Source organism: Geothermobacter hydrogeniphilus (assembly GCF_002898515.1).
In the GTDB taxonomy this organism is placed as follows: Bacteria; Desulfobacterota; Desulfuromonadia; order Desulfuromonadales; family Geothermobacteraceae; genus Geothermobacter_A.
Genome location: NZ_PPFX01000012.1, coordinates 1 through 55,639, shown reverse-complemented (window position 1 = coordinate 55,639; position 55,639 = coordinate 1). Strand labels below are relative to the sequence as shown.

At 60.5% G+C, this 55,639-nt stretch carries 55 protein-coding genes and 3 pseudogenes (1 of these 58 cut by a window edge); 20 read left to right on the top strand and 38 right to left on the bottom strand.

Annotated elements, in window-relative coordinates; genetic code table 11:
- On the top strand, window positions 1-1,902 hold the 3' portion of the coding sequence (locus C2E25_RS07175; protein WP_103115080.1) for a 3-hydroxyacyl-CoA dehydrogenase NAD-binding domain-containing protein. 234 nt of this gene lie to the left of the window's left edge; only the last 1,902 of its 2,136 coding nucleotides appear in the window; its start codon lies off the left edge, out of view; the stop codon is at window positions 1,900-1,902.
- Between the two features lie 172 nt (window positions 1,903-2,074).
- Window positions 2,075-3,310, top strand: a complete 1,236-nt coding sequence (locus C2E25_RS07170; protein WP_103115079.1) for an acyl-CoA dehydrogenase family protein — start codon at window positions 2,075-2,077, stop codon at window positions 3,308-3,310.
- 143 nt (window positions 3,311-3,453) lie between these two features.
- Here the strand turns inward: C2E25_RS07170 and merF are convergent, their stop codons facing one another.
- From merF to C2E25_RS07060, 22 genes and pseudogenes are all read right to left on the bottom strand, one after another.
- Complete coding sequence (gene merF / locus C2E25_RS07165; protein WP_103115078.1) at window positions 3,454-3,678, bottom strand: mercury resistance system transport protein MerF; 225 nt, start codon at window positions 3,676-3,678, stop codon at window positions 3,454-3,456.
- Window positions 3,675-3,881 (bottom strand): GDCCVxC domain-containing (seleno)protein, encoded by a 207-nt coding sequence (locus C2E25_RS07160; protein WP_103115077.1) that lies wholly within the window; start codon window positions 3,879-3,881, stop codon window positions 3,675-3,677. Before C2E25_RS07160 ends, merF begins: the two co-directional genes overlap by 4 nt.
- A gap of 52 nt (window positions 3,882-3,933) precedes the next feature.
- On the bottom strand, window positions 3,934-4,089 hold the full coding sequence (locus C2E25_RS07155) for a (2Fe-2S)-binding protein (RefSeq protein ID WP_103115076.1): 156 nt from the start codon (window positions 4,087-4,089) through the stop codon (window positions 3,934-3,936).
- A gap of 16 nt (window positions 4,090-4,105) precedes the next feature.
- Complete coding sequence (locus C2E25_RS07150; RefSeq protein ID WP_103115075.1) at window positions 4,106-4,462, bottom strand: metal-binding (seleno)protein; 357 nt, start codon at window positions 4,460-4,462, stop codon at window positions 4,106-4,108.
- Between the two features lie 18 nt (window positions 4,463-4,480).
- Window positions 4,481-4,873, bottom strand: coding sequence for a mercuric transporter MerT family protein (locus C2E25_RS07145; RefSeq protein WP_103115074.1), 393 nt, complete (start codon window positions 4,871-4,873; stop codon window positions 4,481-4,483).
- Entirely contained in the window at window positions 4,870-5,517 is a 648-nt protein-coding gene (locus tag C2E25_RS07140) for an alkylmercury lyase family protein (RefSeq protein WP_103115073.1), read from the bottom strand. The genes C2E25_RS07145 and C2E25_RS07140 overlap by 4 nt, the downstream gene beginning before the upstream one ends.
- 11 nt (window positions 5,518-5,528) lie before the next feature.
- Complete coding sequence (locus C2E25_RS07135; protein WP_103115072.1) at window positions 5,529-5,927, bottom strand: MerR family transcriptional regulator; 399 nt, start codon at window positions 5,925-5,927, stop codon at window positions 5,529-5,531.
- Window positions 5,928-6,226: 299 nt separating this feature from the next.
- The gene (locus tag C2E25_RS07130; RefSeq protein WP_103115071.1) at window positions 6,227-6,793 is read right to left on the bottom strand and encodes a CcmD family protein; all 567 of its coding nucleotides are present in this window, start codon (window positions 6,791-6,793) and stop codon (window positions 6,227-6,229) included.
- 45 nt (window positions 6,794-6,838) lie between these two features.
- On the bottom strand, window positions 6,839-7,516 hold the full coding sequence (locus C2E25_RS07125; RefSeq protein ID WP_085010069.1) for a cytochrome c biogenesis protein: 678 nt from the start codon (window positions 7,514-7,516) through the stop codon (window positions 6,839-6,841).
- 1 nt (window position 7,517) lies between these two features.
- Window positions 7,518-8,198 (bottom strand): heme exporter protein CcmB, encoded by a 681-nt coding sequence (locus C2E25_RS07120; RefSeq protein ID WP_103115070.1) that lies wholly within the window; start codon window positions 8,196-8,198, stop codon window positions 7,518-7,520.
- Window positions 8,195-8,920 (bottom strand): heme ABC exporter ATP-binding protein CcmA, encoded by a 726-nt coding sequence (gene ccmA, locus C2E25_RS07115; protein WP_158247173.1) that lies wholly within the window; start codon window positions 8,918-8,920, stop codon window positions 8,195-8,197. Before ccmA ends, C2E25_RS07120 begins: the two co-directional genes overlap by 4 nt.
- Window positions 8,913-9,203: a hypothetical protein gene (locus C2E25_RS07110; RefSeq protein ID WP_103115068.1), complete on the bottom strand. Its 291-nt coding sequence runs from the start codon at window positions 9,201-9,203 to the stop codon at window positions 8,913-8,915. Before C2E25_RS07110 ends, ccmA begins: the two co-directional genes overlap by 8 nt.
- A gap of 2 nt (window positions 9,204-9,205) precedes the next feature.
- Complete coding sequence (locus tag C2E25_RS07105; protein WP_103115067.1) at window positions 9,206-9,688, bottom strand: cytochrome c-type biogenesis protein; 483 nt, start codon at window positions 9,686-9,688, stop codon at window positions 9,206-9,208.
- Entirely contained in the window at window positions 9,685-11,631 is a 1,947-nt protein-coding gene (locus tag C2E25_RS07100) for a heme lyase CcmF/NrfE family subunit (protein WP_103115066.1), read from the bottom strand. The genes C2E25_RS07105 and C2E25_RS07100 overlap by 4 nt, the downstream gene beginning before the upstream one ends.
- Window positions 11,628-12,059, bottom strand: coding sequence for a cytochrome c maturation protein CcmE (locus C2E25_RS07095; protein ID WP_103115065.1), 432 nt, complete (start codon window positions 12,057-12,059; stop codon window positions 11,628-11,630). The genes C2E25_RS07100 and C2E25_RS07095 overlap by 4 nt, the downstream gene beginning before the upstream one ends.
- Before the next feature lie 272 nt (window positions 12,060-12,331).
- Complete coding sequence (locus C2E25_RS07090) at window positions 12,332-13,213, bottom strand: sigma-54 interaction domain-containing protein (RefSeq protein WP_103115064.1); 882 nt, start codon at window positions 13,211-13,213, stop codon at window positions 12,332-12,334.
- A gap of 166 nt (window positions 13,214-13,379) precedes the next feature.
- A pseudogene (locus C2E25_RS18090) lies at window positions 13,380-13,625 on the bottom strand (response regulator); the annotation flags it as partial.
- A 47-nt stretch (window positions 13,626-13,672) separates the two neighbouring features.
- Window positions 13,673-15,136, bottom strand: coding sequence for a sensor histidine kinase (locus C2E25_RS07080; protein ID WP_103115063.1), 1,464 nt, complete (start codon window positions 15,134-15,136; stop codon window positions 13,673-13,675).
- 209 nt (window positions 15,137-15,345) lie between these two features.
- The gene (locus C2E25_RS07075) at window positions 15,346-16,164 is read right to left on the bottom strand and encodes a nucleoside phosphorylase (RefSeq protein ID WP_103115062.1); all 819 of its coding nucleotides are present in this window, start codon (window positions 16,162-16,164) and stop codon (window positions 15,346-15,348) included.
- A gap of 61 nt (window positions 16,165-16,225) precedes the next feature.
- A pseudogene (locus C2E25_RS07070) lies at window positions 16,226-17,296 on the bottom strand (SO_0444 family Cu/Zn efflux transporter).
- The gene (locus tag C2E25_RS07065; protein WP_103115061.1) at window positions 17,296-17,655 is read right to left on the bottom strand and encodes an ArsR/SmtB family transcription factor; all 360 of its coding nucleotides are present in this window, start codon (window positions 17,653-17,655) and stop codon (window positions 17,296-17,298) included. The pseudogene C2E25_RS07070 and the gene C2E25_RS07065 overlap by 1 nt, the downstream one beginning before the upstream one ends.
- Window positions 17,656-17,735: 80 nt before the next feature.
- On the bottom strand, window positions 17,736-19,592 hold the full coding sequence (locus C2E25_RS07060; protein WP_103115060.1) for a hybrid sensor histidine kinase/response regulator: 1,857 nt from the start codon (window positions 19,590-19,592) through the stop codon (window positions 17,736-17,738).
- A 173-nt stretch (window positions 19,593-19,765) separates the two neighbouring features.
- Here C2E25_RS07060 and C2E25_RS07055 point away from each other — a divergent pair, with 173 nt between their 5' ends.
- The 9 genes from C2E25_RS07055 to C2E25_RS07015 all read left to right on the top strand — a co-directional run bounded on the left by C2E25_RS07055 (window position 19,766) and on the right by C2E25_RS07015 (window position 30,133).
- Window positions 19,766-20,179, top strand: coding sequence for a hypothetical protein (locus tag C2E25_RS07055; protein ID WP_146032917.1), 414 nt, complete (start codon window positions 19,766-19,768; stop codon window positions 20,177-20,179).
- 103 nt (window positions 20,180-20,282) lie between these two features.
- Window positions 20,283-21,695, top strand: a complete 1,413-nt coding sequence (gene resB / locus C2E25_RS07050; RefSeq protein WP_233189361.1) for a cytochrome c biogenesis protein ResB — start codon at window positions 20,283-20,285, stop codon at window positions 21,693-21,695.
- Between the two features lie 11 nt (window positions 21,696-21,706).
- Window positions 21,707-22,567, top strand: a complete 861-nt coding sequence (ccsB, locus tag C2E25_RS07045; RefSeq protein WP_103115058.1) for a c-type cytochrome biogenesis protein CcsB — start codon at window positions 21,707-21,709, stop codon at window positions 22,565-22,567.
- A 52-nt stretch (window positions 22,568-22,619) separates the two neighbouring features.
- A complete protein-coding gene (locus tag C2E25_RS07040) occupies window positions 22,620-23,042 on the top strand; it encodes a hypothetical protein (RefSeq protein WP_103115057.1) in 423 nt (140 codons plus the stop codon).
- Window positions 23,043-23,234: 192 nt separating this feature from the next.
- Window positions 23,235-24,614 carry a TolC family protein gene (locus C2E25_RS07035; protein WP_103115056.1) on the top strand — a complete coding sequence of 460 codons (1,380 nt, stop codon included), beginning with the start codon at window positions 23,235-23,237 and terminating at the stop codon, window positions 24,612-24,614.
- 11 nt (window positions 24,615-24,625) lie between these two features.
- A complete protein-coding gene (locus tag C2E25_RS07030; protein ID WP_103115055.1) occupies window positions 24,626-25,840 on the top strand; it encodes an efflux RND transporter periplasmic adaptor subunit in 1,215 nt (404 codons plus the stop codon).
- 15 nt (window positions 25,841-25,855) lie between these two features.
- Window positions 25,856-28,954, top strand: coding sequence for an efflux RND transporter permease subunit (locus C2E25_RS07025; RefSeq protein WP_103115054.1), 3,099 nt, complete (start codon window positions 25,856-25,858; stop codon window positions 28,952-28,954).
- Entirely contained in the window at window positions 28,951-29,283 is a 333-nt protein-coding gene (locus C2E25_RS07020) for a P-II family nitrogen regulator (RefSeq protein WP_103115053.1), read from the top strand. Before C2E25_RS07025 ends, C2E25_RS07020 begins: the two co-directional genes overlap by 4 nt.
- A gap of 439 nt (window positions 29,284-29,722) precedes the next feature.
- Entirely contained in the window at window positions 29,723-30,133 is a 411-nt protein-coding gene (locus C2E25_RS07015) for a hypothetical protein (protein ID WP_103115052.1), read from the top strand.
- A 155-nt stretch (window positions 30,134-30,288) separates the two neighbouring features.
- On the opposite strand, the gene C2E25_RS07010 is transcribed toward C2E25_RS07015, so the two are convergent.
- Window positions 30,289-30,597, bottom strand: coding sequence for a hypothetical protein (locus tag C2E25_RS07010; protein ID WP_103115051.1), 309 nt, complete (start codon window positions 30,595-30,597; stop codon window positions 30,289-30,291).
- An 18-nt stretch (window positions 30,598-30,615) separates the two neighbouring features.
- Window positions 30,616-31,137 (bottom strand): glycine/sarcosine/betaine reductase selenoprotein B family protein, encoded by a 522-nt coding sequence (locus C2E25_RS07005; protein ID WP_103115050.1) that lies wholly within the window; start codon window positions 31,135-31,137, stop codon window positions 30,616-30,618.
- A 172-nt stretch (window positions 31,138-31,309) separates the two neighbouring features.
- Between C2E25_RS07005 and C2E25_RS07000 the strand changes: the two genes are divergently transcribed.
- The 5 genes from C2E25_RS07000 (at window position 31,310) to C2E25_RS06980 (ending at window position 37,208) form a co-directional block, all read left to right on the top strand.
- Window positions 31,310-34,258, top strand: a complete 2,949-nt coding sequence (locus C2E25_RS07000) for an efflux RND transporter permease subunit (protein WP_103115049.1) — start codon at window positions 31,310-31,312, stop codon at window positions 34,256-34,258.
- A 5-nt stretch (window positions 34,259-34,263) separates the two neighbouring features.
- Entirely contained in the window at window positions 34,264-35,040 is a 777-nt protein-coding gene (locus tag C2E25_RS06995) for an outer membrane lipoprotein-sorting protein (RefSeq protein WP_103115048.1), read from the top strand.
- Window positions 35,041-35,048: 8 nt separating this feature from the next.
- A complete protein-coding gene (locus C2E25_RS06990) occupies window positions 35,049-36,341 on the top strand; it encodes a hypothetical protein (protein WP_103115047.1) in 1,293 nt (430 codons plus the stop codon).
- Between the two features lie 165 nt (window positions 36,342-36,506).
- Entirely contained in the window at window positions 36,507-36,698 is a 192-nt protein-coding gene (locus tag C2E25_RS06985) for a YgaP family membrane protein (protein ID WP_103115046.1), read from the top strand.
- 189 nt (window positions 36,699-36,887) lie between these two features.
- Window positions 36,888-37,208, top strand: coding sequence for a DUF3024 domain-containing protein (locus tag C2E25_RS06980; RefSeq protein WP_158247172.1), 321 nt, complete (start codon window positions 36,888-36,890; stop codon window positions 37,206-37,208).
- 18 nt (window positions 37,209-37,226) lie between these two features.
- Here the strand turns inward: C2E25_RS06980 and C2E25_RS06975 are convergent, their stop codons facing one another.
- The 5 genes from C2E25_RS06975 to C2E25_RS06955 form a co-directional block, all read right to left on the bottom strand.
- Window positions 37,227-37,805: a PqiC family protein gene (locus tag C2E25_RS06975; protein WP_103115044.1), complete on the bottom strand. Its 579-nt coding sequence runs from the start codon at window positions 37,803-37,805 to the stop codon at window positions 37,227-37,229.
- Window positions 37,802-38,806, bottom strand: coding sequence for an MlaD family protein (locus C2E25_RS06970; protein ID WP_103115043.1), 1,005 nt, complete (start codon window positions 38,804-38,806; stop codon window positions 37,802-37,804). The genes C2E25_RS06975 and C2E25_RS06970 overlap by 4 nt, the downstream gene beginning before the upstream one ends.
- The gene (locus tag C2E25_RS06965; protein ID WP_103115042.1) at window positions 38,803-39,567 is read right to left on the bottom strand and encodes an ABC transporter ATP-binding protein; all 765 of its coding nucleotides are present in this window, start codon (window positions 39,565-39,567) and stop codon (window positions 38,803-38,805) included. Before C2E25_RS06965 ends, C2E25_RS06970 begins: the two co-directional genes overlap by 4 nt.
- Before the next feature lies 1 nt (window position 39,568).
- Entirely contained in the window at window positions 39,569-40,696 is a 1,128-nt protein-coding gene (locus C2E25_RS06960) for an MlaE family ABC transporter permease (RefSeq protein ID WP_103115041.1), read from the bottom strand.
- Between the two features lie 181 nt (window positions 40,697-40,877).
- On the bottom strand, window positions 40,878-41,126 hold the full coding sequence (locus tag C2E25_RS06955; protein WP_233189363.1) for an MlaA family lipoprotein: 249 nt from the start codon (window positions 41,124-41,126) through the stop codon (window positions 40,878-40,880).
- A gap of 30 nt (window positions 41,127-41,156) precedes the next feature.
- Here C2E25_RS06955 and C2E25_RS17820 point away from each other — a divergent pair.
- Window positions 41,157-41,351: pseudogene (locus C2E25_RS17820) on the top strand (DUF4372 domain-containing protein); the annotation flags it as partial.
- Between the two features lie 272 nt (window positions 41,352-41,623).
- Here C2E25_RS17820 and C2E25_RS06945 read toward each other — a convergent pair.
- From C2E25_RS06945 to C2E25_RS06910, 8 genes are all read right to left on the bottom strand, one after another.
- Window positions 41,624-42,598 (bottom strand): TAXI family TRAP transporter solute-binding subunit, encoded by a 975-nt coding sequence (locus C2E25_RS06945; protein ID WP_103115038.1) that lies wholly within the window; start codon window positions 42,596-42,598, stop codon window positions 41,624-41,626.
- A gap of 118 nt (window positions 42,599-42,716) precedes the next feature.
- A complete protein-coding gene (locus C2E25_RS06940) occupies window positions 42,717-43,112 on the bottom strand; it encodes a hypothetical protein (protein WP_103115037.1) in 396 nt (131 codons plus the stop codon).
- A gap of 89 nt (window positions 43,113-43,201) precedes the next feature.
- Window positions 43,202-43,948: a hypothetical protein gene (locus C2E25_RS06935; RefSeq protein ID WP_103115036.1), complete on the bottom strand. Its 747-nt coding sequence runs from the start codon at window positions 43,946-43,948 to the stop codon at window positions 43,202-43,204.
- A 33-nt stretch (window positions 43,949-43,981) separates the two neighbouring features.
- On the bottom strand, window positions 43,982-44,638 hold the full coding sequence (locus tag C2E25_RS06930; protein WP_103115035.1) for a DUF3313 domain-containing protein: 657 nt from the start codon (window positions 44,636-44,638) through the stop codon (window positions 43,982-43,984).
- Window positions 44,639-44,904: 266 nt separating this feature from the next.
- Window positions 44,905-45,339, bottom strand: a complete 435-nt coding sequence (locus tag C2E25_RS06925) for an META domain-containing protein (RefSeq protein WP_103115034.1) — start codon at window positions 45,337-45,339, stop codon at window positions 44,905-44,907.
- Complete coding sequence (gabD, locus tag C2E25_RS06920) at window positions 45,293-46,753, bottom strand: NADP-dependent succinate-semialdehyde dehydrogenase (RefSeq protein WP_420094620.1); 1,461 nt, start codon at window positions 46,751-46,753, stop codon at window positions 45,293-45,295. Before gabD ends, C2E25_RS06925 begins: the two co-directional genes overlap by 47 nt.
- Before the next feature lie 93 nt (window positions 46,754-46,846).
- Complete coding sequence (locus C2E25_RS06915) at window positions 46,847-48,148, bottom strand: HD-GYP domain-containing protein (protein WP_103115033.1); 1,302 nt, start codon at window positions 48,146-48,148, stop codon at window positions 46,847-46,849.
- Between the two features lie 93 nt (window positions 48,149-48,241).
- On the bottom strand, window positions 48,242-49,231 hold the full coding sequence (locus tag C2E25_RS06910; RefSeq protein ID WP_103115032.1) for a glutathione synthase: 990 nt from the start codon (window positions 49,229-49,231) through the stop codon (window positions 48,242-48,244).
- A gap of 288 nt (window positions 49,232-49,519) precedes the next feature.
- Here C2E25_RS06910 and C2E25_RS06905 point away from each other — a divergent pair, with 288 nt between their 5' ends.
- From C2E25_RS06905 to C2E25_RS06895, 3 genes are read left to right on the top strand one after another with little or no spacing between them, the layout of a single operon-like run.
- Window positions 49,520-52,825 carry an Npt1/Npt2 family nucleotide transporter gene (locus C2E25_RS06905; RefSeq protein ID WP_103115031.1) on the top strand — a complete coding sequence of 1,102 codons (3,306 nt, stop codon included), beginning with the start codon at window positions 49,520-49,522 and terminating at the stop codon, window positions 52,823-52,825.
- The gene (locus tag C2E25_RS06900; protein WP_103115030.1) at window positions 52,822-53,358 is read left to right on the top strand and encodes a GNAT family N-acetyltransferase; all 537 of its coding nucleotides are present in this window, start codon (window positions 52,822-52,824) and stop codon (window positions 53,356-53,358) included. Before C2E25_RS06905 ends, C2E25_RS06900 begins: the two co-directional genes overlap by 4 nt.
- The gene (locus tag C2E25_RS06895; protein ID WP_103115029.1) at window positions 53,355-54,494 is read left to right on the top strand and encodes a hypothetical protein; all 1,140 of its coding nucleotides are present in this window, start codon (window positions 53,355-53,357) and stop codon (window positions 54,492-54,494) included. The genes C2E25_RS06900 and C2E25_RS06895 overlap by 4 nt, the downstream gene beginning before the upstream one ends.
- A gap of 37 nt (window positions 54,495-54,531) precedes the next feature.
- Here C2E25_RS06895 and C2E25_RS06890 read toward each other — a convergent pair whose 3' ends face one another.
- The gene (locus C2E25_RS06890) at window positions 54,532-55,452 is read right to left on the bottom strand and encodes an N-formylglutamate amidohydrolase (protein ID WP_103115028.1); all 921 of its coding nucleotides are present in this window, start codon (window positions 55,450-55,452) and stop codon (window positions 54,532-54,534) included.
- Between the last annotated feature and the right edge of the window lie 187 nt (window positions 55,453-55,639).

The window sequence follows — 55,639 nt, the reverse complement described above, 5'->3', positions numbered from 1 at the left end:
GCGTTTGCCGCCACTCTGCAGCGTCTCAAGAGTTGTCTGCGGCACCTGGAAACCCTGGGCAAGCCGGTGGTGGCGGCGATCAACGGCACGGCTCTCGGGGGCGGTTACGAACTCTGTCTGGCCTGTCATCATCGGATTGCCCTGCGGGATGACAAGAGTCGGATCGGACTGCCCGAGGTCAGCCTGGGACTGCTGCCCGGCGGGGGTGGGATTGTCCGCCTGGTGCGCCGGCTGGGCCTTGAAAAAGCCCTGCCCCTGCTGATGGAAGGAACCAGGCTGTCACCAGAGCGGGCCCTTGAGGCGGGATTGGTCGAAGAGCTGGCGGCTGATCGCGAAACTCTGCTGAGCAAGGCCCGGACCTGGATCAGGGACAATCCATCCCCCCGGCAGCCCTGGGATGAGAAAGGGTGTCGGATTCCCGGCGGAACCCCGGCCCATCCCAAAGTCGCCCAGATGCTGATGGCGGCGCCGGCGATGCTGCGAAAAAAGACCCGCGGCCTGCTGCCGGCACCCGAAGCGATTCTGGCCGCGGCCAGTGAAGGGGCGCAGGTCGACTTTGCGGCGGCCCAGCGCATCGAGAGCAGCTATTTTCTGCAGTTGGTGCTGACTCCCGAAGCGAAGAACCAGATCAGTTTTTTCTTCCAGCTCAACGGAATCACCAGCGGCAGCAGTCGTCCGGAAGGTTTTGCAAAAACGTCGGTGAACAGGCTCGGGATTCTCGGCGCCGGGATGATGGGTGCCGGGATTGCTTACGTGGCGGCGAAGGTCGGTATCGAAGTGGTTCTGCTTGACCGCACTCGGGCGCAGGCGGAAAAGGGCAAAGCCTATTCGGCGCAGGTGCTGGACAGGCAGCTGGCGAAAGGGCGCATAACCCGGGAGCAGAAAGACGCTCTGCTGGAGCGTATCCAGCCGACGACGGAGATGAGCGATTTTACGGGCTGCGATCTGCTCATCGAGGCGGTTTTCGAGGATCAGGAACTGAAGGGCAAGTTGACCGGCGAGGCGGAAAAAAACCTTGCCGAGGGGGCGTTCGTGGCCTCCAATACCTCGACGCTGCCGATTACCGAGCTGGCGCAGGCGGTGCGCCAGCCGGAAAATTTCATCGGGCTGCATTTCTTTTCGCCGGTCGACAAAATGCCGCTGGTCGAGATCATCTGCGGGCAGAAGACCAGTCCACAGACCTTGGCAAAAGCCTTCGATTTCGTACAGCAGCTGCGCAAGACCCCGATCGTGGTCAACGATTCCCTGGGGTTTTTCACCTCCCGGGTCTTCAGTACCTTTCTTGACGAGGGGGCGGCGTTGCTGGAAGAAGGAGTCGATCCCCTGCTCATCGACAACCTTGCCAGGCTGGCCGGCATGCCGGTCGGACCGCTGACCGTCATGGATGAGGTCAGTCAGCAGCTGCTGGTCAAGGTGCGCAAAGCCAACCGCAAGCTGCTGCAGGATCGTGGCGAGGTGCTTGAGGAGAACGCCACCGACCGGGTTCTCGCGGTGCTGACCGGCAGCCATGGGCGCGAAGGCAAGGCCTATAACGGCGGGTTTTATGACTACCCTCAGGAGGGGCGCAAAACCATCTGGGCAGAACTCTATACACTTTTCCGTAAACCGGAGGTCGAGATTTCCCGCCGGGATATTCAGGATCGTATCCTTTTCCGGCAGGTTCTGGAAGCGGTCAGGTGCCTGGAAGAAGGGGTCCTGCGTTCGGTGGCCGACGGCAACGTCGGTTCGATCTTCGGGATCGGATTTCCCGCCCATACCGGCGGGCAGCTGCAGTTTATCAACAGCTGCGGCCTGCAGCGTTTCGTCGCCCGGGCCCGGCAACTCGAGCAGCTCTACGGCGAGCGTTTCGCTCCTCCGGCCCTGCTGCTGGAAAAAGCTGCCAACCATGAACTATTTACCTGAATCCGTGAGTCCCTTGTCGGCGGACAGCACAAGTCATTGACCTGCCCGGGTTCCCCAAAATCACCAGCGAACCTATGGGTGCGCTTCAAATTTTTGGAAATCTCATTCAGGCAAGCAATTGCACTCTTCATCCAACAGGAACCCACTGATTCAGGCAGCAGGAGGAGAAGCGATGTTTGAGTATCTGTTTTCCGAGGAACAACTCAGGTTCAGGGATGAAGTAAGGGATTTCGTCAAAGCGGTTCCGCGGCAGCTGATTCTGGATATGGACGCGGACAAGATCCGTTTTCCCACGGAGTTTCTGCAGGAGGCCGGGCGCCGCAATCTGCTCGGCTGCCGCTATCCGAAAAGCCTGGGAGGACGGGGAGAGGATTGGGTTTCCGCCTGCATGGTCATGGAAGAGGTGGGGACCCTCAGTTACATTCTGGCCTGTGTTTTCGGTGTCGGCGCGGAGCTGGTCTGCGATGCGATTGTCAAGCACGGTACGGCTGAACAGCAGGAGAAGTATGTCAGGCCCCTGCTCAAAGGGGAACTCTTCGCCGCCGAGTGCCTGACCGAGCCCCGCGGCGGTTCCGATTTTTTCGGCGCCACCAGCACCGCCGAGGACCGGGGTGACTATTTTCTGCTGAACGGCCAGAAACGATTCATTGTCGGGGCCGAAGGGGCCGATTTCTTTCTGGTCTATGCCCGCACCGATCCGGATGCAAAACCCCATGAAGCACTGACCTGCTTACTGGTCGACCGTGGGCCGGGGGTCGAGAGCGTCTACCAGTACGGGTTGATGGGCTGCCGCGGGGGTGGTGCCGGGCGGCTGGTGTTCAAGGATGTCAAAGTGCCGCGGGAAAATGTGCTCGGCCGCGTTCATGGCGCCGCCGCGGTGTTTGACACCATGATGATTCCGGAACGGCTCGGAACGGCGGCGATGACCATCGGCGCCGCCCGGCCGGCCCTGGAGATCGCCACCCGTTACAGTTCCAAACGCAAGGCCTTCGGCCGGCCGATCAACCAATTCCAGGGGGTCAGTTTCCAGGTTGCCGAAGCGGCCATGCTGCTCGATGCCTCCCGGGCCATGGCATACGCCACCGCCCGGGCGGTGGATGCCGGGATAGAGATGCGCCGCATCCGGCGGATGGTCTCGGAAGCCAAGAAGTTCATTACCGAATCCTGCCAGCAGGCGGTTCACCATGCCCTGCAGGTGATGGGGGGCATCGGTTATACCAATGTCTTTCCCCTGGAACGTATCCATCGCGATCTTAGGCTTGCGTCGATCTGGACCGGAACCAATGAGGTGATGGCCATGATTATCGCCCATGAATGGTACCGGGAAGCGGCGCAATCTGAGCCGGTCCGGGATTATGAGTCCGACGCCGTGGAGGCGGGCGCCCTGGAGGAAAAGATCTACGAGTAATAGAAGAAGGCAGCGGCGGGCTCTCCCGGAAGCCGTGGGCTCATTCCGGATGTTGGACTGAGTTGTCGTCTCAGGGGTCCTCCTGTCAGCAGGCCTCGATTGGGACCGTTGTCAGGGGGATGAAGGAGCCCGGCCAGTCCCTGCTATCTCTGCGACCGTCTCCATTGCCGGTAGGCCAGAAGAGTGAGCAGGATCAGGACCACCAGCGCCGGCAGCAGCACGAAGTCGAGCCAGGGTGTCAGGATGCTCAGCCCGAGGCCTGCCAGCAGCAGCACCAGCACCGGGGTGAAGCAACACAGCGCAACCAGCCCGGTGCCGATCAGGGCGGCGAGGAAGCGGTTGCGAAGCCGATTGTCGGTGCCCCTCATCGGCTTTTCCGCTGCTGCTGGATCGGTGGACAGGGCACATCGCCGTAGGAGCAGAAGACGCAGCAGTCGCCCGCGTTGGGTTTGAGCAGGGCCCCACAACCGTTGCACTGGTGGAAAAACCGGCAGGCATCCGTCGGCATGGTCAGTTTCTCGCTGTGGCCGCAGTGTGGACAGATCAGGGTCGATTCAGCTGTTATCGTCATGGTTCAGTTCCTCTCTTGCGGTGTCCACGACACGGCGGACGTCGGGAAGACATCATCTCCCCTGCGGATGAGTTTCGACGCAGCGGCAGGCTCCGGCCTTTTTTGCCGCCAGGATCTGCTCCATGATGCGGCTGCGTCCGCTGTCCTCCAGCACCGCCCGCCGGATCTCATCCTCGCTGTGCGCGAAGCAGTAGCAGATCAGTTTCATTCCTCTCCTCTCGAAATCACTTTGCTTCGTTGGGTTGCACTTCGGCCTGGTAGCCGGCTTTCTCGATCACCTCAACCATCTGTTGCGGCGTTGTCATGTCTGGATCATAGAGGACGGTCGCTGTCATTTTTTTGTAACTGACATCCGCTTGTTCGACGCCGTCCAGGTTGTTCAGGGCGGCTTTGACGGCATATTTGCAGGAGGCGCAGGTCAATCCCTTGAGCGCCAGGCGGGCGGTGCGGACTTCGGCCGCATGAGCGGGCATGACCCCATAGATCCCCTGCCCCTGGGTCAGTCGTGGCCAGCTTGTCGGGGCAAGGGCCAGAACGGCCAGGAGAACGGGGAGCGCGACAGCTTTCAGAATTTTTTTCATGGTTCACCTCGGTCCTTTTCAGTCAAGCAGAAGCGACATGATCTGCGGGGCAAAGAGCATCGCCAGGGAAAACAGGGTGGCGAGCCAGAGCATGATTTTCTGCAGCCTCTTCCGGCCGGGGCTGCAGCAGGCGGTTTCGCTGCAGTCTGCCGTTTGCGGTCTGCGGTAGGTAACATGGAATCCCAGGCCGAGAAACAGGAAGGTCAGGACCATCATGACCGGGCGCCAGGGTTCAAGGGCGGTCAGGGCGCCGGCGCTGCCGATGCCGAGAAAAACCATCAGTAGCGGGCCGATACAACAGGCCGAGGCGAGAAAGCCGCTGATGACGGCGCCGACCAGGCCGAGGCCGGCCAGTTTTTTCCCTTGCGGCGCGTCCGTTCCGACGAGGGTGGATTCATTGCGGGTTGTCATGCTGTTGACTCCTGCATCAGGGGGGTGAAAAATCGGGCCGCGACCCGGATCGCTTGCCGAAGCTCGACCCGTTCCCTGGTTTCGGGTTCGGCCTGCTGCCAGGCCATGGCGGTGTCGGGATCTTTCAGGAAAACCATCTCCCGGCACAGACTGTGGGCGGCGCAGGTCGCAACCGACTGCCAATGAATACCCAGCTGCAGGTTTTCAGAAGGTTCGACATGAAGCAGAACCCCATCCCGCTGCTGAATATGGATCGGCTCTCCGCTCAGCGCACATGACGAATCGATTCGCACCTCGCAGTCGAACATCGGGCTGACCGCCAGGGCGTCAAGGGCGCACATGGCGTGGACCCGGTGACCGTTGACAGTCAGGCGATGGGGCGTTTCTTCCAGGGTGAACGGGTAGGCACCGATGATGTCCCCCTGGCCGTCAAGAACGACCAGGTCGCTGTTGCGCAATCGCTGCAGGGCGGCAGCGATCTCCGCGCGTCCTCCCTTTTCAATCCTCTGTCGTGGTTTGCCCCGTTCTGCGAAAGATCGCAGAATGGACCGATGCAATGCCGCATCCTCTTTCGCGAGGGCATTCTGTCGCGCCTTCAGGGGCAGCAGGTCGTTGAGATGATGGAGAATATCCAGCGTATTCATGGTTTTTTCCCTCAGTCGTCATCCGCCAGGGATTCCAGAATGGGGCAGCTGTCGTCGCCGTTGCCGCATTCATCCACCAGCGTCTGCAGGGCCGCTTTCATCCTTTTCAGTGCGGCAATGCGGGCTTCCATGTCGGCGATCTTTACCATCGCCCGCTCCCGAACATCCGCACAGCTGATACCGGTGTCGAAATAGAAGCCGAGCAGTTCCCGAATCTCCTTCAAGGTGAAGCCGATCTGCTTGGCCCGGCGGATGAAGCGGATCTTGCGGATCGTCTCCGCCGGGTAGACGCGAAACCCCTCCGGTGGTTTTGGCGGCTGTTCAATCAGCCCCTGCCGTTCGTAGAAGCGGATGGTTTCAACGCCGACGCCGGCAAGTCCGGCCGCCTGGCCGATGGTCAGGTTGTTCATTTTTGGCCTCGCATGGTTCAAGAGTAGTTGCCGTACCATGGTACGGTGTCAAGACAAATGTAGCATTTTTTTGAGGAGGAGACAGGGATGCCCGTCTCAGGCTTTTGGAAAACCTTCTGGATGCCGGGAGCGGGTTCGTTGAGCCGGTGAAGTGGATTGTCGCTGAAAAAGGCGGGCCAGGCTTCCTGTTGCGGAAGTCTGGCCCGGTGTGTTCCGACGTTTGGCTGATGAGCTCATTGCTGCGGGTCGCACTTATTTATCCGGCATGATCCCACGGTCAGGATTCAAGCGCACCGCATTCAGTCGCGGCCTGCCGGAGCCGGTGAGGCGGGGCTGTTGGCAGCCTGCATGACCTGCCTGATCCGGGCGATCTCCTGTTTGGCGGTGGCCACCAGCTGCGGTTCGGGGTTGCTGTTCAGGAACTGTTGCAGCAGTTCAAGCGCCCTGACGTTCTCCCCCTTGTGGCGGCTGTAGATCAGGGCCATGTTCAACAGCGAACCGGTGTGGTCCGGGCGGCTCTCGAAGGCGCGCCGGTAGCTGTCCAGCGCCTTGTCGTACTGACCGATCTGCTGATACAGGCTGCCGAGGTCGCTCAAAGCGTGAACATTCCCCGGCTCGATGTCCAGGGTGCGCTGGAAAAGCCGGAAGGCTTCCATGGCGCGGCGCGAATTGAGGTAGGCGTCTCCCAGAGAGAGCAGCGCGTTGACATCACGGGGTGAGGTTTTGAGGTGCGTTTCAAGCTGGGCGCAGAGCAGCTCCAGTTGTCGTGCGGTCCGGCGCTGACAGTTGGAGAGCCAGAGCAGGTAGCCGGCCAGACCGCCCCAGATGGCCATGTAGGCGATGATCAGATAGGTCGCGTGTTCCATGTCAATCTCCTCAAGTATCGGTTGTTGCCGGTAACGGGTCGCGGGTCAGTGCTGCAGTTGCTGCTGCAGATCCCGGAGACGGTTTTCCTGGTGGTACTGGGCGCAGCGCAGGCGGAACAGGGCCGCCCAGAAAACCAGCATCGCCAGGATGCTGATCAGCAGGGTGACGAGCATGGCCGGTTCCAGACCGATCCCTTCGCTGCGGATCACCGTGGGATGAATGCTGCGCCACAGTCGGGCCGAAAGAAAGACGATCGGCACATCGACAAAGCCGATGATTGCCATTACCGCGGAAAACCTGGCCCTCCTGCCCTCTTCATCGACCGCCGAGCGCAGAATCAGACAGGAGGCGAAAATGAACCAGAGGATCAGCGAGGTGGTCAGGCGCGGATCCCAGGTCCACCAGGTGTTCCAGATCGGTCGGCCCCAGAGCGAGCCGCTGATCAGCACCAGGGTGGTCAGAACCACGCCGATCTCGATGCTGGCCGCCAGTCGGGCGTCCCAGATCCGTTGCCGGCGCAGCAGGTACATGATTCCGGAGATGCAGGCGACGAAGAAGGAGAGAAAGGCGGTCGCCGCCAGCGACAGGTGGAGGTAGAAGATTTTCTGGATGATCCCCATGGTCCGTTCCAGCGGCGCGTAGAAGAAAATCATGCCGATGGCCAGCGGGATCAGCAGGCCGGCGAGAGCGGGCAGCAGAGCGGGTCGGTTCAGTCCGGGCATATCAGTCCTCTCTGATGGAGAAAGGGAAAAGCAGGTAGCCGGCGGCGCTGAAGATCAGGCCGAAGGCGATCATCGGTTCGATCTGATCCCGCAGTTCGAACAGCGGGCGCGCGGCCAGTACCCCGGCGGTTGCCTTGATCGCCAGCGCGGTCAGCGGCAGCAGCAGGGGGAAAAGCAGGATCGGCAGCAGCACCTCGTTGCGGCGCGTACCGGCGGAGATGGCCGAGATCAGGGTGCCGGCGGTTGAAAAGCCGAGGTTGACCAGCAGCAGGATCGGCAGCAGGGCGACGGGGCCGCCGCTGAAGTTGCTGCCGAACAGAACGTAGAAAATTGGTACCAGCACCAGCTGGGCGAGGACCATCAGGATGAAGTTGACCAGCGCCTTGGCGATGAAGATCTCCCCCGGTGCGACCGGGCTGAGCAGCAACGCCGCCACGCAACCGTTCTCCTTTTCCCGGGCGAAGACCCGTCCCAGGCCGAGCACCGCGGAGAAGATCACCGCCACCCAGAGGATTCCCGCGCCGGCATCGGCATCAACCTGGTTGTCGACACCGGCGGCGATGTTGAGGATCACCAGCAGCAGGGCGCCGAAAAAGGCCATCGATACCAGCGATTCCTTTTTGCGCAATTCGATCCGCAGGTCCTTGCCGAGCAGAAAGAGTATCTGCCGCAGGCTGTTCATGACGCCTCCAGGTGCTGAAAATAGAGTGCCTCGAAAGAGGCCGGATCGACCTGGTCTTTCTCCTGCAGGTAAGCCAGCCGGCCGCGGGCGAGGATGCCCAGGCGGGTCGCCGACTCCATTCCGCGGCGCAGGTTGTGGGTCACCATGATGATGGTCCGACGGTTATCGTGCAGCATCCGCAGCTGCTCGCCGAAGATCCGGGCGGCATGCTCATCGAGGCCGGTGTACGGCTCATCGAGCAGCAGCAGTTCGGGATCGTTGACCAGTGCCCGGGCGATGCTCAGCCGCTGCTGCATGCCGCGGGAGAGGTCGCCCGCCGGCATGTCGCAGCGCTGGATCAGTTTGACCTGCTGCAGCAGCTTCAGCGCCCGCTTCCGGGGTTGTTTCACCCCGTAGAGCGCGGCGTAGAATTCCAGGTTTTCGAGCAGACTCAGGTCCTGGTAGACGAACGGCTGGTGGGACACCATGCCGAGCCGGGCGCGGTAGGCTTCCGGATTCTCCTGCAGGTCGTTGTCGAGGACCCTGATCCGGCCGCTGTCGGGGCGCAGCAGGGTGGCGATGATTTTCAGCAGGGTCGATTTGCCGGCGCCGTTGGGTCCGAACAGGCAGAGGAACTCGCCGCGGCGCAGCTCGAGGTCGACGCCGCGCAGTGCTTCGAGATTGCCGTAGGCTTTTCTCAGTCCGCTGATCTGCAGAAAGGGTGCCCCGGTTGCTTCAGTCATGGTCTTCCCGCAGCCGTTTCCAGGCGGCGATCGCATCGGCTGCCCGGAGGCTGTAAAGGGTTCGCAGTTCCTCGTGGTCCTCGGCGCTGATCTTGCCGGTTGCCAGTTCGAAATCGATATCTCTGATCGCTTTCAGATTGGTTTTCTTCTCCTGCTCCAGGGCTTGCCGCCAGCGTTCCAGCGGGTTCTGCTCCCGGACCAGGGGGGTGGCGGGTCGGAACACCGGCAGCAGGGTGTAGACCATCAGCAACAGGCTGATAAGCAGCAGTGTGGCGATTTCCATGGTCAGTCCTCCTCGTCCAGGCGGGCCAGTTCGGTCTCGATCTGTTGTTTCATCTTGTCGTCGAGGACCGTCGCTGTTCCGGCGGGTTTTTCGGTTGTCTGTCTCTGCCCGGCTGAGCCCCAGCGGCGGATCACCAGGATCGCGACCGGGATACCGATCAGCAGGCCGACGATCGGGCCGAGATAGGCGACCAGGTTGAAGCCGCGTTTAGGGACGGTGGTCAGGATGCTGTCGCCGAACTGGGCGACGAAGTAGTCGAGTATCTGCTGCTTGTTCTTGCCTTCGGCCAGCATGCTGCGAATCGCTTCGCGCATCCGGTCGCCGCCGCTGCAGCGGTCGATGCTCAGCGGTTCTCCCGGGCAGGCGTAGCAGATCAGGCTCTCGGTGACCTCGGTTTCGGTCAGTTCGGCAAGTCCCCCGGTCGGCAGGGCCAGCAGCAGAAGGAAGAGGACCGGTAAGGTAAAGCGTAACGCCAGGCTGTTCATGTCTCTTTCCTCCGAGAGGGAATGATGGCCAGGATGCCGCCCAGCACCATCATGCCGCTGCCGATCCAGATCCAGATCAGCAGGGGGTTGACCGCGACCTTGAGGGTGATTTCATTGTTGCGGCCGATGCCCGGCATGGTGACGTAAAGGTCTTCGAGCAGGGTCGAGCGGATTGCGACTTCGGTGGTTGGCTGCTTGGCGTTGATGTAGTTGCGGCGCTCAGCCTCCATGACATCGATACGGGTGTCGTCCCTGAAGACCCCGAGTCGGGCGACGTAGACGGTTCGGTTATATTTTTCATAGATGCGGAAATCTTCGTATTTCAGGGTGAAGTCGCCGATGGCAAGGGATTCTCCTTTGGCCAGCGTCCCCTGGTTTTCCAGCTTGTAGGCCGAAGAAGCGGCGATGCCGATCACCATGATCGCCAGGCCGAAGTGGACGATATGGCCGCCGTAGCGTCGGCGCATTCGCCACAGCAGCTTCAGGGCGGACGACGCGGAGGATTCCCCGGTCAGTTTTTTGCGCGAGCGGATGGCGGTGACGTATTCCTGGATGATGGTCGCGCAGACGAAGGCCGCCAGGCAGAAGGCGAGCAGCGCATAGGGTTCGCTGATCCCGGAGACGCCCATCAGGATGCCGGCCAGCAGGGCCGTGAGCGACGGACGCAGGAAGTTGCGACGCAGGTTCGCGGCCGAGGCCTTGCGCCAGCCGATCAGCGGGCAGATGCCGGTGAGCAGCACCAGGATCAGGAACAGCGGGGTGTTGACCTGGTTGAAGAAGGGTTGGCCGACGGTGATCTTGTTGCCGGTCACCGCTTCGGAGAGGATCGGGAAGATGGTGCCGAGCAGGGTGGCGAAGGCCAGGGCGAGCAGGATCACGTTGTTGAACAGGAAGGTGCTCTCCCGCGACAGGTACGATTCCACGCTGCCCGGGGTCTTGAATTCGCCGTAGCTTTCGGCCAGCAGGTAGAAGCCGCCGATCAGGACCACGGCGACGAAGCACAGGAAGTAGCCGCCCAGGCCGGTGGCGCCGAAGTCATGCACCGACTGCAGCACGCCGCTGCGCACCAGGTAGGTGCCGAAGATGCAGAGGGCGAAGGTCAGCAGGATCAGGACCATGTTCCAGACCTTCATGATCCCGCGCCGTTCCTGGATGATCGCGGTATGGATGAAGGCGGTCGACACCAGCCAGGGGATGAAGGAGGCGTTCTCCACCGGGTCCCAGGCCCAGTAGCCGCCCCAGCCGAGCTCGACGTAGGCCCACTGACCGCCGAGGATGATGCCGATCGACAGGAAGATCCACGACAGCACGTTCCAGGCGCGGGTCTTGCGTATCCAGTTGGCGTCGGTGTTGCCGGTGATCAGCGCGGCAATGGCGTAGGCGAAGGGCACGGTGAAGCCGATGTAGCCGAAAAACAGCAGCGGCGGATGAAAGACCATCCCCGGGTTCTGCAGCATCGGGTTCAGCCCGTTGCCGTCCCGGGGAGTGAAGCCCAGGGTGTCGAAGGGGTTGCTGACCACGCAGAGCAGAAAGAGGAAGAAGCCGAGGGTGGCTGCCAGCACCAGGTAGACGTAGGGGCTGCTGCGGTCGTCCCGCTCTTTGCGGTTGTTGAAGATCACCAGGGCGGTGAACAGGCTCAGCACCCAGGCCCAGAAGAGCAGCGAGCCCTTCTGCCCGGCCCAGAAGGCGGTCAGCTTGTAGAACAGCGGCAGGGCCCGGTCGGAATAGGAGGCGACATATTCAACCTGAAAAGCGTCGGTCAGAAACAGGTAGCCGAGGGCGATCGAGGCCAGGGTGGTGGCTGCCGCGGCGCTGAGCAGGCCCCGTTTGCCGGCCTGCACCAGGCGCAGATTGTTGCGCCCCAGGCCGCCCAACAGCAGCCCCATGGACAGCAGCGTGAACGCCAGGGCGGCGAACTGGGCGAGAATTCCGAAAGTAATCACGGTTTGTCCTCCTGCTTCAGGTCGGATTCATATTTTGACGGACACTTCACCAGCAGGGTTTTTGCCAGGAAGAGATTCTGCCCGCGGTCGTAGGTTCCTTCGAGCAGGGCCTCGATATCGGCCTTGAAGGCATCGGGTCGGGCTCCGCGGTAGACGGCGTCGATCCGCTGCTGCGGCCGGCTCTCGTCCCGGAGGGCGAAGCGCAGCACCAGTTCGCGCTGGTTGTAGTCGATGCTGTCCTCGATCACCTTCCCGCCGACGCGTACGGACTGGTTCCGGCTGAGCTGTTGTCCCAAAGATGAGTTTTTCAGTTCGGCGACTGTCATGTAGTAGACGCTGGTACTGGAAAGTCCGCGGCAGATCAGGAAGCCGACTCCGACGACGATGACCAGGATGGCAAGCAGAGCTTTTCGATTCGATTTTTTCATCTGCTATAAACTCGCTTTATTTAAGGTTGGTGGCGTCGTAAAAACTCACCGGCAGAACTTCGGGGACAGCGGTGTCTCTTGCCAGGATAATGAGCATGGGATGTGCCAGAAGGTCCATGGCGACCGAGAATGAAGCCATAGTGCTGGAATTGCTGGGTAAATTCGACGTTCAGGGAGGGTGGCGGGAAGGCCGGGATCAGGGCCCGGCTGCGACAATAAGGACCTGTGGGACAAATTGTCGCAGTGCGCGGGGCGGGGAAGGGGGCGCGGGGTCAGTCGTTCAGTTTTCGCTGGATGGTCTTGCGGTTGATGCCGAGCAGGGCGGCCGCCTGGACCTTGTTGCCGTTGCAGAGACGCATGACATGCTGGATATAGTCGCGCTCCAGCTCCGCCAGGGGCTTGATGTCGGTCCAGCGGAACTGTTCGTCGGGTCGCAGGCTGTTGAGGATTTCCGCCGGCAGATCGGCGAGCCTGACCTTTCCCCGGTCGCAGAGATAGCTGCAGTGTTCGACCAGGTTCTGTAGTTCCCGCACGTTGCCGGGCCAGGCATAGTCAACCAGGGCGCGCAGGGCCTCGGGCTCGAATGCGAGCGGTCGGGTGCCGGAGAAACGGGCGATGAATTCCTCAAGCAGGGCCGGAATGTCTTCGCGGCGGCGGCGCAGCGGCGGCAGCGCGATCCGGAAGGTGGCGATGCGGTAATAGATATCTTCGCGGAACAGCCCCTCCCGGGCGTCCTCCAGCAGGTTGCGGTTGGTGGCGGCCAGCACCCGCACATCGAAGTCCCGCAGTTCGGAGCCGCCTATCGGCCGCACCTGGCGTTCCTGCAGAGCCCGCAGCAGCTTGGCCTGCAGCGGCAGGGGCATGTCGCCGATTTCATCCAGCAGCAGGGTGCCGCCCTGCGCTTCGAGGAACAGCCCGGGCTTGTCTTCGACGGCGCCGGTAAACGCACCGCGCACATGGCCGAAGAGTTCGCTTTCGAGCAGTTCTCCAGGCAGCGCCGCGCAGTTGACGGCGACGAAGGGACCGTTCCGGCGCGGCGAGCTGCGGTGGATCGCCCGGGCGACCAGTTCCTTGCCGGTGCCGGTCTCTCCTTCGATCAGCACCCCGCCCTCGGCGGGAGCGACCTTGTCGATCAGGGTCAGCACGCCGGCCATGGCACTGCTGCGGCCCACCAGCTCGGGATGCGCCGCCCCCCCGGGTCAGGCTCTCCTCCAGCTCGGCGACCCGGCGACGCATGGCCAGTTCCCGTTCGGCGCGCTTGACGGTGATCAGCAGCTGCTCTGTTTTGAACGGCTTGATCAGGTAATCGTAGGCGCCGCGATCGATCAGCCGGACCGTGTCGTTGATGTCGCCGAAGGCGGTGATCAGGATCACGAACGGGGAGAATCCCGGGACATCCTTGACCCGTTCCAGCAGGGTGACGCCGTCCATCGACGGCATGCGGATGTCGCTGATGATCAGCTCAAAGGCTTGTTCGGCGAGGCGGTCGAGAGCCTGTTCGCCGTCTCCGGCTGTCGTTACGGCATAGCCTCGTTCACCGAGAACATCAGCAAGCAGTTCCCGCATCTGCGGCTGGTCGTCGACAATCAGGATGCGTAGTGGGGGCGGACTGGTCATGCCTGGCTCCTCTCTTGCCTGATCGGAAAGGTCATGACAAAGCGGGCTCCCCCGCCCGCCCGGTCTTCGATGCGGATGTCGCCGCCGTGATCCTCGACAATGTTGGCTGTGATGTAGAGTCCGAGGCCGGTTCCTTCGCCGACATCCTTGGAGGTGAAGAAGGGTTCGAAGACCTTTTCCCTCAGTTGTTCGGGGATACCGGGGCCATTGTCTTCGAAAACAACCTGGATACGCTGCTCCGCCTGGACCGAGGAAACTCGGATCCGGCCCTGCCCTTCAACCGCCTGAATCGCGTTGAGCATCAGGTTGACGAACAGTTGGCGCAGGGCGTTGGTGTCGCCGGTCATGCTCGCCACCTGCAGGTCGAGCTCGAGGTCGACGGAAAAGTCGCGATTCGGGAAGCGCATCCGGCACAGGCTCAGGGATTCCCGCAGCAGGGCCTCCAGGTCGACTTCTTCCCAGCACTTGATATCCTGCCGCGAGAAGGCCAGCAGCCGCTCGATGAGCCCGGCGATCTGTTCGCTCTGGTCGATGATCGATTCCAGGGCCCTGCGTCCGGGATCGTCCGCCGCCAGCCGCCCCAGCAGCTGTTCGGCGCGGCCGATGATGACGTTGAGCGGGGTGCCGATTTCGTGCGCCATGCCCGAGGTGAGCTGGCCCACCGAGGCGAGTTTCTCCGCATGTCGCAGGCCCCGTTCCAGCTCCAGCTTCTGCCGGTAGAAATCCTCGCGGGAGCGGTACTGTTCTTCCAGGCTGACCGCCATCCGGTTCAATTCTTCCACCAGTTGATCGAGATCGGGCACGTTGCTCGGTTCGATCCGCAGCGCGAGGTTGCCGGTTCCGAGCAGGCGGGCGGCGACCGCCAGCTTCTGCAGCGGCTGGCTGATGTTCCAGCGGGTGATCAGGCTGATGACCACGCCCAGCCCGAGAATCAGGGCCAGGGTGAAAAAGAGGAAGCGACGGGTGAGCCCCGCCAGGGTCTGGTTGACCTGCCGCAGCGGCAGCACGACTTCCAGGGCGCCCTGGGGAGAGTTTCCGACTCCCCGGACCGGCACGATGATCGAAAAGAACTGTTCGGTGCCGGTTTCGATGATGTCCTCGCGGCCGTTCCCGTTGAAGACACTCAGGTCGATTCTTTTGTGGGGCAGGGCGAGGGGGTTGCCTTCGGCGCAGGCGACTCCGGTCGGGGCACCGTCGCGGGCATAGAAGCGGAGCATGGGCGGCGGTTCCCATTCGCGCGGGGTGATGTCGGCGAGCAGCCGGTTCAGGTCGACAGCAAGGTCGCCGGGGTGGTAGCGGCGCAGCACTGCCGCCAATGAGCGGGCCATCAGTCGGGCTTCCGAGCGGACCCCGGCGAGCAGGTGGATTCTTTCATCCTGGATCGACACGTAGCCAAGCACCGCGGAAGCAACGGTGACCAGGGTGAACAGGTAAAGAAAGATCCGGGTAGCGATGCGCATCTGGCGAGCCTCGGCTGGATGGGAGGATTGCCTCTGTGGTGCCCGCGGGTATTTCAGGCCCGAAGTCGGCACCTCGCGGCCGGGCCGGGCAACGGTGCTGATTGACCGGAGACGACCGCTGATTCAGAAATACGATAAACGCTGCCGGAGCCGACAGCAACAAGATCCTGTTTGAATCGTCGGGAAATATGACCATAGCCCGATGATTTTTATTGGTGGTTCTGTTCAATAGCTTCCCGCATCGCAGCGAGACAGCATTCAATGACCTTGCGGTTGATGTCGTCCGGTCCCTTGTGAAAATCGTTGTCACCGGTGGCCATGGTGTTGGTCACATGCAGCAGCGAGGCAATTTCAACTTTCTTGACCTGAGCCAAAGCCATCAGCGCAGCAGCCTCCATCTCTACGGTCCGGACCCCTGCGGTACGGTGTTGCTCGATCTGCGTGGCGGTTTCCCGATAGGGCGCATCCGTGGTCCAGGTCGTGCCGCGGCAGACAGGCAGGCCGCAAGTCTTCGCCTGGCGGGACAGGATCGCCGGCAGTTGCCCGCGGACGTCAACCCGGGGCGCGGGGGGTAGATAGTGATACGAGGTTCCCTCATCGCGCATCGCCCGGTCGGGAACCATCAGAAACGGCGGTTTTTGCTGCCGGCCGACTGCTCCTGCCGAACTGTAGCCGATCAGGTGGCGGCAGCCGCAGGCGATCAACTGCTCACAGACCAGCACCGCGAAAGGAGCCCCGACCGTGCCGCCGATCAGGCCCATTTCAAAACCGTCCTGTTCCAGGATCAGCAGCGAGGTGTGAAAACAGGGCCAGTCCGGGCTGGTGCGCGCGGCGAAATGTTTCTGTGCCACCGCAATCAGCTCGCCGTCGAAATCGAGAAGGCAGCAGGCCGGGATTTTTGCTTGCCCCTCACCCTTCATCGAAGATGCCTGGGCAAGCAGATTCTCCGGCAGGAAAACCGAAGGTTCGGCCGTCTGGTGGGCAAGTATCGGAAGGGCGCTCAAGCTTTTGTCAGCAATAGTTTTCATCAGACGGGCTCCGACAGATCACTTCGGGAGATTGTCCATTTCAACGCCAACAGCATCCCGCTCAGGAACCGCAGCAGTCGTCCTTGCGTCCGCGTCTCGGGCGCAGGTTCCAGCCGATCAGGACCAGCAGCAGGATCGCTGAGGTGATCGCCAGCGGTGAGTCGCCGGTGGCCTCGGCGGGGGTGATCCAGTCACTGATGCTGATGCCGGTGACGGCGTAGAGTCGGTTGACCAGCCAGCCGAACAGCAGCGAGCAGACGGCGATACTGATCAGGTAGCGCAGGGTGGCGGCGCGACCGAGCTGGTGGCCGACCACCGTCAGGGTGGCGGCATTGGTGGCCGGGCCGGCGAGCAGGAAGATCAGCGCCGCGCCCGGGGAGAGCCCCTTGAGCACCAGCGCGGCGGCGATCGGGGTGGAGGCGCTGGCACAGATGTAGAGCGGGATGCCGATGCCGAGCATCAGCAGCAGCGAGAGCGGTTCGTTGGCGAAGAAGTGCTGAAACAGTTCTTCCGGGATCAGCGCTGAGAGCAGCCCGGCAACCAGGATGCCGAGCAGCAGCCACTTGCCGATGTCGCCGAGCAGATCTCCGAAGGCGTAGCCGAGGCCGTGGCGCAGACGGGCGGAAAGAGGCGGCCGGGTGGTCGGTGCCGGGGAACCCCCGGCGTCTTTGTCCGGTCAGCCGCAGCCCGGTGGCAATGGAGGAGCCTCCGGTTCCGGTGCCTCCGGCAGACGATTGATCCACAGGCCGGCGCAGATGGCGGTGAAAAAGGCCGCCAGCGGTCGCAGCAGGGTCATCAGCGGGTCGAGCAGCGCCCAGGTGATGGCCATCGAATCGACCCCGGTTTCCGGGACCGAGATCAGGAAGGAGGCGGTCGCTCCCTTGCTCGCGCCCTGCTTGCGCAGCCCGATGGCGGCCGGAATCACCCCGCAGGAACAGAGCGGCAGCGGGATGCCGAACAGAGAAGCCTTGATGACCGAACCGGCACCGTTGCGACCGAGATGACGGGCGACGGCGTCATCCGGGATCAGCGCCTTGAGCAGTCCGGCGGCGAAGAAGCCGAACAGCACGTAAGGGGCGGATTCAAGCAGGATTCGCCAGCATTCAGAGAGAACGTCAAGCAGGATGGCCATCATCTCCGGCAACTTTCGATATGCGCGCGCATGTCGGCCATTACCTGGCGGATGTGGTCGTCATCGAGCTGGTAGTAGACAATTTTTCCTTCACGGCGAAAACGCACCACGCCCTGGCCCCGCAGCAGCCGCAGCTGATGGGAGACCGCCGAGATGCTGACCGCGAGCAGCGCCGCTAAATCACAGACGCAGAGTTCCTCCGCCGCCAGGGCGTGCAGGATTTTCAGTCGGGTCGGGTCGCCGAGCAGCTTGAAGGTCGCGGCGACCTCGGTGAGAACCGGCGGGTCGGGCAGCTGATCTACGGCACGGGCGATACGTTGTCGGTCAACGATGGTGACCTGGCAGATATCGGAATCCATTTCTCCTCACAGTTGAGCAAGTGTTCAAATGATGTTTTCAGTCTGCCCCCTTTGACGCGTCCTGTCAAGGGGGGTTGTATTCAGGGGTTGATGGTGTCGGGATGGGGAGCTGAATTCGGCGGATGGTGCAGTTCAGTATAAATCGCGGTTGCCAGCTGCTGCAGGTTGAGGGGTTTTTTCAGAAACAGCCCGGCCCCGAGGCGTTGCGCCTCCCTGACATCGTTCGATTCAGCCTGACCGCTGACGATGAGGGTCTTCTGGCCGGGGTGCAGGGCGATAACGCGTCGATAGGTCTCAAGGCCGCTCAGGCCGGAGGGCATAACCATGTCCAGCAGCAGCAGGTCAACCTTTCGCCGGGAGAGGGTCTCCAGGGCATCTTCCCCGCTGTCGGCTTCAAAGACCCGGTAGCCCAGGGAGCGGAGCATGTCGCAGATGACCGAGCGGGGGCCGCTTTCATCGTCGATGACCATGATCGAGGCGCCGCTTCCCTGCGCCCGCGACAGCGGGGCGTCCTGTTCGGTCAGCAGCGGGGTTTCCAGAACACTGGCCGGGAGATAGATATCGAAGACGGAACCCGGCTGGTTGGCGTACAGGTCGATATAACCGCGGTGATCATGAATGATCGACCAGCAGACGGCCAGACCGAGGCCGGTCCCGCTGCGTCCGAGACCTTTTTTTGAAAAGAAGGGGTCGAAGACCTGTCCCATGATGTCCGGATCGATACCGCTGCCGGTATCGCTGATACGCAGGCGGACATATTTTCCCGGGGGAACGGTTTCATAGCCTTTATGGGGTTCGGTCAGTGATTGTGTCGAGGTGCTGACGGTAATCTGTCCTTGTCGGTCACAGGCTTCCATGGCGTTGATGATCAGGTTCATGACCACCTTGCGCAGATGAGAGCCGGTGCCGATGACCGCCGGCAGGCAGAATTCGAGTTCGGTGGAGAGGTCAACCCCGTGATGCCGGCAAAGTTCCCGATATTCGGGGGAGTCGAGGTACTCTTCAATAATCCGGTTGAGATCGACGATCTCGCGGCTGGCGGCACTGTCGCGGGAGAGGGCCTGCATGTCGGCGACAACATCGGCGATGCGGCGGCCGGCATCGCGGATATCCACCAGTTGTTCTCGTTGCCGGCGGGTGAGATTGTCGACTTCGAGCAACAGGTCGGGAAGGGCGACGATGCCCATCAGCATATTGTTCAGATCATGGGCCACGCCGCCCGCAAGCAGGCCGATGGCCTCCATTTTTTTCGCCTGGTGAAGCTCTTCGGCCATGCTGCGCAGCGATTCCTCGTCCTGCAGCTGCCGGCGCAGGCTCTGCTGGATGGAGCGGTCCTGGCGGGCCAGAACGCGGGCCTGGAGGAGATGAAACAACAGCAGAAAGAAGGTCAGCAGGCCGAGCCCGCTGAGAACCAGCGGGGTATGATCATTGGTTTCGCGGCTGACGGTGTAGCCGAGCAGGGCGACGGTCCGGCCGTCGAAATCCCGTACCGGATAGGTGATGTCGAGCGCCCCGACATCGCGGTAGTCTTCATCGAGAAAAATGATTTTTCCGGAAGAGAGGGCTTCGAGATCTTCTTCGTGGGCGGGTTTGCCGACCCGGATCGGCAGGCTGCTGGCAATATGTCGGTAGCGACCGTCCGCGGCTTTGGCGATGACGCTGAGGCAGACAATGCGCGGATCGCTCTGTACCAGTTTGTCGATCCGTTTCTGAATCTGGTCGATCTGGTGTTTCGAGCCGCCATGCAGTATATCGGCAATGGCGACTTCCAGAACCCGGCAGCGATTGAGGGCCTCGAAGCGGAATCTTCGTTCTTCGGCCTGCCGCATGGTGAACAGCGACCAGCCGACAAAGATCAGCAGGCAGACCAGAACCGTGATCTGAAACAGACTTTGCAGCAGGTAGGGTCGATTGCTGTCGGTGCGTGAACTGCCCATGAAGCCTCTTCTCGGGAGGTTTTTCTCTGCCGACCTCGAGTTTTCGGGAGTATATAATATGCCATTGGCTGTGTCGACTTCTGCCCGCGGAGAGGGCCAATGCCTGCCCTGATTGCTGGCACCCGGTTTGCATTGTCCTCATATACGGACCTTACGTCACCTATGAATACGAGATGGTTGTACCTTTGCGACGATTTTTTCAACAACTGAACTGGCTGGTGTTTTTCGCCTACCTGCTGTTCGGCCTCGGCGGCGGAGTGGCTGTTGCCTGCTGTGCGGCGGACCCGGCGGCCTGTCTCAGTGATCAGGGCGCAGATGCCGCCGTGGGCTGCCTGGAGGCGGCCGGGAGTGCCCAGGCGCCCTGTCACCCATGCTACAATCACCACCGGGCGGCGGGTGTCGACACTGTTCATCTGGTTTCCTTCCAGCCGTCTTCACGGGTTGCCGATGGTGTTGCGGCACCGGCTTTCAGCTTCTGGCAGGACCTTTCTTCTCCGCCACCGGTGACGGAATCTTCTCTTCATCGTGCCCTTCCGCAACCAAATTCTGTCCTCGCCTCTCTGCGGACCATCATTCTCCTGATTTAAGCCGTTTCGAAGGATCCCGTTTTTTTCGGCATTCTAGAAACATCAGGGCGTGAATCTGTTGTCGCGATTCATGTCCGCCAGGCTTTATTCAGGAGTGATTTCCGTGACCAACAAACAAGACCAGTCTTTTCTGGGGATCATCTGGGACTTTTTCTGTTCTCTGAAGCTCGCCATCACCACTCTGATTCTGCTGGCGCTCACCTCCATTATCGGTACGGTGGTGCAGCAGGGGAAACCCGCCCAGGAATACATTCAGGAGTATGGTGAGAGGGTCTACCGGGTTTTTGTCGCCCTCGATTTTGTCGACATGTACCATTCCTGGTGGTTTCTGACCCTGCTCAATATCTTCGCCGTCAATCTGATCTGCTGTTCCATCAGGCGGCTGCCGCGCATTCTCAAGCTGGTGAAGCATCCCGTTCTGACGCCCGTTGAAAAACACTATCGGAGTTTCGCCAATCGTGACGAGTTCACGGTTCCGGTGGCCGTTGACCGGGCTGGTGACCGGCTGGCCGCTTTTATGCGCAAACACTTTGCCGCCCCGGTGGTCACCGCCAGGGACGACCGCATCCATCTCTTCGCGCAGAAAATGGCCTGGGCCCGGTTCGGTGTCTACGTGGTTCATCTTTCCATCCTGATCATCTTTGCCGGCGCCATTATCGGCAGTGTCTGGGGATACAAGGCCTATGTCAATATCGCCGAGGGAACCAGCACCGATAAGGTCTGGCCGCGCGACAGCCAAAACCCGATCGCGATCGGGTTCGAGGTTCGCTGCGACAATTTCGAAGTGACCTACTATCCCGGCACCCGTCGTCCCAAGGAGTTCACCAGCGACCTGGTGGTGCTTGAAGGTGGGCGGGAAGTATTGAAAAAGACCATTGAGGTGAATGATCCGCTGAGTTACCGCGGGTTGACCTTCTACCAGTCGAGTTACGGGCCCGCCGGAGAGCCGGTTTTCAAGCTGACCGTCACCGAACGGAGCAGCGGCAGGAAGCTGAAGTTTGAAGCGCAGCGCGGCGAACATGTCGCCCTGCCGGACGGCAGTTCCTTCGCTATCTCCGACTACACCGACAGCTACAAGAGTTTCGGACCGGCGATCCAGATGCATCTCAACGACAAGAATGAAAAGCACGGCAATGCCTTCGTGGTGTTTCAGCGTTTTCCGGAGTTTGATGCCCAGCGCGGCGGTGCGTATTCATTTGCCGTGGACAGTTTTGAACAACAATATTACACCGGCCTGCAGGTGGCCAAAGACCCGGGAGTCTGGGTGGTCTGGGCAGGCTGTTTCCTGCTGGTTGCCGGATGTTTTTCCGCCTTCTTTCTCTCCCACCGGCGCATCTGGCTGACCATCGAACCGGCCGGGGACGGCAGCCTGATCAGGGTCGCCGGCAACGCTCATCGCAATCAGCCGGCCTTTGAAATCTTCTTCGAGGACTTCAAGTCCCGGCTCAAGGAGGAGCTGACCGGTCGACAGACCCCGGAATCAGCCCCGCTGCCGGTTGTTGAAACGAACACTTAAGGGAGATCCTCATGCTCAGTATCAAGCTTTTCAATATCACCACCATCGCCTATTTTGGCGCCATGCTCGCCTTCATCTCCTACCTGGTGATCCGCAACCGGACCGTTGCCCTGGTCGCCAACATCTGCTGTTACGTCGGTTTCGCGCTGCATACCGCGGCCATCGGCATGCGCTGGTACGAGTCATACCAGATTCTGGGCGGAGACGGCCGCGCGCCGCTCTCCAACCTTTACGAATCGGTGGTCTTTTTTGCCTGGACCATCCTGCTGATCTATATCCTCATCGACCTGAAATACAGGCAGCGGGCGATCGGTGCTTTCGTGCTGCCGTTCGCGTTTTTCGGCATGATCTGGGGGCAGCTTTATCTCAGTGACGCCATCGATCCGCTGGTTCCGGCGTTGCAGAGCAACTGGCTGACCTATCATGTGATCACCTGTTTTCTCGGCTACGCCGCCTTTGCCGTGGCCTGCGGGGTGTCGATCATGTACCTGATCAAGGCGCGCAAGGGACGGGATGACGGTGAAGGCCGGGATGACGGCGGGGTGCTGGCGCTCTTCCCGAGCACCCGGGTGCTGGATGACATCAACTACAAGGCGATCATGATCGGGTTCCCGCTGCTTTCCCTCGGCATCATCACCGGTGCCGCCTGGGCCAACTACGCCTGGGGCACCTACTGGAGCTGGGATCCCAAGGAAACCTGGAGCCTGATCGTCTGGTTCGTCTATGCGGCCTTCCTGCACGCCCGTTTCACCCGTGGCTGGGTCGGCAGAAAGGCTGCCTGGCTGTCGGTGTTCGGTTTCGTCGCCACCATCTTCTGCTACCTAGGGGTCAACCTGGTGCTGTCGGGACTGCATTCTTACGGCGGCAGTTGATAAAGGTGACTTTTCAGGTATTGTTTATGCGTCGTTTTGCAAAGGTTATAGAATGGTTCGTATAGCCGTCAGAAAATTTGTCAGCTGGTTTGCGTTGTTCACCTACCTGTTGCTCTGGCACGGGTTGGCCCATGGCGTGGTCCTCTGTATGGATGCGGATGGACGCAGTCATCTTGAAGTTCATTCTGTGGGCAGCTGTTCCGAAGGTTCGTCGTCGACAGGTGGTCGGGAGGATTCATCGGCCCGGCTGAAGATCAAGAGCCTCTGTGAGGACTATGCTCCGGACATCCTGGCTTACAAGCGGTCGCCTGCACCGGTCAGCGTACTTGCTCCGCCGGCGGAGTCCTCCCCGTTCTTCGTGTGGCCCGAACAGAATACCTTCCCGCCGGTTGCGGCGGCGAGAAGGTATCTGCAACCGACCGGGCCTCCCCGGGTTGCATTGACGGCTCTGAAAACGACCATCCTGCGGTATTGATTTATCCCCCCCCCGCCTCATTCGAGGCTGGGTTTGCCGCCGTTGCAGCTGTTTCGGTCGGAAACCCGGTTTAAGTTTTCTTCGTAGAAAAAAATTCAACAGCGCCTTTACGGCGGCATAGTGCCGTGCTGCGGGCGCCGCAGAACCGTCTCCTCCGGAGTTCCGGAGAGGGGACGTGACAGGAGCAATGACATGTTTTTACACCGTCTTGTTTCCCTGGGAGTGGTTTGTCTCGGTTTCATTTTTACCGCACCGGTTCTGGCCGGTGAACCGGGCTCGAAGCCGAACTCCCTGGGAAAAAACTATCCGGTCTTCGAGATCCCCCGGGAAAACCGTGACAACCGGCAGGGGGCTGATGTGCCTGCTACGGTCGGGGATCTCAGCCTCAGCCAGGCGCTGCGGCTGACCATGCGCTACAACCCGAAACTGGCTTCCGCCGCCTGGAATTCCGAGGCCGGTGCCGGACGGGAACTCCAGGCCGGATTGTTGCCGAACCCGGATTTTTCGATCGAGATGGAGAATTTTGCCGGGGAGGATGAGATGAGCGGCTACGCCGCCGCCGAGACAACCTTCTCCATCAGTCAACTGCTGGAACTGGGGGGCAAGCGCGACAAGCGAAAGCAGGTTGCCCGGCTGGGAAAAGAGTTGCTCGACTGGGATCGGGAAGCGATTCGCCTGGATGTGTTTACCGCGGCCACCAAGGCCTATATCGAGGTGGTTGCGGCTCAGCAGCGGGTGGCGCAGGCCGAGGTGCTGGCGGAATTGGCCGATGCTGTCCGGCGTGCCGTGCGTGAACGGGTCGAGGCCGGCAAGGTTTCGCCGCTGGAGTTGACCCGGGCCGGGGTCGAGTATTCCGCGGCGCGGTTGAACAGTGCCAAGGCCCGGCGAACCCTGGAGGCGGCACGCAAGACGCTGGTCTCCTTCTGGGGGGCCACCAGGGCCAAGTTCGGCAAGGCGAGCGGTGATCTGAAAGTTGCACCCGGATTGCCACCCTTCGAACAGCTTCTGCGCACCATCGATAATAACCCCGACCTGGCGCGCTGGCAGACCGAGCTGGAGCAGAGACGGTCGGAACGGCGCCTGGCGGATGCCGGGGCGGTGCCGGATCTCACCGTCATGGTCGGTGTGCGGAATTTCCAGGACACCGGAGACAATGCGCTGGTGGCCGAACTGGCGATCCCCCTGCCGTTATTTGATCGCAACCAGGGAGGGCGGAAACAGGCTACGGCGAGTTACTACCGTGCCCGGCACCAGCGGCAGGAGGCGAAAAACAGGATCGAGGCGGCACTGTCCGTCGCCTATCAGCAGCTTCGGAGTGCCCATGATGAGCTGCGGGTCCTGAAAAAGGAGCTGCTCCCCGGAGCCGAGCAGGCCTTCGAAGCGGCCAATTTCGGCTACCGCGAGGGCAAGTTCGGTTTTCTGCAAGTCGTTGACGCTCAGCGCACCCTGTTTGAAGTGCGTGGGCAGTATGTGGATGCTCTGGCGAACTACAATACCGCCCGGGCCGATATTGAGCGTTTGATTGCCAGCCCGCTGGCGGACTTTTCACCTGAACCCGAAAAACAGGATTGAGGATACAGAACATGAAAAACAGAAAACGGAACAAGTTTTATATTTTGCCGGCGGCGCTGTCGCTGGTGCTGGTCCTTGCTGCCGGTCTGCCCGCCACGGTAACGGCCGGAGAACAGGGCGGGAAACCGGCTCATGCCGGGGAAGAATCTGAAGGCGGTCACGAGGAAGGTGTCGTCCGCCTGTCCGCTGCCGAGATGAAAGAGTTCGGAATCGTTGTCAGGGAAGCCGGACCCGGTCGCCTGGACACCTTTGTCGACCTGCCGGGAGAGATTGTCATCAACGCCGACCGGCAGGCGCACGTGGTGCCCCGGGTGCCGGGCATTGTCCGCGAGGTTCGCAAGAAGCTCGGCGACCAGGTTAAGGGGGGAGAGGTGATGGCGGTGCTGGAAAGCCGGGAACTGGCCGATACCAAGGCTGAATACCTGGCGGCCCGGGAACGCCTGGCCCTGGCCGAGGCCAACTTTAATCGTGAGGAGCGACTCTGGAAAAAGAAGGTTTCGGCGGAGCAGGAGTATCTCGATGCCAAGCAGGCTTTTGCCGAAGCACGGATCAATCTGCGTTCGGCAGAACAGAAGCTGCATGCCCTGGGGTTCAGTGAGGGCTACCTCAAGCAATTGCCGGAGCACCTGGACCAGACCTATACCCGTTATGAAATGCGGGCTCCGTTCAGCGGTGCGGTGATCCAGAAGCATATTACCCTGGGAGAGGCCCTGAACGGTTCTTCCGAGGCGTTCGTTGTTGCTGACCTGGGTACGGTCTGGGTCGACATCAACGTCTACCAGAAGGACCTGGTCAAGATTCACAAGGGACAGAAGGTGGTGATCGAGATCGGCCACGACATTGCCCCGGTGAGTGGAACCCTCTCCTATGTCGGACCGCTGGTCGGAGAGGAGACCCGGACCGCCCTGGCCCGGGCGGAGTTGCCCAATCCACAGGGGGACCTGCGGCCCGGAATGTTCATCACCGCCCGGGTGGCGGTCGGCAGCGTGGATGTGTCCCTGCTGGTGCCGAAGACCGCGTTGCAGACCCTGAAAGGGAAAACCGTGGTGTTCGTACTGGATGAGGATGGTTTCGAACCGCGGCCGGTGACTGTCGGTAGGGAAAACGGCCTGCAGGTGGAGATCAGGGAAGGTCTGAAGCCCGGCGAAAAGTACGCCAGTACCGGAGCTTTTACCCTCAAAGCACAGCTTTCCAAGGGCGCTTTTGGTGGCGGTCATGGACATTAGGCGGGAGGTGCCATCATGGAAAAACTGATACGTCTGGTCCTGCAGAGCCGTCTGCTGATGTGTGTTCTGGGAGTGCTGGTGCTTGGCGCGGGCTGGTTCAGCTACAATCGCCTGCCGGTCGACGCCTTCCCCGATGTCACGCCGGCGCTGGTTCAGGTCTTCACCGAAACCGAGGGCCTGGCCCCGGAAGAGGTGGAAAAATATGTCACCTACCCGGTTGAAGTGGCGATGAACGGCTTGCCGAATCTCAAGGAGATCCGTTCAGTTTCCAACTTCGGCCTGTCGGTGATCAACATCTACTTCGAGGACGGAACCGATATCTATTTTGCCCGTCAGCTGGTCGGCGAGCGGCTGCAGCTGGCCCGGGAGGAGATTCCCGAGGGATTCGGCGAGCCGGAGATGGGTCCGATCACCACCGGTTTGGGGCAGATCCTCTTTTACGTGGTCGAGGATGAAACTGGAAAGCGCAGTTCGGAGGAGATGCGCGAAATCCAGGACTGGTTGATCAAGTTCAACATTCAGACCGTGCCGGGGGTGACGGAAGTTCTTTCTCTTGGCGGCGAGGTCAAGCAGTTCCAGGTGCAGATCCGCGCCGCGGACCTGCTGCGCTATGATCTGACAGTCAATGAGGTGGTCGAAACCATCCGCTCCAACAATTCCAATGTCGGCGCCCAGTTCCTGGTCAAAAATTCCGAGGAATATATCGTCCGCTCGGTCGGCCTGGCGGAGAAGCTTGACGACCTGGAAAAGATCGTGCTCAAGGTCAAGGACGGCACCCCGATCTATCTCGACCAGATCGCCGATATCGTCATCGGCGGGGAGATCCGGCGCGGCCTGGCCACCATGGACGGCAAAGGCGAGGCGATTGTCGGTATGGTCCTCAAGCTGATCGGCACCAACACCTCGCAGGTGATCAGCGATGTCAAGGCCAAGATCGAAAAAGTCAACCGGGTGCTTCCCGAGGGGATTAAAATCGTTCCCTATTATGACCAGGCCACCCTGGTGGCGAAATGCGTCAACACCGTCACCAAGGCCCTGCTGGAGGCGGTTGTCCTGATCGTCTTCATTCAGCTGCTGATGCTCGGCGGGATCCGACCGAGCGTGGTGGTGCTGGCCTCGATCCCCTTTTCGCTGGCCTTCGCCTTCTTCCTGATGAACTATTTCGGGGTTTCGGCCAACCTGATGTCGCTGGGCGGCCTGGCCATCGCGCTCGGCCTTCTGGTCGATGGTTCGGTGGTCATGATCGAGAATGTCGATCGCCATTTACACTCGGCCGACCCGGATGAGTCGATGCTGCAGATTGTACTGCGGGCCAGTACCGAAGTGGCGCGGCCGATCATCTTTTCGTTGCTGATTATCGTGATCGTCTTTCTGCCGCTCTTTACCCTGCAGGGGGTTGAGGGTAAAACCTTCCGTCCCCTGGCACAGACCATGGCGTTCGCCATCTTCGGTTCGTTGGTCTTTACCGTTCTGCTGGCGCCGGTACTCAGCAGCCTGCTGATGCGGCGACCGAAGAAGAAAGCGGGGGAGCATCAGGAGTTGCTGGTGGTGCGCTGGATGCTGGCGTTCTATCGTCCCGCCGTCACCCTGTTTGTGCGACGGCCGGTGATCCCCATTTCCCTGTCGGCCGGGCTGCTGGTGGTCGGTATTTTTCTCTTTTCCCTGCTCGGATCGGAATTCGTTCCCCGCCTCAATGAGGGAGACCTGCTGATCCGGGCGACCATGGCACCGTCGATATCGCTCGATGAAGCGAGCGTCAACATGGGGCGTTTCGAGCGCCGGCTGATGGGCAAGTTCCCGGAAGTGACCCGGATTGTGACCCGTGTCGGGCGGGGTGAAGTCGGAGCTCATGCCGACCCGGTCAACAGCGCCGAGTCTTTCGTGGCGTTGAAGCCGCAGGATGAGTGGACCTCGGCGAAAACTCCGGAAGAACTCTACGCGGCGATCGGGGAGTTCCTGGAAGATTTTCCGGGCGCCCAGTTCAATGTCACCCAGCCGATTGCCGCCGCTGTGGACGAGCTTCTGACCGGGACCAAAGCGGCGCTGGCGATCAAGATCTTCGGCGATGACATGGAGGTTCTCAAGCAGAAGGCGGCGGAAATCGAGGCGGTCATCCGCGAGGTCCCCGGTGCCGCCGACGTGCAGAAGGACCAGGTCACTGGCACGCCGCAGCTGCTGATCCGCATTGATCGGAAAGCGATCGCCCGTTACGGGATCAATGTCGAGGATGTGCAGAGCGTGATCCGCACCGCCGTCGGCGGCGAACAGGCCGGACAGATTTTCGAGGGCATTCGACGGTTCGATATCAATGTCCGTTTCGTCCCCGAAAGCCGCGGCAGTTCCGAGGCGATCCGGCATATTCTGATTTCCGCTCCGGGCGGGGTCAAGGTGCCTCTCGATCAGTTGGCGAAGATTGAAGAGATTGTCGGGCCACGGCAGATCACCCGCGAAAACAACCAGCGCTTCATTACCGTTCAATGCAATGTGCGGGGACGTGATATCGGCTCCTTCGTTGCCGACGGGCAGCAGGCCCTGGCTGAAAAGGTCGAGCTTCCGCCCGGCTACCTGGTGAACTGGGGCGGCCAGTTCGAGTTGCAGCAGGAGGCCAACAAGCGCCTGGCGCTGGTGGTGCCGATGACACTGCTGATCGTCTTCCTGCTGCTCTATTCGACGTTCAATTCGTTACGCAATTCGCTGCTTATTTTTCTCAATATTCCGCTGGCGCTGGTGGGCGGAGTGATCGGGCTCTGGCTGACCGGCCAGAACCTGTCGGTTCCGGCTTCGGTCGGGTTCATTGCCCTGTTCGGGATCGCGCTCGCCAACGGCATGGTTCTGGTGACCTATATCAACCAGCTGCTGCAGGATGGGATTCCGGCGGTTCAGGCCGCGATTGACGGCGCCTGTCTGCGCTTGCGTCCGGTTATTATGACGGCCGCCGCCGCCGGTCTCGGCCTGGTGCCGATGGCACTCGCCTCGGGGACCGGCAGCGAAGTTCAGCGACCGCTGGCGACCGTCGTTATCGGTGGGCTGGTGACCTCGACCCTGTTGACCCTGCTGGTTATCCCTGCCCTGTACAAATGGTTTTCTGTCAAGGTTGAAAAGGAGGCTCCATGAAAGAGATTCGTGCTTATATCAAACGTCACAAGTTGTCCGAGGTCACCCGGGCGCTGCATAAGGTGCCCGGACTGACCGGGTTGACCATTGTTGAAACCAGGGGAGTCGGTGTCGGCTGGAAGAAAGGTGGAGGAACGGATGGCCTGGTCAGTTACCAGCCGGGACTGAAGCTGGAAATCCTCTGCTGCGATGCCCTGGTTGAAGAGGTGGTCGCTCTGATTGAAAGGGCGGCCCATACCGGGCTCAAGGGAGATGGTAAAATCTATGTGAGTACCATCGACATGGCGGTTCGTATCAGTACCGGTGAGCGGGGCGGCGGGGCCGTCTAGCAACCGGCTGATGAAAAACGTCCATTTGCGGCGTTGTCCTTCCCCCGCATCAACGACGTACCTTCCGGTACGCCTTATTCTGCGGGGAAGCGGACGCCTTGCATCTGGACATTTTTGCTCAGCCTGGGGGGCCGTGATGGTTTCAACGCACTGTCCGCCGGTTGATAAAAAACGCCCGTCTGCAGCGTCGCCCGTAACCCCGCGGCAACGGCGTGCCTTCCCGGCCCCTCTTGTCCCGTGGGGTTACGGGCAACCTGCAGCTTGGGAAATTCAACATCCTTCCCACGAAGGGTGCTGAAGGAGGTCCGTGAGTATGGATCACGGTAAAGCAGGAGTCAAAGCGATCCTTTGTGGTCTGGTAGTTGTCCTTTCGGGAGGGTCTGTCGCGAGTCGTATGCGGGCCTTCCCCCATGAGTATCCATCCTGCGGGGGAGGAACGATGAAAAAATTTCCACTGTTGCTCGGGCTGCTTCTGCTGTCGGGCTGTGCCGTCGGGAATGGCCCGGGTCAACGCCGGGACCTGAGGATTGTCATTCAGGGGGCCGGAGCCGTGCAGGTCCAGAAGGTTACCGTAGCCGCGGAGGACCGGGGTGCTGTCGTCTCCGGTCAGCTCCGCAAACTGTACCAGTTCAAGCTGCCCGGCCATGTCGATGTGCGGGTGTGTCAGCCGGACGGATCGTTCGAGACGGCGCGGGGAACTGTCCGTGGTTATGCCGCTCGTCGCCGCGGAACGAGAACCGCGAGTTTCACCGCTCATCTCAAGGTCAACCCCCCGACAGGGTCTTCGGTGCAGGTACGGTACCATGCCGCGGGCGATGACTCGGGCCACGATCTCACCTGTGCATCCTGAGGCACAGGTGAGAATGAAGATGTTCCGAAGACAGTCCCTCGATCGCATATAAATCGTACGACAGTCGCACTTTTCTGATCCGCACCGACGGCCTGCCGGCCGTGGTGCGATCCCTTTCCCCCGGTTCAACCCGTCCGGATCAGAATCTCCGCTCATCAAGAAGCTGTTTTCGGGGTCAGTTCCTCTGTGTCCGGGGACTTGACGTCGACGTAGTTTTCCCGTCGCCAGCGAAACGGCAGGTCGACGATGGTGCCGGGGGTGTCGATGGCGAAAAAGGCGCGGAAGGTCTCGAAGAGAACGGCACGTTGCTGGGAGATATTGCCCGGCTCGCCGAGGGGATGACCGAAAGGCCACTTGAGAAAGACACTGCGCGGCGGGCGCACCTTGGCGGTGTAGTCGCGGACGATGGAGATGCCGATGGTGGGGATGCCGGCACGCTCGATTTCTCTCTGGATCAGTCCCACGGACTGATTGCAGATTCCTCAGGCGGGGGTTAAAAGGACCAGGTCGACCTTATCGGCGCAGAGCTTTCCGGCGACTTCGCGGGCGCTTTTTTCAATCAGGGCCGGAATGTGGCGACCGTCGATATGTCCCATGAAACCGAAATGCCGCCGGTTGAGGCTCCCGAGCAATTTTTCATCAACCAGCTCCTGCAGCCGTTCAAGGGGCAGGACGATATTCAGATCCTTTTCGGCGTCGGAGTGATCATAGTAGTCGTGAGTGATGCGGTAAGCACCGGGCAGGGTTTCGCCGGTCAGCTCACGCCAGCTCGGGTCGCCGTCGGAATCGCGCATGTCAAAGGGGGGCTGGTCGGGATGATGAACGCCGGCAGTGGTGACCAGCGCCAGCCGACAATCACGCAACGGTTTGCTGACCGCTGTCCAGGGGATTTCTCCTTCGCTTTCCCAAGGGCGGTAGTTGTCGATGAAGCCCTTGGCCAGGCGCGGAAAACGGGTTATCAGACGAGCGATCAGGCGGTTTTTCAGGCGTTGCAGGCTGCTCATGTGTTCCTCCGTGAGGGGTTGCTGAGGTCGGGGTTTCGGGTAAGATAGCATATTTGGATGCAGAATGATGATTGGCCGATATTCATAATGAGACACACATACGATTTTTCTTGACCGGGATTTCAAAAATCATATATATATTTTTTTGAATATTAAACAAGGAGAAGGACTGATGAAGCTCTGGTTGACCGGATTCAGTATGAAATACCCCCGCCTGGTGCTGTTGCTGGTGTTGGCGGTGACCGTCGTTTTCGGCTGGCAGTTTCCCAAGGTCAAGTTCGACAACGACCCGGAGAACATGCTTGATGCTCACGAGGCGGTACGGGTTTTTCATCACCAGGTGAAGGAAAAGTTCAGTCTCTACGATTTCGTCATTGTCGGTGTCAGCAATGAGCAGGATGCCGACGGTATCTTCAATGTCGGCACTCTCGATCGCATCGATCGCCTGACCAAGCAGCTGCTCAGCCTGCATCGTACCGCCGACGGTGCGGTGGCGGTGCGCAACCCCGACGGCAGCGACCGGATTCTCGATCTGACCCCGGAAAGCGGCTGGCAGCGCGGTCTGAATGTCGCTTTCCAGCATGACCCCAACCGTCTTTTTACCGCCGACGGGAAAAGCGCGCTGATCGGCCGCGAGCTGATCAGCCCGAGCGTGGTGGACAATCTCAAGCAGGCCGCGTTCGGCTCCCTCAAGCTTGAATACCTGATGGAACATCCGCCCACCACCAGGGCGGAAGCCCTGCAGATCCGTGATGACGCGATGGGCAACCCCCTCTACAAGGGAACCCTGGTGGCCGAAGACGGCAAGGCAATCTGCCTCTACCTGCCGATTCGTGACAAGACTTTCAGCTACAATGTCGCCAACCTGGTGCGGGCGCTGACCGCCGACTGGCCGAACAGTGACCAGGTCCACATTACCGGACTGCCGGTGGCTGAAGACACCTTCGGGGTCGAGATGCTGGTGCAGATGGCGACCTCGGCACCGTTGGCGATGCTGGCGATTTTCCTGCTGCTGTGGATCTTCTTCCGCCGGGTACGGATCATCATCGCTCCGCTGATGGTGGCGATGGTCAGCGTCATCTGGGCGATGGGTCTGCTGATCGGTCTCGGCTATGACGTGCATATCATGAGTTCGATGATCGCTATCTTCCTGATGCCGATCGCGGTCGCCGATTCGGTACACATGCTGAGCGAATTCTACGACACCTATCACCTCTACGGGGACAAGCGGGGAACCATGCGCAAAGTGGTCGGCCATCTCTTCATGCCGATGCTCTACACCTCCCTGACCACCATCGCCGGGTTTGCTTCGCTGGCGACCACGCCGATTCCCCCGGTGCAGATTTTCGGTTTGCATGTCGCTTTTGGAGTGGCGGTCGCCTGGCTGCTGACGATGACCCTGGTGCCGGCCTACAGCATGGTCTTCATCTCCGAAAAGTCGTTGCAGAAGCTGCAGTTGCAACGTGACGCGGGCAAGCCTTCCGGCCTCAACCGACTGCTCGAAGGCTTCGGGAGATTCAGCTATACCCGCTGGAAGCTGATTCTCGGCGTGACCATGGTGGTGATGGTGATTTCGGTGGTCGGTATCAGCCGCATCCAGGTCAACGACAACCCGGTGAAATGGTTCACCGCCGATCATGAAATCCGCAAGGCGGACGCGGTGCTGAATCGTCATTTCGGGGGCACCTATACCGCCTACCTGACACTGGAGCCGGGGGTTGAGACGGCTCCGACAGCTGCCGATCTGCAGCAGGCGTTGGTTGAGGCCGCCCCTCACCAACTGCCGGAGCAGTGGCGCGACGAAATCAAGACCTTCAGCGCCGACCTGAACGACCTGCCCGCGGTACCGGATATCGCTGCTTTCGTTGAGGAGGCCAGGGCGCTGGCGAAGAGCTATGATCAACGGCTGCTGGGTGACTGGCGGGCGCTGGCCGATAACATCGTCTACCTCGATCCGGCCGGACTGGACCTGAAAACCCTCGCCCGCCGACTGTCGGCCCTGCCGGCCGGACAGGCCGCTCTCGGCAGGCAGCTGCTGGACAGACTGCAGGGAACCGGGGCGGTCGGGGACGCGTTGATCGACGCGGCGCTGGCCATCATCGACCAGCGGCAGGGCCGTGGTTTTGTCGCCCTGGTCGACCAGCAGTACGCCGCCCTGACGGCGCCGCTGTTCAAGCGCCCGGCGATGCTGCGCTGGGTTGAGAAACTGCAGCAGGCGCTGGCGCAGGATCCGGTGGTCGGCAAAAGCTCTTCGGCGGTGGATGCGCTGAAGAAAGCTTCTTACGAGCTGCAGTACCGGGTCGACCGGTCCGCGGCGGAGAACCAAAAGCGTTTTGCCGTTCCCGATACCGTCTCCGCCGTTGCCCAGGTTTTTACCCAACTGGAGGGGATGAAGAAAAAGGATACGCTCTTTCACCTGGTGACCCGCGATTATCAGGAGGCGAATCTGTGGGTACAGCTGAAAAGTGGTGACAACAAATACATGGAGCAGGTGGTCAGGGATGTCGACGCTTTCTTCGTCGCCAATCCGCCGCCTTTCCCGGTCAAGCACGCCTGGGCCGGATTGACCTACCTTAATGTCGTCTGGCAGGATAAGATGGTTCGCGGCATGCTCTGGTCGCTGGGCAGTTCCTTCGTGGTGGTGCTGCTGATGATGGTGGTGCTGTTCCGCTCGCCGCTGTTCGGCATTCTGGCGATGCTGCCGTTGACGGTGACCATCGCCTTCATCTACGGCCTGATCGGCCTGGTCGGCAAGGACTACGATATGCCGGTCGCGGTCCTCTCGGCCATGACCCTCGGCCTGTCGGTTGATTTCGCCATCCATTTCCTGGAACGCGCCCGGCAGCTGCAGCGTGAACTCGGCAGCTGGCAGGCGGCCGCCACTGAAATGTTCAAGGAACCGGCGGTGGCCATCAGCCGCAACGCCCTGACCATTTCCATCGGTTTCACCCCGCTGCTGGTCGCGCCCCTGGTCCCCTACCGGACCGTCGGCTTCTTCCTGGCGACCATTATGGCGGTTTCCTGGCTGGCCACCCTGTTTCTGCTGCCGGCCCTGCTGACCCTGTTCCGCCGCAAGGCCTTTGGTGAAACTGCTGAGCAGAGCCTTGAGGAGAAAGGATAAGGACCATGAAACGTTACGGAATACTCTTTTTACTGCTGCTCTGGCCGGCACTGGCGCTGGCCGCGCCTTCCGCCGACGAAATTGTCGCCCGCGCCAACAAGGCGGCCTACTATGCCGGAAAAGACGGCCAGGCCGACGTCAAGATGACCATCTACGACGCCCACGGCGGCACCCGTCAACGGGAATTCAGCATCCTGCGGCTCAATGTTGCCGGAGAGGATCAGAAATTCTACGTCTATTTCAAGAAACCGTCGGATGTCCGCAAGATGGCTTTCCTCGTCTGGAAGCATGTCGGCGGCGACGATGACCGCTGGCTCTGGCTGCCGGCGCTGAACCTTAAAAAACGGATTGCCCCAGGCGACAAGCGGACCAGCTTCGTCGGTTCCGACTTCTTCTACGAGGACGTCTCCGGACGTGGGCTGGAAGAGGATGTTCACCAACTGGTCAAGGAGACCGATGATCAGTGGTTGATCAAGAATACCCCCAAGGACCCGGACAGTGTTGAATTCTCCTGGTACCAGGTGTGGATCGACAAGGCGACCAGCCTGCCGGTCAAGGCGGAATATTTCGACAAAGAGGGCAAACTCTATCGCCGGGTCAGTGCCGAGAAGATCGAAACCATCCAGGGTCATCCGACGGTTGTCGAAGCGGTGGCCGAGGATCTGCTCGCCGGCACCCGCACCGTCAACCGTTTCAGCAAGGTGAAATATGATATCGGCCTGAAGGAAAGGCTTTTTACCGAACGCTTCCTGCGCCGTCCGCCCCGTGAGGTCACCCGGTGAAATTGAAAATGAATAAATGGGGACTGATTCCCGTTTTACTGCTGCTGGCCGGGTTTATGCCGGGATCGGTGTCCACTGCCCGGGCCGGCCTGCTCGACGATGTCGACCTGCACGGGTTTTTCGACACCCGGGCAGGGATACGAACCACCAGCGATGCCACCCAGCGTCAGACCAGCCTGCTGGAGTCACGGCTGCAGCTCGATTCCCTCTATCAGGGGGATGCCCTGACCCTGCAGCTGCGTGGTGATTTCATTGCTGACGACGTTGAGCAGGATCGCAGCATCGACCTTGAACAGGGCCGCGGCTGGTTTGACTTGCGCGAGGCGAACCTGCTGGTTTCGCCGACCGATTGGCTGGATCTCAAGGTCGGTCGGCAGATCCTCACCTGGGGAACCGGCGACCTGCTGTTCCTCAACGACCTCTTTCCCAAGGACTGGCAGGCCTTTTTTATCGGGCGCGACGTCGAATATCTCAAGGCGCCGAGTGATGCCGTGATGGCGAGTTTTTTCCCCGAGTGGGGCACCATCGATGTGGTCTACACGCCGAGCTTCGATGCCGACCGTTACATTCGCGGTGAGCGGCTCTCCTACTACAACCCGTTGCTCGGCCGCACCGCCGGTCGTGATGCCGTGGCGCGGGTCGATGAACGTAATGGCTGGTTTTCCGATGACGAGCTGTCGCTGCGCTTCTCACGCAACATCGGCAGTTTTGAAACCGCCCTCTACGGTTACCTCGGCTACTGGAAGAGCCCGGCCGGGTTTGATCCGGGCAGCGCCCGCAATACCTTTCCGCGCCTCAATGTCTGGGGTGCCAGCCTGCGCGGCCCGCTGGCCGAAGGCATCGCCAACCTGGAGCTGTCCTGGTACGATTCGCGCGACGACCGTGGCGGCGACGACCCCTTCATTCCCAACAGCGAGCAGCGGCTGCTGCTCGGCTATGAACGGGATCTGGGGCGGGATCTGACTGTCGGTGTGCAGTATTACCTGGAGCATCTGGTTGATTATTCCGCCTACCGGAACAGTCTGCCCGCAGGCATGCCGGAGCGTGATGAAAACCGCCATCTGTTCACCCTGCGGCTCACCAAACTGCTGTTGAACCAGAACCTGACCCTGTCATTTTTTGCCTACCTGTCGCCGAGCGACCGGGATTTCTACCTGCGCCCCAAGGCGAGCTACAAGCTGACCGACAACTGGCGCCTGAGCGGTGGCGCCAATTTCTTCGGCGGCAGCGATGATCACACCTTTTTCGGCCAGTTTGAAAACAATTCCAACGTCTATGCGGCGCTCCGCTACAGTTTCTGACAGGCTGATGAAAAACGTCTATCTGCCGCATTGTCCTTCCCCCGCGTCAACGACGTACCTTCCGGTACGCCTTGTCCCGCGGGGTTGCGGACGCCTTGCAGCTGGACATTTTTTGCTCAGCCCGGGAAGCGACTTTTTCAACAACCAGCTAAGGAGGTTTTTCTCATGACCGTCAATCGTTACCTGCGCCTGATCGCCGGCTTCTTCGTCATGCTCAGTGTTGCCCTCAGCCAGCTGCACAGCCCCAACTGGCTCTACTTCACCGCGTTCGTCGGGCTCAACCTGTTCCAGAGCGCGTTCACCAACTGGTGCCCGATGATTACCCTGCTGCGCAAGTTGGGAGTGAAGGAAGGCTGATAGGGGGAGAGTGCCGTCAGAACAGGCCTCTTGCCGGGCGGGCGGGTGAAAGTCAAAGACCTGCCGCGGCAGGATAGAGATCCCGAAAGTTTTCGTTGGTGTCGGGGCTCCCGGTCATCGGCTTCCCCGTTGCGGCATGCACTTGTCGTTGAATCGGGTAGACTGGATGTCATGACCGGAATGGACCTGATGCACAGGAGTGCCGAAAAGCTGCTCGACAACTATTGTCGCCGTCGGGTGGCGCGCCTGGGCCTGGAGAAACCTCTGGTGCGATTGGTCTGGGAACGGCTGAATGACGGTTATCAATTGGTCGAACAGTCTTTTGATGGTCGCAGGCTACGGCAGGATGCCATCGCCCGGTTTATCTATCAGCCCGAACTGTGTCAATGGACCCTGCATCAACAGACGCAGGATCACTGGCAGTTCTGTACCAACGTCTCTCCCAATCTCAACCTGCAGAAACTGCTCGACTTTGTCGATGCTGATCCTTTTGGCCAGTTCTGGCGCTGAATTCTGAAGCGCGCCTGATCACTCGGGCTGGAAATGTCGTTGCGCCAGTTGTCGAGCCAGGTCACGGCTGAACATTTCCAGCAAAGAGCCGTAACGGGCGACCAGGGTCTCGGCCGAGTCATCGGTGAGCGGTTCTCTCTTGTCAAAGCTTCCCTGCGCAAGCAGTTTCCCCGAGCGATCTTCAAGCAGCCAGCTCAGCTGCAACCGGGCCTGTCCGGAGGCGGCGTCAAGCCGTTGCAGGTCAATGGCCAGGCGATAGTCGCTGTCGCGCTGTTTCCATTGCAGTCCGGACAGCAGTCGATCGAGGTTTTCGCCGATAACGCGGCGAACCTGTTCGTCAAGCGGTTCTCCCCAGCGATCAAAGGGGGCCATTTCCAGACGGTTGCCCCGGCGTCGTACCAACTGCGGACGGTCGAGGTACCCGGCCAGGGTGACCGGGGCCAGACTCAGGGAGGGGGTTGTTGCCGGGCGCTGTAATGCCTGCAGAGATTTGTCGGCGAGAGAGGGGATCAGGTAGTGACGGCTCGGGGTTGTCCCCTGGCCGATATTGACGCAGCCGGCCAGCCCGAGCAGCAGCAGGAACAGCAATGGTCTCATGGTTTCTCCTCCAGGCCTCTTCCGCGCAGCAGCATATCGGGGTGCTCTTCCAGGGCTTCACTCAGAATCCGCAGCGCCCGTGCCGTGCGCCGCAGTTCCACCAGGGTCCGCCGCAGCTCCTTTCCGAGCCCGGAATTTTTTTTCAGTATCGCCTGGGCCTCGCTGAGGGTGCTGGTGGCCCGATCGAGAGTCCCGTCCAGCTTGCCGAGGGTCTGCTGTGAGCGTTCCGCCATGCCGGCGACCTGTTTAGCCACACTGTCGGCCGAGTGACGGACCGCCGTCGACGCGCTTCTGAAGTCCTGCAGGGCCGGGCCGAAGCCGGCGTTGCCCCTGGCAACCAGTTCACGCAATTCATCCAGACCGTGGTTGAGCTTGAACAGGCTGTCGGCCAGGTCGGGGTTGTGGACCAGCTCCTGAAGGCCGTCGAGGGTGCTGGTCAGTTTGTCGGCAATTTCCTGAATCGGCAGGTTCTCGAAGGTTCGCGACAATTCTTCCAGTCCCGATGGAATGGTCGGGATTTCGGGATAGAGATTGCGGTAATGGGAGAGGACCACTTCGGTTTGCGGGTACATGTCAAGCTGGACAAAGAGCTGGCCGGTGATCAGGCTCTGCAGCTGCAGCTGGCCGCGCAGACCCTTGGCGATCAGCCGCGAAAGAGTGTCCTCGCCGCCGAAACGTGACAGCCCCTGCGGAGCGACCTCACCGTTGCTGTCAATGGCTTCAATACGGTTTGAGTCGACTTCGATCACCACCGGGATCTTGAAAGTGAAGTCGGCGGGTTGAACGTGGACGCTGATATCCGCCACCGAGCCGATGCGGACACCGCGGAAGTTGACCGGCGCGCCGACAGAGAGGCCCTTGACCGAGCGGTCGAAGTAGAGTACGTAGCGTTGACGCTGGGTGAAGAGTCCCCCCTTGCCGAAGAAGACCAGGCCGACAACCGCCAGGACAATGGCGCCGAGGACGAAGGCGCCGATCAGTTTCGGATCCGCACGTTTCATGATAGAGGTTCGATGTCCCTGCCGCGAGTGAGAAATTCCCCGACTTTGAGATTGCCCGCGTCAAGCATCTGCTGTGGGGTACCGGCCGCCAGCATGGTTCCGGCTTCACCGTCGAGGAAGAGGCCGTTGCCGGCAATGGTGTAGATACTGGCCAGGTCGTGGCTGACCACCACCACCGTTGCCCCGAGACTGTCCCGCAGTTCAAGAATCAATTGGTCAAGCCGGCGGGCGCTGACCGGATCGAGTCCCGAGGTCGGCTCGTCGCAGAAAAGAATTTCCGGATCGAGCGCCATCGCCCGGGCCAGTCCCGCCCGTTTCCGCATGCCGCCGCTCAGTTCCGACGGATAATAGTTCTGGAATCCCGCCAGCCCGACCAGGGCCAGTTTGAGGTCAATCACGTCGCGTATCTGGCCGGCGCTGAGATCCGTGTATTCCTTCAGTGGCACGGCGATATTTTCCGCCAGGGTCATCGAACTCCACAAGGCTCCTCCCTGGAAAAGGATACCCCAGTTGCGCATGATGTGTCGTTTCCGGGAAGGGCTCTGCTGCCAGAAGTCCAGCCCGTTGTAGCAGATGGTTCCGCTCCGGGGTTTCTTCAGGCCGATCATGTGGCGCAACAGAGTGCTTTTGCCGCAGCCGCTGCCGCCCATGATGACAAAGATCTCGCCGCGGCGCACGGTAAAAGTGAGATCCTGCTGGATCACCCGATCGCCATAGGCCATGGTCAGTCCGGATACCGAAATCTGTGGCGAGGTATCCATCTCAGACCCCCAGCACCTGGCAGAGGATGGTGATCACCGCATCGGCGACCACCACCAGCACGATGCCGGTCACCACGGCGGAAGTCGCCGCCTGGCCGACCGCCTGGGCGCTGCGACCGCATTGCAGGCCGCGCAGGCAGCCGGAGAGGGCGACGATGACGCCGAAGACCGTCGCTTTGACCACGCCGATGACAAAGTGCTGCAGACCGACATTTTCCTGAATACGCAGGAAGAAGGGGGTCAGGTTGATGTCGAGCATCGCCGCGCTGACCAGCCCGCCGCCGAGAATACCCATGAACATGCTGTAGATGCAGAGCAGCGGCAGCATGGTCATCAGCGCCAGCATCCGTGGTGCGACCAGGAAATCCATCGGCGGGATGCCCATGGTTATCAGCGCGTCGATTTCTTCGTTGACCTGCATGGTGCCGAGCTGGGCGGCGAAGGCGGCGCCGGTGCGTCCGGCCATGATCACCGCGGTCATCATCGGTGCCATCTCCCGCGCCATGCCGAGACCAACCAGGTCGGCAACGAAGATGTCGGCACCGAACATGCGCAGTTGGACCGCACCGACAAAAGCGAGAATCATCCCCACCAGCAGGCTGATCAGGGTGACGATCGGCAGCGCCTGGGCGCCGCAGTCTTCAAGCAGTTCGAGCAGATCCTTGAAGCGGAAGCGTGGTCGACCGCGCAGCAGGTTGCCGGAGCAGAGGACCGATTCGCCGATAAAGCGCAAGGCGTCCTGCCAGGTCTGATGAAGTTCCAGGGTCACATTGCCGATTCGGGTCAGGATCGGGTCGGAACGCCTGCGGCGGCGACGACCCGGTTGGGGGGGGACAGCTCCGGCCAGGTGCAGCAGCCGGCAGACGCCTTCAGGAAGGTCGCTGCAATCAACAAAGATGGAATGGTCTCGGGCCCATTGGAGCAGCTTGAGCAGAAAAGTCAGCAGCCCTGAGTCCCAGGCGCCGAGATTGCCGCCCCGCAGTTGCAGCGAACCGGTCATTTCCCGTTGCTGCAGCTGGTCGAACAGTTCCTCGATGGCCGGAATGCCGTCGATAAAACGCCAGTTGCCCGTCAACTGCAATTGCGGCGGATCCTGTTCGAGCAACTGATAGCTGGGTGGTTGGTTCATGGCCCGTGTTTCCTCTTGAGATGGGTTGTCATCCCCGCCTCTTCCAGAAAGGGGAGTGTTTTTTCTAATATAAACCGGTTAAAGTCCCCCTGCCCATTGTTTTCAGCCAAAAAGCCCCAACCGTCAGGTCGGGGCTTTTTGGCGTCAGGCGGGTATCGACGGCAGCGTTTCAGACGTCGCTCTAATCGGCGATTTCAAGTTCACGCTTCTTGGTATACAGAAAACGGATCAACTCATACTCGAACGGATTGCCGCTGCCGTAGTAGCGGAAATCGATGCGTTTGCGGGTGTCGATGGCATAGAGCAGGTAAAATGGCACATCCAGGTCGTTGTTTTCGAAGTTGAGCGGGTCGATGGCGTCAAAAACAAGGCCGTCAACAGCGATTCCGGTCGCGTCCCGCAGGTTGGAGGGGCCGAAGACCGGCAACACCAGGTAGGGACCGTGGCCGACGCCATAAATCACAAGGGACAGAAATTCCGCTCGTTCTCCCGTTGGTCCCAGTTTGTCGCCATGTTGACGGTCCAATTGTCAGCTCGCAGCAGCCTGTGCGACGTAGTCGATAATCTTGGTGTACAAGGCGGTAAGCTCTACCACCTTGGTGTCAAGGCTTTCAGCAGAGCGACACTGGCGCGCTGCAATGAAAAACAGCCGCACTTCTTTTTTCTGGTAAACCAGGGAACAGGTCAGCCCGTCCTGGTACCAGAAGACATCAGGAATCTTGCGGTCGGGAAAGGGATAAACCTTGAAGACTTTGGTCGGGATTTCCTTTGGGGCCTGGTACTGATAGGCTGGCGGAGTCTCCATGACCGTGGCTTCATAGGGGCTGACATAGGGGAAGAAATAAGGGGTGGTTTCGACAGCGAAAACGGGAGTTCCCCACAGGCAGAGGGCGATCAGAGCGGCGGCAAATTTCAGATGCAGGACTTTCATGGCAGCAGCCCCTCCTTTCGATAAATCCGTTCGGCGGCCGGATGCAGGGGGAGAATGACTCCCTGCGTCAGCATTTTCGGGGTGAGACCGGCGAAGGCCGGATGCTGGCGCTGGAAGCGGCCGAAGTCATCAAGCAGGGTCTGCAGAACGGCGGCCACGGTTTCATCCGGAGTCTCTTTCGAGGTGAAGAAGACCGCCTTGACCCCAAGGGTCGAGACCGGATCCCGGTTTTCCAGTGCCGGGTAGAAGCCGATCGGAATCCGGGTCTGGATGAGGTAGGGAATTTTTTGTACCGCGGCAGCGGTAATGGCCGGGTCGATGCCGATCAGGCGGATTTTTCGACTGCCGAACGTCGCTTCGCGAACCGACAGGTTGGGATGACCGACGGTGTAGAAATAAGCGTCAAGAAAACCCTTCTGCAGTTCCCGCGAGGCGTCGATGGGCGGCAACTTGACCAGCTTGAGATCGGTCTTCGGGTCGATGCCGTGCAACGCCAGAATTTTGCGGACATTTCCCAGGTCCGCCGATCCCGGCGCACCGATACTGACGGTTTTCCCTTTCAGGTCGGCAATGGTGCGGATTTCCGCGTCGGCGGCGGTAACAAGTGTGACCGCTTCGGGGTAGAGCGCCGCGACCGCACGCAGGTCGTCGTGCGGAGTCCCCTGCCAGGGACCGGTGCCATGCTCTTCCTTGTAGAGCATGTCGGCCTGGGCGATGCCGAAGGCCCAGTCGCCGGCCAGCACCTTGTTGATATTCTCCACGGAGCCCTTGCCGGCCTCGGCATCAAGCCGGAAGGGTGGGTTTTTCGCGTTTCTGCGAAAGACCTTGGCGATGGCGTGGCCGGCGGCGTAATAGACGCCGGTGATGCCGCCGGTGCCGATGGTAACAAACGGTTTGCCGCTCTGCTGGGCAAACCCCGTCCCCACCAGCATCAGGATGCCGAGCAGGAAAGCAAGAGCAAGGTGGCGCATGGTGGGACCTCCATAGGATGAAAGACAATGATCCAACGGGCAGTGCAATGCAACACCTGGAATATGGATTCAATATCGCATTAAAGCAGGTTCCAGGTTCAATTCAAGACAAAGAAAGTCATTTTTTCGGCAGGCGCCGGTCAGCCTGGTCGACAATTGTCCAGCCGCGCTGTTTCAGCTCATGTTCCGCTGCCGGATCCATGGTTCCGAATACCCAGAGTTCCAGGCGGGCCTGGTCCGCGTCGCCGCCGGACGCCGCCCGGAACTTCTGTTCCTTGGCATCGAGTTTTTCGGTCCAGAAGACATGGTCAACCGGGGCGATTACAATCCGCCGCCCCGCCCTGTCCTGCAGGTTGAGGATGCCGGCGGTATCGAGGATGGCGGTCACCGTATCGACATTGCGGTGATAACGGCCCATCAGCTGGGCCATGCTGCGGTAGTAGCGGGCGGTTGATTTTTCGGTGGCGAGGTCGGCGCGGGCGAGGAACAGGTCGCGACCCTTGACGCCGTCCATGGTGGCGAGTTCACCGACCAGCAGGGTCTTCTCCTGGGGATCGTAGCTGTAGTTGTCGAGAAAGGCCTCGGCCAGGTTCGCGGCGATCCCTATATCTTTTTCAACTTGTCGAGATTGATTTCCCGCAGCTTGTTGGGTGGGTTGTCACGAACCAGTTTCTGCATACCGCGGGCGGTGCCGGAGATGCGGGCGATGGTGGCGATGTCATGATCGATGGCGGCCAGTGCCGCCTTGGGGGTCAGCCCGCCGGCGACGGCGGCCCGGGCGATTTCGCCGAGCCGGTCGATGACCGGTTCGTAGTCGGAATAGGGATTGATGCCGAACTCGTAGGCGAACTGGCGCTTGGCGGCGTCGTAGCCGAGCGCCACCTTGAGGGCGTTGTCCTGGTTCGGGTCGTCACTGACGAAGGCCTGTCCGATATTGCTGAGGAACTGGCCGGTTCCCTCGATGATCTCCTTGCCGGTATCGATCGGCGAGGTGACCAGGTTGACGACTCCTTCACCGGTCGCCTTGACGCCCCCGACCAGGGCCTCCTTGAAGACCTCGCTGCGTTCCATTTCTTCCATCACCCGCAGGGCGTTCAATTCGTTGACTCGCTCTTTCAGTTCGGCGGTTCCCTCGGCGCTGAGGCGGCCGTAGTCGGTCTGCAGCAGGTAGAAGTTGATCAGTCCGTCGTTGCGGACCTTGGCGCCGACGGTGAAGTTCGGACCCTGTCGCAGTTCGGCAGGGAGTTCGTTCGCGGCCTTGAGCAGAACCGGGCGCTTGACGTACTCGGCGGCCCGGGCGGGGGAGAAGGCCGTGGTCAGCAGAAGCGTTACAAGGAGCAGACGCAGCATGGGACGATTCCTTTTTTCGGGCCTTGCGCCCGGCTATTTGACCTTCTTCTCCAGGTTGGCCATCAGCTGATCAAGCCACTCGGCAATAATTGGCTTGAGAGCGGCAACCGGGTCTTTCTCCCCGTCTTCCGCTTTAACCAGGCCCAGCGGCATGGCCCGGACCCGTGCGGAGACAACCTTGCCGCTGGCGGCATCCACGGCTTCAGACTCAAGGAACAGCATCGGCGCCTGGTCGCGTGAGCCCGCGGCTTCTTTGGCGGCGGTCGCCACCAGGGCGATCGGCAGATACTGCCAGGCCGACAGTTCTTCGGAAGAACTGGTGACCCCCGAGATCGCGGCACGTACCGTCAAGGTTCCCGATCCCTTGCCCTGCAGGCCCCCGGCCAGGCGCTGGTTCAGTTGTCCGGCGAGATAATCGGCGATTCGTTGCTGCTGGGTGGCGTCCAGTTTCGATTCGGCCAGCAGCTTTTGTGACAGCTGCACCTTCACCGGCGCGAAAGTAATCTGCCCGTAGTTTTTCGGGTCATAGCCCTCGGCGTAGTAGCTGGCCGAATTGCCGTCACTGTCGGCCTTCAATTGGCTGTAATCGGAGAGGAACCCGGAACGGGCTTCAGTGGCTTTGGGGGCCGACGCGCAACCATAGAGCAGGGCCAGAAGCAGCAGCGGGACAAAAATATTACGGAGAACCATGGGGAAACCCTTTCTTGGTGACGAACAGGGGGGATTTCAATTGTTCGCTCAGGTGAAAACGATTATCAATCACCATGAAAAGATATCAGCAAACAAGGGAAATTCAATTTTGCAAGTTAAAATTGACGGGCAATGATCGAAATCGGTTACAACTGAGGCGACAGGACGTGAATCGGCGGCAGGTTCTGCTCTTCCGGGTGTCGCTTTGAGATGGCTCCCGCTACTTCCCTGAAAACCTCGTCAGCACCCGTTCCCCGTCCAGCAGCTCAAGCCTTCCGTTCTTGAGCCGGTAGCCGGTGTGGGCCTGCAGGGCGCGGTTGAATCCCTGCTCGATGCTGGCCCGGTTCCTCGCAGAAGCGCCGGGTGGCGGCCGGCGGGCCGAAGGCCAGGCGCCCGGCCTGCTGCTCAAAGCTCCCCTGGAACCGGTTGCAGCCGTCGCTGCCCCGCACCATCCCGTCACTGAAGGCCATGGTCGGAGTCCCGGTTCCGGGCGGCAGCTGCAGCGGGTGGCCATTGAGTTCGGACAGGGCCCACGAGGTGCCGTTCAGGTCGATTGTGGTCGCCTGCGGACAGGCGGTGCCGCAGGCGGAGAGGACCAGGGCCGGGAACGCCAGAATGGGACCGGCGATCTTCTTCGGACCGGGTTTTGGAATCTCAATCGATCCCTCCCATGCACAGGTACTTGATTTCCAGGTAGTCATCGCAGCCGTACCTGCTTCCTTCTCGTCCGAGCCCCGATTCCTTGATGCCGCCGAAGGGGGCGATGGTGGTCGAGATCAGGCCGGTATTGAGGCCGACCATGCCATATTCCAGTGCCTCTCCGACCCGCCAGGCGCGGGCCAGATCGCGGGTATAGAAGTAGGAGGCAAGGCCGAACTCGGTGTCGTTGGCCATCTGTATCGCCTCTTCCTCGGTGTTGAATTTAAACAGCGGGGCGACGGGACCGAAGGTCTCCTCGCGGGCGACCTTCATTTCACTGGTGATATCGGACAGCACCGTCGGTTCGAAGAAACTGCCGCCGAGAGCGTGGCGCCTGCCGCCGGTGACGATACGGGCGCCTTTGCTGACGGCGTCCTCGATGTGTTCCTCGACCTTTTCCACGGCGCCCATGTCGATCAGCGGACCCTGCTGGACCTCTCCCTTGAGGCCGTCGCCGACCTTCATCTTTTTCACCGCGGCGGCCAGTTTCTCGGCGAAGGCATCGTAGACCCCGGCCTGGACCAGGAAACGGTTGGTGCAGACGCAGGTCTGCCCGGTGTTGCGGTACTTGGAAATAATCGCCCCATCGACGGCGGCATCGAGGTCGGCGTCATCGAAGACGATGAAGGGGGCGTTGCCGCCCAGTTCCATGGAGACCTTTTTCATCGTCGTGGCGCACTGCTGCATCAGCATCTTGCCGATTTCGGTCGAGCCGGTGAAGGTCAGCTTGCGTACCAGAGGGTTTGCGGTCAGTTCACCGCCGATCGCTCCGGCCGAGCCGGTCACCACGTTCAGCACTCCGGCGGGGATGCCGGCCCGTTCCCCCAGTTCGGCCAGCGCCAGCGCCGAGAAGGGGGTTGCGCTGGCCGGTTTGACCACCATGGTACAGCCGGCGGCCAGAGCCGCCCCGGCCTTGCGGGTGATCATCGCCGAGGGGAAATTCCAGGGGGTGATGGCGGCGCAGACGCCGATCGGTTGCTTGAGGACCAGCAGGCGCTTGTCCTGCTGGTGGGCGGGGATGATGTCGCCGTAGATGCGCCTGGCTTCTTCCGCGAACCATTCGAGAAACGAAGCGGCATAGATAATCTCTCCTTTGGCTTCAGCCAGCGGTTTGCCCTGCTCGGCGGTCATCAGCACGCCGAGATCATCCTGGTGTTCGATCATCAGTTCCGCCCAGCGGCGCAGGATGGCTGAGCGTTCCGCCGCGGTCTGTTCCCGCCAGCCCAGCCAGGCGGCGTCGGCCGCCTCGATGGCACGCCGGGTCTCATCCGCTCCCAGTTTTGGAACCTTGCCGAGGGTCTCACCGTCGGCCGGGTTGGTGACCGGCAGGGTGGCGCCATTGTCGGCATCGATCCATTGGCCGTTGAGGTAGCATTGCTGACGCAGCAGATCGGCATCTTTTAATTTGAGCATCATTCTCTCTCCTGTCATTTTCGGGGTATGGGGACAATGTTACCTGATTTCACCGGCATCTGCCGAGCGGTGAGTTCATTGGTTTCGGGCGAGTGTTCAGCTGATGGTAAAACAGGCCGTTACCAGCTGGCGTAATTCTTCCTGTAATATGGATTTTTCGGCCATGGCATAACGACGGTGCAGTTCCGGTGCGAGGTCGATGAAGAGATCGAGCAGATGTGGATCGAAATGTGACCCACGGCCATCGCCGAGTATCCGCAGGGCGGTTTCCAGGGGAAACGGTTCCTTGTAGGGACGGCGGGCGCTCAGGGCGTCGAAAACGTCGGCAATGGCGAAAATACGCGCTGAAACCGGGATCTCTTCTCCGGATAGTCCCTGCAGATAGCCGCTGCCGTCCCATTTTTCATGGTGATTGCCGATCACCCGGGCGGCATCGTCGAGCCAGCGCGAACGGCCGACGATGTCCAGTCCGTAGCGGACATGGCGCTTCATTTCGGCAAATTCTTCATCGGTCAGGGGGCCGGGTTTGAGCAGGATCGCGTCATGGATACCGATCTTGCCGATATCGTGCAGGAAGGCGCCCTTGATCAGTTCCTGCATCTGTGTCTGTCCCAGAGCCAGTTGTTCCGCCAGGCGCATCGCGTAGAGGGTGACCCGGTAGTTATGGATGTCGGTGTCGCTGTCCCGTTTGGCGATGGCGCTGCCGAGAACCTGGATCGTCTCCAGGTTGGCGGTCATCAGGTCGCCGGACAGGTGATGAATCTGCTGCAGCAGTGACCGTACCAGCGGATGGATCAGGGCCGCGGTCAGCAGCACGATGGCAACCGAGAGCAGGCTGTTGCGCAGAATGCGGCGATGCAGAATTTCCATGGCGGCTTCGGAAACCGCGAACAGGGATGCGGCATAGAGCTGCGGCTGACCATCAGGGTCGTTGAGGGGGCGGAGGATGAACAGGTAGGGGTGGCCGGCGATTTCTCGGAAGGTGAGTCCCCGCTGTACGGCCTCGGCGATGCTGGGCATCCGGGCGGGAAGGCCGACCAGGCGCGGGGTGTCGGGATAGCGCAATGATGCGACCCGGTTGCCGCGCAGATCGTAGAGGGCGATCGCTTCGTTGCGGCCTTCCCGCAATGGAATCTGTCGTCCGCTGAAAGTCCGCAGCGCCTTCTGCAATTGTTCGGGGTCGGGGTGAGATGGATTTCGCGTCTGACGGTTCAGGAGAATCTGAAAGCGACCGAATGCCTGGCGGGCGAGACTGTCGATGGTTTCCATGTAGTCATCGTGAGTCGTGCGGTAGCTCAACGCGCCGACCAGCAGAGAAACACCGACGGCGACCAGGGCGATGCGCAGCCTCAGCGAGATGAAAAGGCGGTTCCGGTTGAAGAGCAAGGAGCTGGCCAAGGACGACCTCCCCGGGGTTTGAAGCCTTCAGGTTGACGGCGAATCCGGGATCAATCATCCGGATATTCGCAGTTGCCCGGACAGCCGGGCGGGCTATCCGGTTCGACGACGGCACTGGTTCTCCACGAAGTCGATCACCTTCTGTTCCAGATGAATATTGTCGAAGCGGTTGATGCGCGGGATACCGCCGGGGCTGACACAGTTGATCTCGACCAGTTTCCCGCCGATGATGTCAATGCCGACGAGGTAGAGGCCGTCCCGGATCAATTTCGGGCGGATGACGTCACAGATATGCCTTTCCGCTTCGGTCGGCTGATGGGCAAATTCATGTCCGCCGGCGCGGATGTTGGCACGGAAATCGGTGCCGTGGGGCATACGCCGCATGGCGCCGAGGATTTCCCCGTTCAGCAGCATGATGCGCACATCCCCTTCCGTGCGTACCGCGTCCAGGTACTCCTGCACCATCACCGGTTCACGACGGTTGTAGGGTTCGTAGATACGCACATAGAAGTTGAGCAGTGAGTTGAGATTCTCCGGGTCCCGGGCATTGACCTTGATCACCCCCTGGCCGCCGAAACTGTTGAGTGGCTTCATCACCATGGTGCCGCCGAAATCGTCGATCACCTTGCGCAACCGCGCCGGATCACGGGAGACGTGGGTTTCCGGGATGATGTCGGGGAAATTGAGGGTATAGAGCTTGCTGTTGCCGAATATCTGTCCAGCCAGACTGTTGAGAATCAGGACCCGGCTTTCCACGGAGGAGAGCAGTTCCATCACTTCATGGAGCAACGGCGGGTTCTTGCGCAGGAAGAGGGCGTCGAGTTCGGCGACCTCTTCGAAGATCAGTTGTTCGCTGTCGACACAATCGATTGCCGCCTGCCAGTATTCGCGCAGAGCGAGCCCCTCTTCGGCAACGATCTCTTTCATCCGGCCGACCACGGTATTGTCACGGATGTAGAGATCGTGCGGCTGCAGGAAAAAAACCTGATGACCACGCCGATAGCACTCGTACATCAGCAGCAGGCTGGTTTCGGTGTCGGGGTCGATATGTCCAAGGGCTCCCCTGAGAAAGGCGATGCGCATGATTTTTCCCCAGTCGAACGAAATCGGGTGAATGCCCGGTTACTATTCTATGGATTTTATAGGCCGCGAAGCACAAAAGGCGACAATGGATGACGGCTTGTCGGGAACTATATCATGAAAAGAGGAATCAGCAGCCCTGGCCTGCCGGGATCTCAGCGAAGCAAAATGTCATAATGAAATGCCATAGTTGACTTGCCGGGCAGTATCGAGCAGTGTTAAGACACATGTCTTCATCGGAGAGGCTTCGGGCAGGAACTGAGTGCGGAGGCGGAAGGGGCAGACCGGTCTATGAAAAATCTGGTTGTTCGTTGGTTCAAGGTTGATGAGGACGAATTCGCCCAGTTCTTCTGGATGACCTCGCTGCTGCTTTTTATCCGTGCCGCCAGTATCCTGCTGAACAATTATGCCGAGACGGCTTTTCTGAAGCGTTTCGGGGTGGAGTACCTGCCAATCATGACAGCCGTCAACGCGGTGGTCACCTTCATCCTGATGAGCCTGCTCGGCAGTGCCCTGGTGCGGGGGCGCGGCGATCGCCTGATCGGGCGCTGCCTGATCGCTTTCAGCCTGATGGTCGGGTTGACGCGGTTTGTGGTCCCCCTGGAACTGAGCCTGGTTTATCCGTTCCTTTATATTCTGAAGTCCCAGCTGGATGTCCTCCTGGTCTTCCTGTTCTGGAATTTGGCCAACGACCTGTTCAGTACCCGACAGTCAAAAAGGCTTTTTCCGCTGATAACCGCGGGCGGCATTGTCGGGGGGATCGCCGGCAGTTCCGTCACCCCGCTCATCGCGCAGCTGGTGTCTCTGGACAACCTGCTGCTGGTTTTTCCGTTGCTCAGCCTGGCGGCGGTTTTGAGCGCCTGGCGCCTGGGGATTGCCGCGCCGGGGAATTTGTCAGGCAAGGATCAGCAGCAGACCGGTGACAGGACGTCGCTGTTGCAGGAGTTCAAAATGGTCGGGCCGCTGATCAAGTCCTCGACCCTGGCCCAGGTGCTGCTGGTCCTGACCCTGCTGCCGAATGTGGTCATTCCGATTTTGAACTACCAGTTCAATTTTGTTGTCAACCAGACGTTCCCCAGTGAAGCGGGGATGCTCAGCTTCTACAGTTATTTCCGCGGCGCGCAAAATCTGATTTCGCTGTTGCTGATCCTTTTCGTCGGCCGGATCTATGGTCGATTCGGTCTGCCGGTGGCGCTGATGTTCCACCCCTTCAACTATCTGATTTCCTTTTTCGCCTACTTGTTTCAGTTCAATATCTTTTCAGCGGTCTATGCCGGGACTTCGGTGGGAGTCCTGCGCAGGACGATCAACGGCCCGGCCACCACGGTCCTTTATGGCCTGCTGAAACCGGAGAGCCGGGCGATACTGCGGCCCTTTTTACGAGGAACGGTGGTGCGTTGCGGCATCCTGATCGGCGCCGGAATCGTCTGGGGAGGAACCCAGATCGTCCATCCACGCTACCTTTCCGTGATCGCCATCGGTCTGGTTGCCGTCTGGTTGGCCGCCACGGTCCTGCTGAAAAGGCGGTATTCCCTGATCCTGCTCGATCTCATTCGGGGAAAACTGCCCGATTTCTACCGGATGAGCAGAAGAGACCTTCAGAACCTGTTCCGTGGCGTTGATGTCGGACCGGTTTTGCTGGAGCGGTTTCGCAAGAGCGAGGGCGACGAGGCGCTCTGGTATGCGGAAGCACTGCATACCAACAAGGTCGCCGGTCTGGATGACGCCATCCTTGAGCGGTTGCCCGAGTTGGACACGGCCACCTGCGTGCGGCTGCTTCCCTTTCTTGAACAGCCGGATCGGGATCGGATGCTGGCTGTCTTCGCCGGGCCGGCCGATCCCGGCCGATCGGAATTGCTGATAGCGCTTTCGCAGACGGTCAGGCGGATTCTGGCCGAGATGCCGGCTGTCGCGGAGCGCCGCCTGTTTGCCAGGGCGACGGACCCGGAGGTCAAGGCCTGTCTGGTCGGGTGGATGAAGAAAGAGGATCCCGACGGGTTGAAGCGACTGCTGGACAATTGGTTGGATTCGGAAAATCTTGCCGAACGACGGGCCGCGGTTGTGGCCATCAGGGATCAGCATCTTGAAGACTATGCCGATACCATTTATCGCCTGCTTGATTCTGAGGAGGATCCGTCGTTGCTGTCTCTCGGGCTTCACGCCCTGGCGGATTTCAATTTTCCCGACCGGGACGACAGGGTGCGTCCCTTCCTCAGGCACGCGGTTGCTCAAGTGCGGTCAGCCGCGCTTGAATCTCTTCCCCTGTCCTCGGAGAAGGATGTCAGGAGCCTGATCCCGCTGCTGGGAGATCTCGAGGCTCCGGTTCGGAAGGCGGCGATAAGGCGCCTGAGCGGGCTTGCCAGGCTGTTGCAGCCCGTACTGGTTGATGCGATGGGCTCATGCAGTCGCCGGGTTCTGGATGGCCTCTTTCAGGTTCTGCAGGCTCTGGAAATCGATGAGCTCGACCTGGTCAGGTTTTGTCGACGGCAGGTCACGGAGGCGTACCGGATGGTTGACCGGGTCCGCTGGCTGGAGGGTGCGCCGGCGTGTACCGCGCAGGAACTGTTGGTGCTCCACCTGGAAGAATTGCGTCGGCAGCGCGTGGAAAATGTCATTCGTGGTCTGGCTGCGCGGGATGAGAGCGGGCAGATAGACACGATTCTGCATGGTCTCGCCGGGCAGGGCCGGGAGCGTGAGGACAGCCTTGAGGCCCTGGAGTCGCTGGTTGATCAGCGTCTCTGGAAAATCCTTCTGCCGCTGCTCGAAAACTGGTCGACAACCGACAGGCTGAAGGCGGGCAATCGTTTTCTGCGCCATCTTGATCCGTCGAAAAGCCGAAAACAGGCAGTCGAAAGGTTGTTGCGGGATGAAAATGCCGCGAGCGTGATTCTGACCCTTGAAATGCTCCATTCTCTGGGGCAGGTCGCGACCTTTCGGTCCCGGATTGAAGAGGTGGTGAATTCCGATAACGAGTTTGTCGCGGCCATGGCCGTAGGGGTGTTGAGTTCCCCGAAGGAGGAGGTTGTGAACGAAGAAAATACCAGGATGGATTTGCCTGAACGCATGATGTACCTGCGCAAGGTCGACCTGTTTCAGGATCTTCCGGTTAACGAGCTGACGGCGGTTGCCATGGTGGCCGGCGAAGCGGAGTTTGTTCCGGATACCCTGATTCTCGGCGGCGATCTCGGCTGTCGCGGCAGTCATCAACCCTGCGATTGTCTGCATATCCTGGTCCGTGGAGAAGTGGCGATTGAGCAGCAGCGGAGCGATGGCGAATCGGTTGTTTTTGCCCAGTGGGGGGCCGGTCAGACCTTTGGGCTTGCCGCCCTGTTCGGTGTGCCCGAGATGTCCCTCCGGGTCAGAGCGATCACTGAAGTGCTGGTCCTGCAGATCTTCCGGCAGGATTTTACGGCGCTGTGCAAGGAGTTCCCCGAAATCCCCCTGCGGCTGTGCCAGGTTCTCGCCGTTCGCCTGGGGGGGGTTGTCGACGAGCTGAGCCGGGTGGCGCAGGATTGTAAGCAGGGGAACGGGGGAGAACCGCAAAACTGTACGGGGCATCCGTGTGGCGAGGGTGTCACCAGGGAGAAAAACGAGTGAAACACACCGAAATTGTTTATCATTATACCGCACCGGAGCAACTGTCCGTGGAGCAGTTGGATGCCGTATGCCGCCTGGTTGAAGCCGGCGGCGGGGTGGACAGCCGCTGGCTTCGCCATAATCTGGAAAGAGCCTACCTGATCGCCCGGGCTGAAGTCGCCGGAGAACTGGTCGGCGTTTCCAGCCTGAAGCGGCCGCGAGCGGAATATGTGCAGCGCATCCGGGAAAAACTGGGGCTTGATATCGAGGGGTTCCTGGAGCGCGGCTATACTTCGATCCGTCCCGAATACCGGGGCCTCGGTATCGGCACGACCCTGCTGGGAGGGTTGACGTCCCGGGCCGAGGGGTATCATATCTATTCACTGATCCGCGAAGATGATCGTGCCACCCAGACGATTGCGCTGCGCAACCGGACAGTGAAAATCGTGGTTTTTTTCAGTGAACTGACAGGCAAGGAACTTGGCCTGTGGATGCCGGCCAAAACAGCTGCGGATCTCGGTTTGAAATCGATTTCAGGAGAGGATGAATCATGAAAATCACCGATCTGCGCCGAGAGCGGATTGCCGACCGGGTTCGGGTTTCCGCCCGGGTGGAGTGGGAGGACTGTGGCCAGCCCGGGAGGGACGTTTTTCTGGAAACGACGGAGCATTGCGGGCCTTCCCTGAACGCCAACCCGGATGCCTTCCTGGTCGGCTGCCTGGTGCCGGCCATGCATCTCGGTGAACGGCGAGTCGCGATTGACGCGCCGGTCTGTCCCGAATTGCTGGAAACCCTCGAACCCGCCATGGCCCTGCTGCATAGCTGGTACGGCTCACGCTACCGGCCGCTGGTGATCGAGACGGCCGGGGTACGGATGCCTTCCTCCGGCCGTCCCGAGCGGACGGCGATTTTTCTTTCGGGCGGCATCGATTCTCTGAGCGCGCTGCGCCGGAATCTGCAGCGTTATCCGGCCGGGCATCCTTCGCGGGCCCGGGACGCCTTCCTGGTTCATGGATTCGATATCGGTGGCGTGGTTGAGCGGGGACTCAAATACCCGGTTTTCGACCGTGCCGTGCAGGCGATGACAGCTGTGGCCGAGGAGGCGGAGGTGGAGCTGATCCCGATCTACACCAATCTGCGTCATCTCTGTGACGAGCGCGAACTCTGGCTGAAAAAGTTCCATGGCGCGGTTCTGGCCGCGGTAGCCCATGGATTTACGTCCCGCATTCACCGGGTTGAACTCGCTTCGACCTGGGATCTGCAGAGTCTGGCCCCAAGTGGTTCCCATCCGCTGCTGGACCCGCTTTACGGCAGCAGCGAGCTGCGGATTTACCATCGGGATGTGGAGTTGCGGCGGATTGATAAACTGAGGATCGTTTCTGACTGGGAGGTTGCTTTTCAGCATTTCCGGGTCTGTCTGCAGAATGTTCCCGATCGGTTGAACTGCGGTTGGTGCGAGAAATGCGTCCGTACCATGACCGGACTGGTTGCTATCGGCAAGCTGGCTGAAACCCGAGCCTTTGTCGAAGATGATGTCAGTCGCGAACTGCTGGAACGGACACAGATGGCGATCAACCACCGCGATCCCTTTTATGCCGAGCTGATTGAGCCCCTGCGGCAGCAACGGCGCGATGATCTGGCGGATATCATTGTCAAAAAACTTGCGGCCGGGGCTGCACAGGCTCCGTGATAAGCCCGGCGTACTTGAAAATCCGGCGCGTAGCGATTCAGAGATGGGCGGCCTGCGGGCAGAAAGGCTGCAGGCAGCTTTCCCGGTAGGCGGTAAAGATCTCGTCAATGGTTCGGGTCAGCCCTTCCTGCAGGGCCGGGAAAATTTCCGGGTGAAGCGCCCCGCTGTGTTCGTCACAGTAGACCTTCTTGATTTCGAGGCAGAGTGTCAGGGCCTGTGGCCAGGATCGGCTGACCCAGTTGATGAAGCGGCCGCGGCCTTCGAAGACGTCGTTTTCCGCCACGTTGGTGGTAAGGCCGGGCAGACTGATGCCGGCCAGCCTGGCGAGGAAATAATCCAGCAGCCGGCGGTGAGCGGTGACGTCGACACTGCAGGTGCCGAGGTTGAAGAGCGGGGTTTCGCGGGGGATCTTCGAACCGTTGTAGGAATGCAGATCGAGGACCAGGCAGGAACCGTACCGGGCGATCAGCTGTTCGATCAGGGTTCCGGCCAGCTGGTAGAAGCGGCGGTGGCGGGCGATGGCCCGGCAGCGGTTCGGGTGGTGTCCGTTGCGCCAGACCTTGCGGCCGAAAATTTCATTGGCGGTGGCATACGGCTCCGCCCGGTTCAGGTCGTAGAAATAGCGTGATTCGAGACCGGAGAGGACCAGCGGCAGGTTTTCCAGCAGGCGTGCGGTGTGCGGGTCTTCCTCGAAACGACGTTCGGTGGCGGAAAGCAGGCACTCTTCCTCCAGGTCGGCGGGAAAGGCCGCGCCGTCATGCAGGGCGACACAGACCAGGGGCAGATAGGTGTTGATCCTGACGGCGCAGATACCGTCCACGGTTGAGGCGGAAAACGGGGTCCGGTGACGCAGATGACGCAGGGCTTCCGCCAGGCGGATCGGCGGAGCAGCAACGGTGACGCCCGGCGAAACCGGTACCAGTTCCGGACAACATCTGTATTTCAGGTCATGGGGCATGCCAAATAACTCTATCCAGCTCTCTTAATGAATTATTCCAGCATATCAGAGCCTTGCGGCGGATGCTCGGTTTTTAACCGCCGGACAGGAATTCTTCGTCTTTCAAGGCGTTTTTAGTACGCAGGCTTGAAACTCAACTTTCGCAGACAGAAAAATCTGCTAACATATTGAAATAATAAAGCAAAAG

Excerpts from the sequence above, each read along its gene's own strand:
- C2E25_RS07065 (WP_103115061.1), bottom strand. The coding sequence starts at position 17,655 with ATGGATTCCGATATCTGCCAGGTCACCATCGTTGACCGACAACGTATC.
- C2E25_RS06925 (WP_103115034.1), bottom strand. The coding sequence starts at position 45,339 with ATGACTACCTGGAAATCAAGTACCTGTGCATGGGAGGGATCGATTGAG.
- C2E25_RS06930 (WP_103115035.1), bottom strand. The coding sequence starts at position 44,638 with ATGGTTCTCCGTAATATTTTTGTCCCGCTGCTGCTTCTGGCCCTGCTC.
- C2E25_RS06940 (WP_103115037.1), bottom strand. The coding sequence starts at position 43,112 with ATGGACGGCGTCAAGGGTCGCGACCTGTTCCTCGCCCGCGCCGACCTC.
- C2E25_RS07005 (WP_103115050.1), bottom strand. The coding sequence starts at position 31,137 with ATGAGCAGCCTGCAACGCCTGAAAAACCGCCTGATCGCTCGTCTGATA.
- C2E25_RS07105 (WP_103115067.1), bottom strand. The coding sequence starts at position 9,688 with ATGAACAGCCTGGCGTTACGCTTTACCTTACCGGTCCTCTTCCTTCTG.
- C2E25_RS07095 (WP_103115065.1), bottom strand. The coding sequence starts at position 12,059 with ATGAAAAAATCGAATCGAAAAGCTCTGCTTGCCATCCTGGTCATCGTC.
- C2E25_RS06980 (WP_158247172.1), top strand. The coding sequence starts at position 36,888 with ATGCACAGGAGTGCCGAAAAGCTGCTCGACAACTATTGTCGCCGTCGG.
- C2E25_RS07055 (WP_146032917.1), top strand. The coding sequence starts at position 19,766 with ATGGTTGTACCTTTGCGACGATTTTTTCAACAACTGAACTGGCTGGTG.
- C2E25_RS06985 (WP_103115046.1), top strand. The coding sequence starts at position 36,507 with ATGACCGTCAATCGTTACCTGCGCCTGATCGCCGGCTTCTTCGTCATG.
- gabD (WP_420094620.1), bottom strand. The coding sequence starts at position 46,753 with ATGATGCTCAAATTAAAAGATGCCGATCTGCTGCGTCAGCAATGCTAC.
- C2E25_RS07040 (WP_103115057.1), top strand. The coding sequence starts at position 22,620 with ATGGTTCGTATAGCCGTCAGAAAATTTGTCAGCTGGTTTGCGTTGTTC.
- C2E25_RS06990 (WP_103115047.1), top strand. The coding sequence starts at position 35,049 with ATGAATAAATGGGGACTGATTCCCGTTTTACTGCTGCTGGCCGGGTTT.
- C2E25_RS07030 (WP_103115055.1), top strand. The coding sequence starts at position 24,626 with ATGAAAAACAGAAAACGGAACAAGTTTTATATTTTGCCGGCGGCGCTG.
- C2E25_RS07130 (WP_103115071.1), bottom strand. The coding sequence starts at position 6,793 with ATGGAACACGCGACCTATCTGATCATCGCCTACATGGCCATCTGGGGC.
- C2E25_RS07080 (WP_103115063.1), bottom strand. The coding sequence starts at position 15,136 with ATGCGCATCGCTACCCGGATCTTTCTTTACCTGTTCACCCTGGTCACC.
- C2E25_RS07145 (WP_103115074.1), bottom strand. The coding sequence starts at position 4,873 with ATGACAACCCGCAATGAATCCACCCTCGTCGGAACGGACGCGCCGCAA.
- C2E25_RS07110 (WP_103115068.1), bottom strand. The coding sequence starts at position 9,203 with ATGGAAATCGCCACACTGCTGCTTATCAGCCTGTTGCTGATGGTCTAC.
- C2E25_RS07060 (WP_103115060.1), bottom strand. The coding sequence starts at position 19,592 with ATGGGCAGTTCACGCACCGACAGCAATCGACCCTACCTGCTGCAAAGT.
- C2E25_RS07120 (WP_103115070.1), bottom strand. The coding sequence starts at position 8,198 with ATGAACAGCCTGCGGCAGATACTCTTTCTGCTCGGCAAGGACCTGCGG.
- ccmA (WP_158247173.1), bottom strand. The coding sequence starts at position 8,920 with ATGACTGAAGCAACCGGGGCACCCTTTCTGCAGATCAGCGGACTGAGA.
- C2E25_RS06960 (WP_103115041.1), bottom strand. The coding sequence starts at position 40,696 with ATGAACCAACCACCCAGCTATCAGTTGCTCGAACAGGATCCGCCGCAA.
- C2E25_RS07075 (WP_103115062.1), bottom strand. The coding sequence starts at position 16,164 with ATGAAAACTATTGCTGACAAAAGCTTGAGCGCCCTTCCGATACTTGCC.
- C2E25_RS07140 (WP_103115073.1), bottom strand. The coding sequence starts at position 5,517 with ATGAATACGCTGGATATTCTCCATCATCTCAACGACCTGCTGCCCCTG.
- C2E25_RS07170 (WP_103115079.1), top strand. The coding sequence starts at position 2,075 with ATGTTTGAGTATCTGTTTTCCGAGGAACAACTCAGGTTCAGGGATGAA.
- C2E25_RS07025 (WP_103115054.1), top strand. The coding sequence starts at position 25,856 with ATGGAAAAACTGATACGTCTGGTCCTGCAGAGCCGTCTGCTGATGTGT.
- C2E25_RS06935 (WP_103115036.1), bottom strand. The coding sequence starts at position 43,948 with ATGCTGCGTCTGCTCCTTGTAACGCTTCTGCTGACCACGGCCTTCTCC.
- C2E25_RS06995 (WP_103115048.1), top strand. The coding sequence starts at position 34,264 with ATGAAACGTTACGGAATACTCTTTTTACTGCTGCTCTGGCCGGCACTG.
- C2E25_RS07020 (WP_103115053.1), top strand. The coding sequence starts at position 28,951 with ATGAAAGAGATTCGTGCTTATATCAAACGTCACAAGTTGTCCGAGGTC.
- C2E25_RS06895 (WP_103115029.1), top strand. The coding sequence starts at position 53,355 with ATGAAAATCACCGATCTGCGCCGAGAGCGGATTGCCGACCGGGTTCGG.
- C2E25_RS06965 (WP_103115042.1), bottom strand. The coding sequence starts at position 39,567 with ATGGATACCTCGCCACAGATTTCGGTATCCGGACTGACCATGGCCTAT.
- C2E25_RS06945 (WP_103115038.1), bottom strand. The coding sequence starts at position 42,598 with ATGCGCCACCTTGCTCTTGCTTTCCTGCTCGGCATCCTGATGCTGGTG.
- C2E25_RS07150 (WP_103115075.1), bottom strand. The coding sequence starts at position 4,462 with ATGAAAAAAATTCTGAAAGCTGTCGCGCTCCCCGTTCTCCTGGCCGTT.
- C2E25_RS06890 (WP_103115028.1), bottom strand. The coding sequence starts at position 55,452 with ATGCCCCATGACCTGAAATACAGATGTTGTCCGGAACTGGTACCGGTT.
- C2E25_RS07135 (WP_103115072.1), bottom strand. The coding sequence starts at position 5,927 with ATGAACAACCTGACCATCGGCCAGGCGGCCGGACTTGCCGGCGTCGGC.
- C2E25_RS06910 (WP_103115032.1), bottom strand. The coding sequence starts at position 49,231 with ATGCGCATCGCCTTTCTCAGGGGAGCCCTTGGACATATCGACCCCGAC.
- ccsB (WP_103115058.1), top strand. The coding sequence starts at position 21,707 with ATGCTCAGTATCAAGCTTTTCAATATCACCACCATCGCCTATTTTGGC.
- C2E25_RS07125 (WP_085010069.1), bottom strand. The coding sequence starts at position 7,516 with ATGCCCGGACTGAACCGACCCGCTCTGCTGCCCGCTCTCGCCGGCCTG.
- merF (WP_103115078.1), bottom strand. The coding sequence starts at position 3,678 with ATGAGGGGCACCGACAATCGGCTTCGCAACCGCTTCCTCGCCGCCCTG.
- C2E25_RS06975 (WP_103115044.1), bottom strand. The coding sequence starts at position 37,805 with ATGAGACCATTGCTGTTCCTGCTGCTGCTCGGGCTGGCCGGCTGCGTC.
- C2E25_RS06905 (WP_103115031.1), top strand. The coding sequence starts at position 49,520 with ATGAAAAATCTGGTTGTTCGTTGGTTCAAGGTTGATGAGGACGAATTC.
- C2E25_RS07035 (WP_103115056.1), top strand. The coding sequence starts at position 23,235 with ATGTTTTTACACCGTCTTGTTTCCCTGGGAGTGGTTTGTCTCGGTTTC.
- C2E25_RS07155 (WP_103115076.1), bottom strand. The coding sequence starts at position 4,089 with ATGAAACTGATCTGCTACTGCTTCGCGCACAGCGAGGATGAGATCCGG.
- C2E25_RS07015 (WP_103115052.1), top strand. The coding sequence starts at position 29,723 with ATGAAAAAATTTCCACTGTTGCTCGGGCTGCTTCTGCTGTCGGGCTGT.
- C2E25_RS06970 (WP_103115043.1), bottom strand. The coding sequence starts at position 38,806 with ATGAAACGTGCGGATCCGAAACTGATCGGCGCCTTCGTCCTCGGCGCC.
- C2E25_RS07090 (WP_103115064.1), bottom strand. The coding sequence starts at position 13,213 with ATGGCCGGCGTGCTGACCCTGATCGACAAGGTCGCTCCCGCCGAGGGC.
- C2E25_RS07160 (WP_103115077.1), bottom strand. The coding sequence starts at position 3,881 with ATGACGATAACAGCTGAATCGACCCTGATCTGTCCACACTGCGGCCAC.
- C2E25_RS07000 (WP_103115049.1), top strand. The coding sequence starts at position 31,310 with ATGAAGCTCTGGTTGACCGGATTCAGTATGAAATACCCCCGCCTGGTG.